A 56,717-nucleotide genomic window follows, 5' to 3' on the forward strand; every position below is an offset into this window, starting at 1 on the left:
CACCTCGACAGGTACTTCTCCGCGCGCGACGCGACGCATGGCGTTGAGCGTGGCGCCGACGGCCGCTATGTACTGGGTCGTCATCTCGGCGGCGTACGCCGACTCCTCGGGAGAACCGCTAGCGGCGCCGCCGAGCACCAGCGCGAAGCTGAACCGGAGGAACAGACCCTCCGCGTCCTCCTCGATGTCATTGGTGATCGTGCCGAGAACCGGACCCGAGAGGCGCGTGAACACCACCCGCCGCTCGGTCTCCAGAGCGATCCGCTCGGAATAGCGGTCGCCGAACAGATCGATCTCGCGATCGAAAGTCTCGTCGTCGAGGCGAGCGGTGACCTCGCAGTGCGTCATGGCCGGCACGAAGGGCAGCGCGTTGTTGGCCTTCATGGCCAGTCCCCGCCACACGGTGGTCCGATCGAGAGTGGGCTCGCCCGGCTCGTTGACCGGGAGGCGGTGGGTCACATAGATCATTTACTGACTCCTTGTGCGAGAGCGTCTTCGTGGGAAATCTGGTCGTGCACGCTGGCGATATCGAGCGCACCCCAGCCATCGACCAAGGCCTGGTCGAACACCGCTTTGGCCGCCTCGAACACCGGCCGACGCTCGCCGAGATCGTGCAGGTGCGCCTCGACCTGGTCGAGGATCTCCTGCAACGTCGCGATGGGCCCGGGGGCGGGCAGCCATGACCGGTGCGCCATGAGGGGACCTCGCTGCTGGAGCAGCGCCGAGCCCGCGATGGACGTCTCCAGGGTGCGCTGGACCATATCCAGGTCCAAGTTGTTGCGGCGGGCCAGCACGATCGCTTCCGCAGCCGCGACCGTATGGGTCGCCACGAGCATGGAGGAGATGTACTTCAGGTGGGTGCCGGTGCCGAAGTCACCGGTGATGACCCAGGGCCCCGAGATGGCGTCCAGGACATCGGCCACTCGATCGATCACCTCCGCTGCTCCAGAGGCGAAGACGGTGGCCAGACGCGGGCCGACCATTCCGGGACTACCACTGATCGGACAGTCGAGCATGGTGGCCCCGACGTGCTCGAGCTGACGCATCAGTTCGAGTTTCCTCGTGACCGGGATCGTGCTCATCTCGAGGTGGACCGTCCCGGGGCGCATCGTCGACAGCGTGCCCTCGGGCCCGCAGATGACGTGTTCGACGTCGTCCGCGGTCGGCAGGATCGACACGATGACCTCGCACGAGGCGGCCAGGTCCGCCGGCGATGACGCGACGGCGCCACCCGCGGCCCCGAGCTCGGGACACTCGATGCTCCGCCGGTACCCGACCACATCGAAGCCCCGATCCAGCAAGTTCTCAGCGATCGGAAGACCCATCTTGCCCAGGCCGATCACCCCGATAGTTCTCACATTCGTCACATCCTCACGGGTTTTCGTGCGGGGAGGGGACGGCTTCGCAGACGTCACGACTCCCAAATACTGTATACACTTTACCTCGCCGACTCACGAAAGAGAAGGAATATGTATACACACCGCTTAAGCTATGGCTATGAGTCGGAAAGTGCTCGTCCCGCACATCACCAAAGTGGAGCTGCCCGAGGCACGCCAGGCGATCCCGCACGTGCACGCCTACCTGCGCGAGCGGATTCTCGACGGCACCCTGCGACCTGGGACGAAGCTCTCCCAGGTATCGCTGGCCGAGCAGCTCGGCGTCAGCCGGACGCCGTTGCGCGAGGTGCTGCGGATGCTGCAGGAGGAGGGCCTGGTCCAGATCGAACCGAACCAGCGCACCCGCGTCTCCGTACTCGACCCTCGCGAGCTCGACGAAATCTATGCGAGCCGAGTCGTGCTCGAGTCGCTGGCCGTGGCCATGACCGTGGACAACTTCGACGCCGAAGCCCGACAGCAGGCGGCTGAGCAGCTGGCGGCCATGCGAGCGGCCGCGGAGGCAGGCGAGACCGAGCGCTGGTTCGTCATCCACTCGGAGTTCCATCGCACGATCACCTGCGGCGCCGGCGACACCATGCAGAAGCAGTTGCGTCAACTGGCCGACCGGTGCGTCCGGTATATCCGGATCTACCAGGGTGGCGAGCCGAACAGCTGGCACAAGGCCGGTGATCGCGAGCACGCGCAGATTCTGTCCGCGCTGGAAGCGGGAACCAAAGCCGTGGCCCAAGCCCGCATGGCCAGCCACCTGGCCCACACCGCCGTCAAAGTGTTGAGCGATACCTCGCCCGACTACCAGCCGACCGCCGTGCCCTTGGCGCTGGAGATGGTCGGCGTTCCGGACTGACGGTGCGCGGGCCGCCATGAGCGGCAACGATCTTCGCGATGAGGTCGAAGTCAGGCCGGCGCCGCGGCAGCAACAGCTCGGGGCGGACCGCGCCGACCACACCACTCACGTGCTGCGCGTCCTGGCGCTGTGCGATCTGCCGGCCGCGCGGCGGATGCGGACCAACCCCGCGTCACCACTGACGGTGGTGAAGTGGTGACGCGGGGGTCACCGAGAGGAAGTGCTCAGCCGAGCATGGTGACTTCCAGGTCGCCGTCGGCGTACTGGCTGCGCAGCCGCTTCTTGTCGAACTTGCCCACGCTGGTCTTGGGAACCTCGGCGATGAACGTCCAGCGTTCGGGCAGCTGCCATTTCGCGAACTTGTCGGCCAGGAATTCGCGCAGCTCTTCGGGTTTCGCCTCGGCGGCCTCGGCGAGCACGATGGCCACCAGCGGGCGCTCGTCCCACTTCTCGTCCGGCACGCCGATCACGGCGGCCTCGGCGACCGCGGGGTGTTCCACCACGGCGTTCTCCAGATCCACCGACGAAATCCACTCCCCACCGGACTTGATCACGTCCTTGGAACGATCCACCAGGGTGAGATAACCGTCCTCGCTGATCTTCCCGACATCGCCGGTGCGCAGCCAGCCGCCGTCGAACTTCTCCGGATCCACCGGCGTGCCCTCCGGCGAGTAGTAGGAGCCGGTGATCCACGGGCCGCGCACTTCCAGCTCACCCAGCGACACACCGTCGTTGGCCACCACACTGCCGTCGTCCGCGACCAGACGGGCCTGCACGCCGGCGGGGAAACGCCCCTGCGTCACCCGGTAGGCCCACTTGTCCTCCTCAGTGACCGCGGTCGCGGGCGGATGCGCGACGCTACCCAGCGGCGAGGTCTCGGTCATGCCCCACGCGTGCAGCACCTGCACGCCGTGCTCGTCCTCGAAGGTGCGCATCATCGACGGCGGAACGGCCGAACCGCCCACCACTACCGCGCGCAGATGTGTGATGTCCTGCGGATTCGCCGCCAGCCCCGCCAGCACGCCACCCCAGATCGTCGGCACCGCGGCGGCGAAGGACGGCTGCTGCGCGGCCATGCACTCGAGCAGCGGACCCGGCTGCAGGAACCGGTCCGGCATCAGCAGATTCGACCCGGACATCAATGCCGCGTACGGCAGGCCCCAGGCGTTCGCGTGGAACAGCGGGACGATGGCCAGGATGGTGTCGGTGCCGTGCAGGCCCATGCCGTTGTTCGCGCCGACCTGCATGGCGTGCAGCCAGTTGGAGCGATGCGAGTACACCACGCCCTTGGGGTCGCCGGTGGTGCCGGAGGTGTAACACATTGCGGCAGCTGACCGTTCGTCGATCACCGGGAAGTCGCAGCTGTCCGGCTGGGCGGCCAGCAGTTCGGTGTAGGAGTGCACCTGCACGCCCTCGGGGGCCTGCAACGCGGACGCGTCGCCGTTGGCGACGATGACGTGGCGCACCGTCTTCAGGTTCGGCAGGTACTGGGCGAACATCGGCACCAGGGTGCCGTCCACGATGACCACCTGGTCCTCGGCGTGATTGGCCACGTAGACCAGCTGCTCGGGGAACAACCGGATGTTCAGCGCATGCAGCACCGCCCCCATCGCCGGCACCGCGATATAGGCGACCATATGCTCGTTGTTGTTCCACATGAAGGTGCCGACGCGATCGCCGACACCAATTCCCAAGCCGCGCAACGCATTTGCCAGACGCGCCGATTCGGCGCCCAGCTCGCGGTATGTCATGGTGCGTACGCCGGTCCCAGTCCAGGTCGATACGGTGGAATCGCCCATGAACGTCGATGCGTAGCGCAGCAACGTGGCCAGCGACAACGGCTCGTCCTGCATGGTGCTCAACATCGGAACTCCTCTTTTCTCCAATGACTTCCCGCTCGGAAAGCCAAGTCGGTATCGGCCACCTTCGGGGTCTGCGACGTGATCCCGTAGAGCAACCCGATCCATCGGATCACTTCGGGATACAGAATCGGCTTGCCGCTGGTGAGCACGGCACACGACAGCGGACGCTCAGGGTCGGCCCAGGCCACGTTGTCGGTGAAGCCGAGATCACCGAAAGCACGCGTGGTGTCGGAATTCTCGAAGGCCCCCGCGAGCACGGGGGCTCAGCCAGGTCAGGCCTCGGACAGGAACGGTTCGACGACGCCGAGGAACTCGGCGGTCTTCTCGATCATGGTCCAGTGGCCGCAGTTGCCCAGCACGTGCAGCCGGACGTCTGGAAGGAGTTCCAGCAACGCCCCCGAGGATTCCTTCCACGGCACGACCCGGTCGTCCCGCCCGTGGATCATGAGGGTCGGCTGCGCCACCCGGGTCAGCTCGGCACCGGACAGGGCGAGGTCGTCGACCCAGCGTTGGCGCGGTTCGGGGAACATCGCTTCCCAGGATTTCGCGATGGTGGGCTCGGCACTTGCCCCGTATCGCATCTCGACCAGCTGATCGGTGATCAGCCCCCGGTCGAAGGCGAACAGCCCGATGATCTCGCGCATGTTCTCCATTCCCGGCCGATAGCTCCAGACCGTGTCGAGCCCTTGCGGTAGCGCCATCGCGACACCCATCGAGCCCATGAGGACGAGGCGGCGAACGGCCTGGGGACGCTCGGCCGCGAGCGAAAGGGCGATTGCCCCGCCCATCGAGTTGCCGATGATGTCGAAGGTCTCGATGCCGAGTTCGTCCATCAGCGCGAGTGCGTGCCGGGTCCACGCCTGCCGACCCCACGTGCGCGGCTCACCGGTGGCTGTGCCACCGAAGCCCAGCTGGTCGGGGGCGATGACACGCCGGGTCTGCGACAGGGACGGCAGTACGGGACGCCAGTTGGCCGCGGCGCTGACACCGGGACCGGATCCGTGCAGGAGCAGCAGCGGCGGCTGCGCGCTCTCGCCGCTGGGCTCCCCGGTGTCGATGACGGCGGTACGCACCCCCTCGACCTCGCGGATCGTTGCGGTCGGCTGATCGCTGGTGACGGTCACTTGCTAGCTCCTTGTCGGTGTGGAATGGGTTCGGTCATCGGGGCCGGACGCTGCGTCGACACTCGCTTGACCGGGCCAAGCCACATATCGATCGAACCGGGTTCGTCCGGATCGAACGTGCGCGGTCGCCAGGCCGCATCGTCCTCGATGCGACGCACACCGAACGAGTACTCGTAGGTGAAGCCCTCGGGGCCGAGAAAGTAGAGGAACACCGCTGTCGACTGCGGGTGGCGACCAGGACCCATTTCGATCTGGACGTCGTGCTCTTGCAGGAAGTGCCAGGAACGGAACACGTCGTCGATGGACTCGACCTGAAAGTTCATGTGGCACAGACCAGCGCTCTCACCCTGGAATACGGCCAGCTTGTGGTGCACGGGATCGATCCGCATCAGGCACGCGGCGTTGCCGATCCAATCCGAGACGCGGGCGTTGAAGTGCCCATTCCAGAACCGGTAGGCCTCGTGCACATCCGGGGCGTCGAGGCAGAGGTGCCCGAACTCCGTGATGCCGGCAGGCCGAGTGAAAGCGACCGGGCGGGTGATCGTTTCCTGCTGGCTGACCAGCTCGATGCGATTGCCGAAGGGGTCGTCGAAGCCGATGAACTCGGCCACGCGCCGCGAACGAGCCTCTTGTTTCGACCCACGCCGCACCGCGAAACCAGCCCGCTCGAGATCGCTCTCGGCCGCCTCCAGCGCATCCGTGTCGGCGACAGTGAACCCGGAGGCCAGGACCCCCGACACCCCTTCGACCAGAGCGAGACAGTGGTGGCGGGAGTCGGCGCGAAGGTGCGCGACGCCCGGTTCGGTCTCGCCGGCGAGCTCGAGACCGACGATGCGAGTCGCGAAGTCGACGGCCGTCCTGAGATCTGCGACTCCTGACCGCACGTAGGCGATGTCGGTCAGCGTGATCATGGGTTTCCTCTCCAGTGGAACCTTGCCGAACGCGCGCTGTCAGGAGTCGATCGCGTCCGGGATGAGGTTCTTCACCAGCCCCGGCTGCAGATAGCCGGTCTCCCCGTACCGAGCGACCAGCGCCGCGTTGTCGGCCAGCAGCTTCTCGATCGGTTCGGTGAGGTCGATCGCCGCCAGGAATGGCTGGCGGGCGGGCAGCCCGGTCTGCCAGTACACCTCGCACCGGTTGCCCTCGGGATCGAAGAAGTAGATTCCGAACGCGTTGCCGTGCGTCACGATCATGTCGAAGTCGACGTCGTGCTCGATGAATCTGCGGTGGAACTCGAGCAGTTCGGTCAGATGATTGACCCGGAACGAGACCTGCTGAATGAGCTTGGTGTTCTCGTCGGCGCGCGCCACGGTCCGGCCTTCGACGAGCTGGAACTCGTGGTGCTCGAAGTTCGGTCGGGCACTGAAGAATCGCATGCCCAGATTCAGATCCTCGTCGGTGACAATCAGTCCGAGGACATCGCGGTAGAACGCTGTGCTGGTCTCCAGGTCAGTGCAGAAAACTCCGAAATGACCGAGTTCGGCGATCGGCATGGTGAACCTTCCTTCCCATGGTTGGCGGCCGAGTCATGTGGTGGTCGATGAACAGCGCCTCGAACGGCTCGGCCGAGAAGTCCGCGTGCGGCGTCACTCCTGTTCGTTCTTGTCGACCGTAATGTGTATGCACTTTTAATGTCAAGGTTCTTCTGGAGTTTTCGGGCTCAAATTGCATACAGTTCTGGGATGAATTCCATGCCCCCCGCCACCGATCACGACGCTCCGGATCTCTCACGGCTCCTGGGACGGGATTACTGGATGGTCACCTCGACACCGGTAGACGGGACGACCGCCGAGGACATTGCCGCCCTCGTCCCGGAACACATCGCCTGGCTGCTGGACCTCGAGGAACGCCACCTCGTCTTCCTGTCCGGTCCCCTCGTCAGCGGCCCCGACGTCGGCCCGGGATCGGGCGTCACGGTCTTACGCGCCTCCGACGAGGCCGAGGCGATCTCCATTGCGTCAGCGGATCCCTTCGTCACGGCGGGTCTGCGAACCTTCGTTGTTCATCAGTGGCGCCTCAACGAGGGCAGCGTCTCGATGCGCCTGTCGCTCGGTCGCGGTACCTACGAATGGCAGTGAGCGAGTTGAGCCTTCCCTATGAGGTCGGGGCGGCCGTCAGGTCCAGGGCGATGTCGATGATCATGTCTTCCTGTCCACCGACGAGCCCGCGCCTGCCGACCTCGAGCAGGATGTCACGCACGTCGATGCCGTAGCGCTCGGAGGCGGCTTCCGCGTGGCGCAGGAAACTCGAATAGACGCCCGCATAACCGAGTGTGAGGGTCTCGCGGTCCACGCGGACCGGCCGGTCCTGCAACGGACGAACGAGGTCGTCGGCAGCGTCCTGAAGGGCGAAGAGGTCACATCCGTGCTTCCAGCCGTACAGGTCGGCCACGGCGACGAACGGCTCGATGGGACAGTTGCCTGCGCCCGCGCCGTGGCCTGCCAGCGAAGCATCGACCCGGGTCACTCCTTCCTCGACCGCCACCACGGAGTTGGCCACCGACAGCGACAGGTTCTCGTGCGCGTGAATGCCGATCTCCGTTGTCGGGGTGAGCACCTCGCGATAGGCGCGAACGCGCTCCCGGACCCCGTCCATCGTCAGCCGTCCCCCGGAGTCGGTGACATACACGCAGTGTGCGCCATAGGACTCCATCAGCGCCGCCTGCTTCGCCAGCTCGTCGGCCGGGGCCATGTGGCTCATCATCAGGAAGCCGGCCACGTCCATGCCGAGCTCGCGGGCCGTGGCGATGTGCTGCGCGGAGACGTCTGCCTCGGTGCAGTGCGTGGCCACGCGGACGGACCGGACGCCGAGGGAGTACGCCTGCTTCAGGTCATCGATGGTGCCGATTCCCGGCAATAACAACGTGGTCAAGCGAGCGTGCTCGATAGCGGCCGCGGCGGCTTCGATCCACTCCCAGTCGGTGTTGGAGCCTGGTCCGTAGTTGAGGGAGCCGCCGGCCAGGCCGTCACCGTGCGCGACCTCGATGCCATCGACACCGGCGGCATCGAGCGCGGCCACGATCGCGGCGACATTCTCCGGTGTGATGCGGTGCCGGACGGCATGCATCCCGTCACGCAGCGTCACATCCTGGATGAACAGGTTGGCGGTCATCGGGTTTCGTCCTTCCGCTGGGCGATGCGCTCGGCCATCCGCACGGCGGCAGAGGTCATGATGTCGAGGTTTCCGGCGTAGGCCGGCAGGTAGTGGGCGGCGCCCTCGACCCCGAGGAACACCGACACCTGATGGGTGGGCGCGGTGTCGGTGTCCTCGCGCAGCAATGTGTGCACCGGTTGGCCGTCCGGGATCGGGCTGATCTGGACCGCCTGCTCGAGCCGGTACCCGGGCACATAGGCGGCCACTTCGCCGACCATCTTCTGCACCGATGCGGTGATCTCGGCATGGACCGCCGCGCCGGGTGCTCGAACGAGGCACAAGACGGTGTCGCGCATGATCAACGGCGGCTCGGCGGGGTTGAGGATGATGACGGCCTTACCGCGCTCCGCTCCCCCGACGCTGGTGATGGCATGCGAAGTGGTTTCGGTGAACTCATCGATGTTGGCGCGCGTGCCCGGGCCTGCCGACTTCGAGGCGATGGACGCCACGATCTCCGCGTACGCGACCGGCACAACCCGCGCGACGGCCGCCACGATCGGGATCGTCGCCTGACCACCGCAGGTGACCATGTTGACGTTCGCGGCGTCGATGTGTTCCTCGATGTTGACCGCGGGAACCACGAACGGTCCGATCGCCGCCGGGGTGAGGTCGATGAGTCGCTTGCCGTACGGCGCCAGTTTGTCCGCGTTGGCCTCGTGCGCCTTGGCCGATGTCGCGTCGAAGACGATCTCGATCTCGTCGAATCCGGCCATGCCGATCAGGCCCTCGACGCCGTCGGCCGTGACGGGTACGCCGCAGCGGGCCGCGCGCGCCAGGCCGTCGGAGTCCGGGTCGATGCCCACCATGGCGCCCATCTCCAGGTGTTTCGAGAGCCGCAACACCTTGATCATCAGGTCGGTGCCGATATTCCCGGACCCGATGACGGCGACCTTGGACTTGCCTGCGCGGGTCATGCTGCCTCTCCTGCGTAGATCCTGGTGGCCCTGCTGGGGGTTGCGCCACCTGCGAAGCGGGCCTGGACCACGCCCAAGCCGCTGATCTCGGCGATAACGTGATCACCGCCGACCACCGGCGCCATCGGGCCCAGCGCGCCCGAGAGGATGATCTGGCCGGCCCGTAGCGGATCGCCGAATTCCCGGGCGGTCCGGGCGAGCCACCGCAGGGCTTCGAGCGGGTCGCCGAGGCAGGCGGAACCGGCGCCGGTGGACACTTCACGACCGCCGATCCGCATGCTCATGGTGACGTCGACCGGTCGGAACTCGTTCAGGTCGCGGCGGGCACCGCCGATCACGAACAGGCCGCTCGACGCGTTGTCGGCGACAGTGTCCCCGTACGTGATGTCCCACCCGGCGATGCGGCTGTCGACGATCTCCAGGGCGGGCGCGGCGTACGCGACCGCACGACGTACGGACTCGATATCGAGCGGTCCGTCGTCCAGGTCCCTGTCCAGGACGAAGGCGACCTCCGCCTCGACCTTCGGCTGGAGCAGCCGGTCCATCGCCACGACCTGCTCCTCCGAGCACTGCATGTCGGCGAAGAGGACACCGAAGTCCGGCCGGTCGACGCCGAGCTGGGCCTGGACTGCCGGTGAGGTCAGACCGATCTTCCGACCGACCATGATGGCGCCGCCGTCGAGCCGGGCGGAGGTGAGGCGCTCCTGGACGGCGTAGGCGGCGCCGACATCGGTGCTGCCGATCAGGTCACGGACCGGCGCACAGGGCTGCCGGTTCGCTGCTGCTCGGATGAGGCGGGCCGCGGCAGCCTCGACAACGTCGGGCCCGGATCCCGGGCTGTTGTTCACGAAGGACATGGGACACACCGTGACCCATCGATGTGCAACGTGGCGACGGTTGAGTTCCGGTGAGCCGAACTCGATCACAGATTGCCCAACGCGCGGTCGACGAAGTCGTTCCTGATTTCCGCAACGAGATTTCGCGTTCAAAGCTCAGAGGCCGAGCCCGACGTTGTGAAAGCGTCCTTTTCGGCACACTCGGAATGTAGCTGTAGCACTTCGCGATCCGGTTCATTACAGCAATGCGCCGCATCGCACGAATGCCATTGCCCCGGAGAGAGTTCGCTACGCCCATCCAGGGGCACGGTCGGCAATCAGCATGTGGGGTGTTCGAGTCGAGTTCGGCTGGATCTCGAACTGGTGGGCACAGGGAGGGATTCAGCTCCGACCGTGCCCATCAGATGCTGCAGCAGGCGGCATCGGTCATGTTTGTTCATCGCCAGAGCCGCTGACAAGGCATGGGCCGCAATGCTTCGCGCATATCGTGATCGATTTGAATTGTTGCCAGTCTCAGCTCATACATTGCCTTCGCAAAAGTGTGTGCTGCTACGGAGTCGGCTCGGTAGTGCATCGGCGGCCAACCCGGGAATCGGACTGTGAGATGGCACTGCATTACTCCACCTCACGTGCCTTCCGCAGCGGTTCATGGGCACCGCGACGGTCCTCGTCGACTTCGGCGTACCTCGAGGTGGCGCCGTCGAGTTGGACGGCGGGCCGGTCGGGGTGACGCGCCGCGAAGTCCACCATGATCGCCGCGCTACCGCGTTCCGGGCCGATCGCCGCTTCCGAGGGCCAGGAGCGGAACGAGTACGACGGCGACTGCCAGGTGCATCAGGGCGAGTGTGGCTTTGGTGCTGCCCGAAGCCTGGACGTACGCCATGGGCGCGAGCGACACCAGCAACACGGTGACGGCCACTCGGGTCCAGACGGCCGGGGCCCGGTCGGTCAACCGGTCCAGCCACTTGCGCGCCGCCGAGGCGAGCAGGGAGACTACGAGCGTGCTGCCCACGACGAGGGGCAGGCCGACGACCTGGGCCGGCCGTCCGTTGCGGGTATCGACGCGAAGTTCGACGCCGAGGCCGCGGGCTGCGGCCCACAGCAGGGCTGTGGCCAGGACGGCGCCGCCGACCGCGCACGCGTAGCGGAGGAGGCTCGGGCTGGGCCTGCGGGTGGATGTAGTGGTCATCAGTTCACTCCAAAAGAGGTTGGGACTGTCTTGCCTGGGCGGGGGCGCCGCGGCGAGGGGTATCGAGGCCACGCCGGTCCCGGCCGGGGGCACACAGGGAAGGTGATCGAAGACGAGCGGACCGCAGGATCGCCGCGGCCGGAGGGCATCCCGTTCATTCGTCGTCCAGGATCGGAAGGAACAAGCGTGAGTTGGAGTGCACCGTGTTGACGCAGGCCATGCCGACGGGGGCGTGACTGAACAGCAGCATGGGCTGGAAGTCCTCGCGATTGTCGTCGCTGGTGAGGATCAGCCGGATGCGGTGCCCGCGCTGGAACCGGCGGGCGTTGGCGACCAGCGGGATCCGGTAGTCGACCGGCTCGCCGGGAGGGACGGGAATCCGCGCCTGCATCGGGAGAACGGGCCTGCCCGTCTCACTCGCGTCCTCGTCGACGTGGCGCATGCTGGCGCGCAGCCAGCCCTGGGTGATGTCGATGGACGTGCCGTCCGGGCCGATGTCTTGCAGGAGCAGGATCCATCCCGTGTCGGCCTGACTGCTGGTGGCGGTGAGCCGTAGCTCGGGGTGACCGACCATGTCGAGGTCGCCGGGAAGGGGGTCGCTGATCCAACTCAGCTGGGCGGGCATGGCATTCGCGCCGTCCGTGGCGTAGCTGCGCTCGCCCGGCCGCTCGTCGGCCGTGAGCGAACCGTCGGCGTTGAGGCACAGGGCGATGTGGATGGCCGGTGGGGGCCAGGAGTCGGCAGTGTGCCACCGTTCGGCCCCGGGCAACCAGTAGCGGATGGCAGGGCCTTCGAGAATGCCGGTGTCCCGGCCCTTGAGCCAGTGGTCGAACCAGGCGAGGGCCTCGATGTGCATGCTTTCCCATGGCCAGGGCAGGCTGTGCTCTCCGAGCATGGTCATGCGCACGTGCGGATTGCGGGCGAGGGCCTCCCAGGCTTTGAAGAGACCGGGCAGATGGAGAGGGACGTTGGACCACTCGCCGCCGAGGTAGACGGGAATGTCGACACGGGAAAGCAATTCGGTCAGGTCACGCTCGTCCCACCACTCGTCCCGAACGGGGTGCTCGGCCACTGCGTTCAGCAGAGCGCCCCATGGGTGGGCATCGTGGCTCAAGCGGCTGACCAGCTGCAGGCCGTGGTGCACCTGGACGGCGTCGGCGTGGCGGAACCGGTGGTGGACGGCGGGAATGGCGAGAACTTTGCGCAGGAGACGGGACAGACCCTTGCGGTAGAGACGGTCGCCGTGGGCGGACAGGACGCCCAACGCGCGGAACCAGGGGGTAATGAAAGCCTCGCTCAACAGGCCGTTGTGGTAGCTGGCTTCCCACGCTTGGACGGTGACGTTGAAGGGAAACAGGGCCTTGAGGTGAGGCGGTCGCTGGGTGGCCGCCTCCATCTGGGTCATGGCGTAGTAGCTGATGCCGATCATGCCTACGTTCCCGTCGCACCACGGCTGCCCGGCGACCCACTCGACCAGGTCGAACAGGTCCTTGCGCTCCTGCTCGTCGAAGAAGGTGTAGGTGCCGCCCGAGCCCACCGTGCCGCGAAGGTTGGCGATGACATGGGCGTAACCGCGCGGCACCCAGAAGTCACTGGCGCCTGCCTCGATGATGGCCGCGGGGGCGCCCAGGTCCTGGAGCTGGCGCGGGTAGGGGGCCGCCGCGATGAGGGCGGGGAACCTGCCTTCCGCGTCGGGCCGGTGAATGTCGGCCAGGAGCCGGGTGCCATCGCGGACCGGGACGGGCACATTGTCCTCACGGGTCGTCCTGTGCTGGGCCGAGGACAGATTGCGGTACTGACGACCGGTGGTCTGCGGTCCGTTGAGCTGACGCTGGCCAGGCTCCACTCCAGCAGCCTTGAATCGGACCATGGCACTCCATTTCCACGTGTACTGAAATTAACTGGGCTCACCGTACGCGCGCCTGCTCGCTACGGGCAAGGGTAATTTCAATAGGTCATGAAAATACGGTGTCCGACGGGCGCCGCCCGGGTGGCCGCTTGCCTACGAGGTGTTCGCCGGGAGCTCGCCGCCACCGGGGCACACGTTCAGCGCGGCGGGGCTGAGGGCGGGAAGGCGCTTGACGATCAGTTCGCGAGCCCGGCTGGCCGACTGAGGCTGTACGGCGCAATGCCCGCCGCCTTGGCCGACCGAGGCTGTACGGCGCAATGCCCGCCGCCTTGGCCGGCTGCGGCTAGTACGGCACTATGCCCGCCCGCTTGGCCGCCGCTCCCCGCTCGCGAGTGCCGTCGAAACGGCGCCGGAGCCTCCAGGGACGGGACCGTCGCGAGCCCGGTGACCTGTCGTTGTCGTACACGTCGGAACCGTGAACGCCCCAGGGAAGCCGAGGTCACGGACCGGAACGATGCATCGTCCTCGCAGGCCATCCCATGGAGGGGGTGGAAGATTTCGGGACACCGGCTACCGGCGGTCTGCACTGGAAACTCGCGGACCGGCGGGCGATGTCCCACGTCGAGCAGTCGCTTGCGGTCAGACGTTCCCTGGGATGTCCCCGCCCAGGGCGCCCGTGAGGTAGTGCTGCACAGTCGGCGCGATCAGCCGGATGACCTGCTCCGAGGGGATGTCGGCAATACGGTCGAGCGCCCAGACGTAACGTGTCATCGCCAGGCCGACGATCTGCGTGGAGACCAGATCTGCGCGCAACTCGGCCTCATCGTGAGAAAGGCTCGCCGACACGACCTGCAGGACGAGCGCGGAGAAGACGGAGCGGAGTCGCTCCATGGCGAAGGGCTCGTGACTTGCCGCGAGGATGATCGAACGCAGAACCTCCGCGGTGGCCGGGTCGTCCCACATGCGCAGCGCCGCCTCCACGAAGGCCCGCCCGCGCTCGTCCAGCGGCACCTTGGCGGCTTCGGCAATGGCCTCACCGAAGGCATCCGGCGGCTCCAGCGCCGCCTTCAGCAGTCCCGTCTTGTTGGAAAAGTAATAGTTCACCAGGGTGGGGTCCACATCGGCGGCCTGAGCCACCGACCGCAACGAGGTCCCGCTGTATCCCCGCTCGGCGAAGGACTTGCGGGCGGCTGTCAGGATGCGGTCCGCCTGCGTGCCGCGTTCCCCGCGCGGACCCCTTCCTGCTCGTGCCGCCATGCCCCGCTGTCCCCTTTTTGCCCGTTCTACGAGCACGCGTGAATACCTGCCGATGCCGCTTCAGCACCCGCTGAAACGTATTTCAGCATACCGTGAAATTGCAACCAGGGACGGAACCCCAGCACGACCCGGGCCACTGCCGGGCAGATCGGCTCGGCATCGTCAGCCTCTTCGGCCGCGGCCCGGCCGCCGCGAGTGCGTCGCCGCCACATGGTCACGGACGCACACCGAACGAGTCCGCCGGACCACGGTCATCCGTCCGGCAGTTCTTCCGGCGTCCCCTCCGCGTCGGTGATGATCTTGGTCACCGCGGCAACAAGCGGGCCTTCGGGATCACTGAGACGCGGCAACGAGCTCCTATCCACCAACAGAGATCCAAGAGTGAGATCTACCAGTTCAGCACCGACCTGCTCGGCGGAGCTACGCCCTTCCGGATCGAACCACGTCCACGCCCATTGCGCCGCACCGAAGATGAGCAGGGTCCGGACACTTCCATCGACAGGCCGGAACTCGCCGGAAGCAACGCCCGATTCGAGCACGCCGCGCATGATTCCGATGTAATACCGGCGCAACTTACGCCCCTCGGCAGTCTCGTCCTGCTCAGCGAACCGCGCGACCTCACGCTGGAACGCGACAGTCCGATTTCTATCGCGCACCTGATAGAGCATGGAGGCGTGCAACAGTCCGGCCATCCGTTCGGTAGGCGTGGAAAACTGCGAAATGATGCGCTCCGCCTCATCGATACGCTGCCGCATATAGGAAATATGCAAGGCTTCCAGCAACCGCGCCTTCGTGCCGTAATGATGCACGATCAAGCCCTGCGAGATACCCAACTCCCTTGCTACACCACTGAAGCTGGTCCCGTCGTAGCCCTTCTCGGCAACATGGCGCGTGAAAGTATCCAGAATCGCACCCGACTTGCCCGGCTCAGCCGCACGCCTACTCACCCGGTACCACCCCTCCTCGTCCGAATTCCGGCACACTCTAGTGTCCACTGACCGCTCAGCCCCAGTCGTTGACTGAGTGCGCAGTCAGTACTAGCATTATGCGCCGAGTCACAGCCGTGATCTCGTTGTATCAATCATTCATCTACTTTCGAGCAGTCAACTATGCAACGGCACGCCTATTCAGCTGAGGTCGCGATCGAGCAACAAGCCTCAGATCTGCACATACGAGCCCACCTCCGCGGCCTGTGGAATCGGCGCACTACAGCATGACCGACCGTCCCGGCCATGGCATTGACATCTCGACGCGCATCGCCCGAGGCGGCGACCACCACGTCGTCACCGGCCGCAGCGTCCGGCCACCGCGCGCCATGAGCCCTCGCCGCCAGATCGTCACCGTTCACCGCGTGACGGCCCCCGAGGCTGCGCAGGCAACCCCGGCGAAGTCCACCACATGGCCGTCGCCGGCAACGAAGAACCATCTGGCCTGCTCGAAGCGTCGGCCCGCGACGGAGGACATGTGATCGCCATGGACGCGGATATGACGGAAGCACCGGAGGATCCGGAAACGGATGCGGGATCCCTGCTGTCACCGGATCAACTATTGGCCGCAATCGGTGGTCGTCTCGCTGGGCCGTTGCCGCTGATCGCGTGGGCGCGAGAACTGGGCGATCTACACGCCGCCCTGATTGCGGCGGTTTTGAATCCTCATCGGCATCCACCCGCCCGCACCGAGGCGGCTCTCCATACGGATATCGCGAAGGTCATCGACAAGATCAACTCTTGGGCGGTGTTCTACGTCCGCCACAGCCGGTGCGCCCGCCGCCACACTCACTCCTTCGGTGAGGTGATCAGTCATGTCGCAAAGAGCTATGCCGAGGCGTGGTGGACGGTGCTGCATGCCGACTGCGATGAGCTTCGGCACTCGGCGTGGGTCCATCTCGGCGAGGTCCGTGAGGGTTACGCGCAACTCCTCGGCGATATCCGGGCCGGCCGTGTCCAACTCCCACTGGGATGGCGCGGCATCGGACACGGCCGACAAAATGACAGCTCGTTCACCGATCAGGAAAGCGACGGGGACGAGGAGCGCCAAGCCGCGCAGTAGCAGGCAGCAGCCCTCGCCCAGACCCTGTGTGCTCATAGTCGACCGGCAGCATGCGGCTCACGCTGTCCGGCGACCGGGTCCACCACGCGTCTCAACGCCTTCAGATCAGCCTCGATCGCACGGAACAGCACATAGACGACGATGAAGGCGATGATCGCGCCGATGCACAACACCCGCACGGCCAGGAGCACCAGCGGAATGTCGTTCGGCGGTAGCAAGGTCACCCCGGCGATCGCCAGCAGTGGCACCGATGCCGCCACGGTGAGGTACACGGTGCAGCGGCGATCGAGTCGGCGCAGATGCAGAGCATCGGCCGCGGTGATGTCGCCGAGCGGGAGGAACATCGGATAGATGCAGCGCACCATGTAGAACGTCACCAGGAAGAACGGGTAGGCCACCGCCATCGCACCGCAGACCAGCACTCCGCCGAAGTGGTGCAGCAGCACCTCCTCGCTGAGCTCTTTGGTCGTGAGGTGGATCACGAGCGGGAAGATTATCGTCGCCAGGCTCCACAGTGAAAACGACACCAGCACAGCACGATCGCCGAGCCGCAGGGCATCCGATCGTGCCCGGGCAAGTGTCAGCGGGTCGTATTCCCGGCCCCGGCGCAGGCCGCGCGAGACGATGAGCAGATACCGCGACATGTACAGCACCAGCGCGATGCCCAACGGGAAGAACACCGCGTTCGTCAGGGCTGCGGTGATCCGTCCCGCGTGTTGCGCCGGGAGGCTCAGCCGTTCGACGATCAGCGTCCCAATGTGCTCGACGTTGTACGCCGATGCGAGCGCGTTCGGGATGCACGCGGCGAGTACCACCACCGGCACCAGCCACGGCCGTAGTCGTAATCGCCAACTGGACGGCGGCGGGTCGACCAGGTCGCGGGCGCGCTCGTCCAGACAGACTTCCAGCTGCTGGGCCAATTCCGCGCCATCGGCCCACCGCCGGTCACGCTCGGGCGCCAGGCAGGTCAGCAGCACCCGCCGCAGTGCCGCCGGACAGTCGGGCGGAATCCGCTCGAGCGCGCCCGCATCCACCCCGGCGCGACGGCGCTGCACCATGGCCGCCAGCGTGGCGGCATCGTCGTGTTCACCCGCGGTGATGTCGTCGAACGGCTTGGCGCCGGTGAGCAGCTCCCACAGCACCACACCGAGCGAATAGATGTCCGCGCGGGTGTCGAGATCGTCGGCGGACCGGTCGTAGCCGGGGTGGCAAACCTCCAGCTGTTCCGGTGCCATGTACGACAGAGAGCCGCCGAAATAGGCGACCGGGTTGGCCTCGGCGAGATCGCGGCTGAAACTGACGTTGAAATCGGCGAGTTTGGGCACCGCCTCGGCGGTGAGCAGCACATTGGCCGGTTTGACGTCACGGTGCAGCACTCCGTGCGCGTCCGCGTATGTCAGCGCCTCGGCGAGTCTGCGCCCGAGCCAGGCGACGGTTTCCGGCCACGACAGCGTCGTGATCTCCGCGCGCACGCTGGAATCGGTCGGCCGGATCTCTCCCTTCTCCGCCATTGCCGCGTCCACCGCGTCCAGCAGCAGCTGTCCGCTGCGCTGGTCCGATGGGGTGGCCCGCACCCGGTGCAACACGCCCAGCAGGGTGCCGCCGGGCAGGAACTGCATATACAGCAGTCGCAGCCGACGCCCACCGGGATCCCTGTCCAGGTCGGGCTCGTCCAGCAGCCGCTGATCGAAGACCCGCACGATGTAGTCGTGGTCGAGCTGTGCCAGCGTCTGCGGTTCGGTGCCGTGGTCGGTGGAGATCTTCACCGCCACCAGCCGCTGTAGCGACCGCTGCCGGGCCAGGAACACCCGCGCGAACGCACCGCTGCCCAGCACCGTGAGCAGGTCGAAATCATCGATTCGATCACCGACGGCGATACGGTCCAGCCCGGTGACCTGGGTTCCGGCAGTGCCCTGTCCGGTGCGGAGTTCGATAGCAGTGCGAGTCGGATACCCCGACGAGGTGATCGAGTCGCCAGAGGTCGCGGCGGTGAGTTCCAGGCTGCCGCGCCGGGCGCTCTGCTCTTCCTCGGCGTTGAGCAGCTCGCGCAGTTGCGCCGCCTGCTCGGGGTATTCCCGCAGGTATTCGCCCGGATCCACGTGTTCGCCGCTGTGGCGGCGAATCACGAACTCTTCGTACACCAGGTCGGCCGGAAGACGCTCCGGCGTCAGTTCGGGGAATTCGGACCGGTATTCGCACAGCCGCCTGCGCCCGGCTGTGGCCGCGACGGGTTCATCGGGGCGGGTCCCGGCCAGTCGGCGCAGCCATCGATGCCGCAGGTCGATCCGGATCAGTTCGATCAGCGCATCCAGGCGTGCGCCCGGCAGGTAGTCGGCGAGGACCGGTGGCAGACCGTCGGCTTCCCACGCGGCAGCGAAAGCGGCCACGGCGCCGAATTCGATTCCCGCCGTTGGTCGCCCGAACCCGCTCCCGGAATCGGAACTTTCGCTCATGTCTGCACCTATCGAGCCGGATCACCCACTCGTCGGTCGGTGGCTCGGGCGGACACAACCGCCAGACCGGGCACCATCATCCCCGAGAGACGCTGGAAACCCTCGGTACCCACGTCAGATCGGAGTTTCCACCGTCCGGGCCGGGTTGAGATCACCGCCACGAACTCGGCGACGCGCGTAGGTTTCTCGTGACCAATGCCCCGACGGGCATCTGGATGTCAGTGGCCTGCGACAGAGCTTCGAGGCCTTGATGGTGGGCTCTGGATGCCGACAGGGACTCGTCGGCGCCAGGTTCATCGGTTCGGTTGCGCTTCCCTCCGCTGTTTCAGAGCACCGGTTGCGGAGCTACGGCGCGGCGACTAGTTCCGGGCCGGGTACCCGTGCGGCCCCTGACTTCCCGGCGCGGGCGGCGTTCGCGCCGCAGCAGCGGCGACCACCGTCGCGAGGGTGGCGGCGAATGCGGCGAGCGCACACGGGATGGACAACCAAAAGGTGTCTTCGAAGAGGAATTCGAACTGCGCGGCACTGAGCACCGCTTCCACCATGCCGGACAGGAGCATGCCCGCAGCCACCGCCGCGAGCGCGCGCAGCGCGGGATACTTCGCGCCCATCCCCGCGAGCGCGCAGATACCGGTGAGGATCGCGAGCAGGATCATCAGCACGAGCATGATGTCCGACCAGAGGAAACGCGAACTCGCGGAGAACGCGTTGGCCACCCGAAAGACGATGGCGAGCAACGCGGCGACCAACAGCAGACCGCCCGCGACCCGCTCCATCGCGCCGCCGCTCGCCGGTCGGTTCGGTGGACCGTAACTGGGCACGGGTGGCACCGGACTCGGCGCGCCGGGCGGCGGTGCACCGTAGGGATGCGGCTGACCGAGATAGGGATGCGGCTGACTCTGCTGCGGGTTCAATTGACCCCCATACGGATTCGACTGGCCCGGCGACCCGTACCCACCCGGCTGACCCGGTGGTATCGGATTCCCCATCGGCGGCACTCCTCCCCGGCCGTCCCGGCCGCACTCTCGACTACTACAACGAAAGACCCTAGTGACTCCGGACCCGCAGCGCCGGATGGCGTCGACAGATCGCAGCTACCGCCCACGACCGACCCCAGATTGCAGCAACAAGACCTCTCCTCGACACATCGACCATCTCGGCGTCCGCCTGCCGTCGGCCACCCGCGTGCTCGCCACCGCACACGACCTACTCAGGGCAGCACGACACGGCACTCTTCCCGGAGACCGCAGCTCGGCACGCAGCCACGTGAATACCCGATTCGCCAGTTCCCAATCCCGCAGCAGCTCAATCGACTTCCGAGGAGGACCTCCGGGTCGAAGAGGGGTGCTTCTGTTGCGGGGGCGCGGCGGCGGGCAAGGCGCAGGTCCGAGGCAGCCGCCGCGCATGCGGTTGTTCAGGTGGCGTTGGGCTCGGTGAGGGTTTGTTCGCGCAATTTGGCCAGGGTGCTGGAAAGGATTCGGGAGATGTGCATCTGGGATACGCCGAGGCGTTCGGCGATCTGGGTTTGGGTCATCGATCCGAAATAGCGCCAGATCAGGATCTGTCGTTCCCGCGCGGGCAGTGCCGCGATCAACGGCCGCACCGCCATAGCGTCCTCGAGCAGCCCATAGCATTTCTCGTCGCGGCACACGGCGGTCCCGGGCGTGCAGGGGCCGTCGAGGTCCTCGTCGCGAATGGTCACGTCGAGTGAGTTGGTGTTGTAGCAGTTGGCTGCGGTCATCGCCTTGACGACCTCGACCAGGTCGACGTCGATCTCGGCGGCGATCTCCCGCGCGGTCGGCAACCGACCCAGCCGTTGGGCCAGGACCTCGGTCGCCGGGCCGATCTTCGCGTGCGTCTCTTTCACTCCGCGTTCGACGCGCATCGCCCAGGTGCGGTCCCGGAAGTGGCGGCGCACTTCGCCCATGACCGTCGGCACTGCGAACGCCAAGAACGAACTTCCCCGGACAGGGTCGTAGCGATCCACCGCCTGCACCAGTCCCACCCGCGCGGTCTGGAGCAAATCCTCGAACGCCTCGCCACGACCGGCGAACCGGCGCGCGATGTGTTCGGCCAGCGGCAACCCGCACGCCACGATCTGCTCCCGCATCCGTGCCCGCCGCGGATCTTCCGGGGCGAACGCGGCGAGCTTCTCCAGCCACGGCTCGAGATGCGCATACCCATCCCGGGCTGATGGACCCTCCACGCGGGCCGAAGATCGAGACGCGGATGTCTCGAACAGGCAACATCTTCACGCCTGGCACCCGCCGTGGCGCAGAACGTGCCCGGCTATTGAGAAACCGGGGAGCCTTCCGTTGCCACCCAGGCCTCGCTGCGCACCCGGGAATGGATCGGACGCCGCGAAAACCGGTGCGTCCGTGACCTTTCCGGCACCGGCAAGAGTCACTTCACCGAAGCCCTCAGTCAATCACAGCGGTCAGCGCGTCGATGGCCGACGCGGTGTCAGCAGAGGTGTCAGGGGTATGTCAGGTCGGTGCCAGTCGGCCCGGCGAGGGTGTGTACATCGAACACAACGACCGGCGCCGACACCGTTTCAGTCGGTGCCACAACCGATTTCGAGGAGTACACGACATGTCCACCACCATCACCTTGACCGACCAGGACAACAGCACCCTGCGCACCGCCGCCTACGGCGCCGTGTCGCTGATGGCCGCCTCCGGTGCGCCGCACAAGGGCATCGCGCACGGCTCCATCGCCCTGACCTCGGCGACCGGGCTGGTCGGGCATGTGCTCGCCGCCAAGTCCAAAGACATCCACCTGCACGGCAAGTCCGTCGCCGAACTCGCCGACCAGGTGCTGCCTGCCCTGACCGCAGCGATGAGCCTGCTCGGCAAGCAACATCCGGCCGAGGCCGACAACTTCCGCGGCACCGTCCTGATCGCCATCGAAGCCGCCGCCGGGTCCCGCAAGAGCGAGCCCAGCCCCGCCGTTGCTGCGATGGCTCACAAGATCACCGCGGCCCTCGACGCCGCCTGACGGATGCGGGATCGGCGCAACACAGCTGGTAGCTGGTCGCGGGGTTCTCTTCGGACCCCGCGACGCGGCCACCGACCGTCAGACCTCAGGGTGCGGCCGCGTGGCCGTTGGGAAACGCGCGATAGGCGGGATCATGGTGTCTCCGAAGCAAGTCCGAAGGAGAGCCCACCGGAAGTAGCGCACTCCGTAGAAGTTCCCGGCCGGCCATCTCGGTCGAGCTAGGACGGCTGACGGATCTCGGTGACGATGGTGTAGAGCTCGATGATGACGCCGTCTTTGGTACGAGCGATGTCCATGCCGCTGACCACCGGAGGTTGGTCGACAGGGCCGTAGTGGAAGCCGAGGTGGCCGATGTCGTCGAGCTCCGACGCGGGGCCTGCGGGCCGGAAGACCCAGTCCGGATTTTCGGCACGCAACTCTTCGGCGCGGCATTCGAAATCCTCGCGCCTGCGCACCGGGCGGTCCGATTCATGCCACACCACATCGTCGGTATAGGTCTCGGCGATGGCTGCGGCCCGGCGAGCCGGGTCGGGTTCATCGAAGACGTCGAGAAGGAAGGTACTGCTCGTGCGGACGTGATGATCGTGCTGAGCTGTGTCGGTGACGACGGCGCCGGAGGCGACACGCCGAACACCAGTCAGGTTCGTGCTCGGCGGTGAGATCAGTCGGTGATAAGGCGCGGCGCCCGTTCCGGCAGGATCCCGGCCTGGACGAGTTCCTCGTAGATCCGCTGCTGCTCATCGTCGAGATTGGAGTACAGCATGTCGTACGCCAGCTCTTCCTCGGCGAGCACCGCCACCGGATCCCAGTCGTCACCGAGCGCCGCGACGACGGCGCTGCGCCGTCGGGCCTCGTCCAGCGTGAGGTCGTAAGCAAAATTGTGGTCGGCCATTCGGCATCTCCAACCAGGTTCTTTCCGATAACGAATTGATGACGATGCCCAACCCCACCTCCTCGGTCAATGACCTGCATCACATTCGACGGTCGGACTTCGTCACATTTGATGCCCGCGCACGGGCTGGACCAGGGAGTAAATGCGTCCACATAATCGCCACGACACGTTCCCCCTGAAGTCGGGCACAGCGACGCTTTGACCGTCTTGTCCGAAAATTCCGATCAATCGCGGAACGGTGTCGGTTGTGCGACGGATCGGTGGAGATACCGCTCGTTGCCATCTCCGCCCGCGCGTAGCTGTCACATGCTTGCGGACAGAGGTCGGCCCTGCTGCACCCAGCGAAGGGAGATACGCGGTGGCATTGGGACGTCGTCGGCTGTTGATCGGCTTCGCCGGTGCGGGTGGCCTCACCCTGGCCGGATGCGGGCGGCTCGACCCCGCGCCCCCCAAACCCGCCACGATCCGATTCGATCCTCCACCTGGTACCCACGACGTCGATGCGCGCAGCCCCGGCACGGTCACGGTCACCGACGGGACACTGCGGTCGGTCGAATGGATCGACGAAACGGGCAGATCACTGCCCGGCGCCCCGGCACCCGATCATCGAACCTGGACCAGCGCCGAACCACTCGGCTACGGACACACCTACACCGCCAGAGCCGTGGCGCAAGGCGAAGCCGGCGACGTCACCGCGACGACGACCTGCACCACGGTGCGACCGCAACAACTCCTCGACGTCTCCCTGCGCTCCGCCAATCTCGTCGAGCTGGCCGAAAACGACACCTACGGAGTGGGTTTCGTGCTCGTCGCCCATTTCGACGAACCCGTCGACCGGGCCGCCGCGGAACGCCATCTGAAGGTCACCACCCAGCCCGCCGTCACCGGTGCCTGGTACTGGCTCGACGATCACAACGCACACTGGAGGCCCGAGCGCTATCACGCGCCGGGAACCAGAATCACGATCGAGGCCGAACTCTTCGGACGCGCGCTCGGTGACGGCCGCTACGGTCTGCGCGACCAACGGGTGTCGGTGATCATCGGCCCCGCGCACGTCGCGATCGCCGACGACGACACCAAACAGATCGAGGTCTTCGACAACGGAAACCTGGTGCGCACCATGCCCACATCGATGGGCAAGGGCGGCTCCACCGTCGTCGGTGGCAGATACCTGTCGTTCTGGACCCGCCCCGGCATCTACACCGTGCTCGACCGGAACAACCCGGTGATCATGGACTCGTCCAGCTACGGCCTGCCGACCAACTCCGGCGGCTACCGCACGAGCATCAACAACGCGGTCCGCATCAGCCACGACGGAATCTTCGTGCACGAACTGGCCGCAACCATGTGGGCCCAAGGCAACACCAACGTCTCACACGGCTGCCTGAACCTCTCCCCCAACGACGCCGCATGGTTCTACGACTTCGTCGTCCCCGGCGACGTCGTCGAGGTCCGCAACACCGGCGGCGACCCCCTCGACATCTGGCAGAACGGCGATTGGGGCATCCCCTGGGCCGACTGGCTTCGCGGCGGCACCCCCGCGTAACACGAAAAGGCTTCGGAATGGACCGAAACCGCTGCTAGAAGGTCCCTGTTCATATGCCATCGCCGCCGCGACAATCGGTATCGGCGAGACGCCCACGCAGCCATGAACCATCTGTGCAATGTCGCCGACCCGATCTACCAGAGCTACGGTACCGACCTCTTCGGCGGCCGGATCACCACGCCTTTCTACTGACACCGACTGATCCTCCGGTTGTGCCGCGGCCGGTCGGTCGACGCCGCAGCAGGCCCCTGCTTCGATGACGCAAGTCCCTCGACCCGCACGTCGATGTACTCGAGCAGTCGCCAATTGGCAGGTGTACTCGATCTCGGACTCAGGCGGATGTCGCCGCGCCGTTGCCCCGGCATCCGCACCGACTTCGTTGTCGCTCAGGCCCGATAGACCGAAAGTCACGTTTGTCTTGCACTCCTAAGAATGACGATCTCCGCAGGGGTTGACACGGGTAGTCGACTACGCCAATTTCACGACAGACACCGGCGAGAACGACGGTTTCGGAGGAGCGCAGCCGCAACACTGGCACCGACGAGCCGGCCCACCGATCGGTATGCCGTTCAACCCGTCTAGGCGGCGATGGAATTGGAGTAGTGCGCTACTACAGCTCGGCTGGTGATGCGGTGGATCGAGCGATGACGAGCAGTGTCAGCGGACCGTGGGTCGGTTGCCACTTTCGTCGAATGCCATCTGTTCCGGGCTTCCCAGGAGACCCGCCCTCGACGCAGGTCCAATCGACCCTGCCGACAGAGAAACATCACCAGCCACATAGGCAACTTTCGTCACTACGGTAGCGCGCCAACTTGCGCTGGATCAGCGCAGCCGTCGGGACGCGAACCGCCAGCGTTGATCCGCCGCAGGTCGAAAAGGAACGCCTTGGTCATGTTCTTCGCGACCTGGCCTGTGACGACGCTGACGAAGTAGCCCATCTCGATCCGCAGCGGTGTCGATGTCCACCTGCGCGCCCTCGATCGCGGCGGCCAGGATTGCCCGCGGGGCGGGCATCGGCGCGCCTTTGACCTGTTTGCGGAGGTTGGCCGCGAAGGCCTGCAGGTTTGCCATGGACGCCGGGTCCGACGGCGAGTCACCGAGCATCCGGTAGCCCTTGGCGTCCCACGGTTACACGGCCCCGGGTTGGCCTTGATCCACTCCTTGGCCGTGGGCAGCAGTTCGTCCACCGAGGACACCAGCTCGTCGCTGAGGCCGACTTCCTTGGCCTGCGCCGGCTCTCCCGGCAACTCAGCCGTGTCGGCAGGTCACCGGCCTGACGTGACAAGTATCGGCGTCCGGCCACCAGTCGGACGCCGATACCGCTGTGGCTGATCCAGGACCTCGATCGGTCCAGCGGTTGGTTCCTGCGGTGCGGGGCCGCATTCGAGGAGAAGATCCTGGATGTTTGCCCGCGTGCGGTGACGGTCAGCGGATGAACGCCTTCCGGAGTGCTGTCGCTGCTTCGGTTCGCGCTTTCTCGCTGTCGTCGAAGGTGTGCCGGACGAATTCGTGGATCATTCCGGGATAGCGGCTGACGGTGACCGGGACGCCGGCTGCCTCCAACCGCTGGCCGTACTGTTCACCCTCGTCTCGCAGCGCGTCGTACTGAGCGGTGATGACGAGTGTCGGTGGGAGCCCAGCCAAGTCGGGGGCGAGCAGGGGCGAGACTCTGGGATCGAGCTTCTCCTCTTCAGCGGTCAGGTAGTTGTCCATGAACCAGTGCTGGGTGGCCCTGCCGATATTGCCGTACTTGCCCGCGTACTCGCGGATGGAGTAATTCGTTCTCCGGAAATCGAGGTCGGGATAGATCAGCAGCTGGAAGACCAGATCAGGCCCGCCGTGATCCCGCGCCGTCTGCGCGACAACGGCCGCCAGGTTGCCTCCGGCACTGTCGCCGCCGACAGCAATCCGAGCGGGGTCCCCGCCTATGCCGGCCGCGTTGTCGGCAACCCACTGCGTCGCGGCGTAGCAGGCATCGGGTGCTGCCGGAAATCTGTGCTCCGGCGCCCTCGGGTAGTCGACGGAGACCACGATCGACTCGGCCCCATTCGCGAGACTTCGGCACAGACCATCGTGGGTGTCCAGATCGCCGAGCATGAACCCGCCACCGTGGAAGAACACCAACAGCGGGAAGGGGCCCTCACCCGCCGGAGTGTAGATCCGAACCCGAAGATCCCCATCCGTTACGGGGATCATGCGGTCCTCGACGTCGGCAACAGCTTCGGGCTCGCCCAGCAGAACAATCCCCCTACGCACCCCTTCGCGCGCCTGCTCGACGGGGAACGTATGCAGCTCACCGAAATTGAATCGGGCGAGTCGCTCCAAATACGCCTCGACCTGCGGGTGCAACGAGATCCGGTCTTCTCTTTCTTCGGTCATGCGCCTATCGTGCAACTTGAAGCGCGATTCAAGTCAAGGAGTAATCAGGCATGACGTCGTTGGATATCGCCGAAGTCGCCGAGCGGGCCGGGCTGACCCCGTCCGCGTTGCGGTTCTACGAGAAGCGGGGCCTCATCGAGCCCGACGGCCGCAACGGTTTACGCCGTACCTACCACCCGGATGTGCTCGCACGGCTGGCCCTGGTGACCTGCGCCCGCTCGGCCGGGTTCACCATCGCGCAGATCGCCAGGTTCCTGACAGCCACCCCCCAGGACGCCGAACTCCGAACCCACTTGGCCGACAGAGCCAAGCAACTGGACGAGGACATCGCCCGCCTGACCAGGATGCGAGACGGCCTGCGCCACACCGCGACCTGCACCCATCAACCGCTGGCCGACTGCCCTGAATTCAAAAGCATTCTCGCCCCTCCGGAAGCTGAGGCAGTGCACACCGCCGCGTAACTTCGCGAACGACCCGGCGGTGGTGACTCACCTGCCTTCGACCGAAGGATCACCGGGTGAAGAAGGCCGTGCGCTGAGGCGGCTACTCGCTCGCCTGGAGCGACTCGTGTTCGGCCAGCTCCAGTTCGATGAACGCGCCGACCATCGCGCGCCAAATCGTCTCCGCGACATCGGCCGACAAGCCCGCCGCGTCCGCCCGCTCCCGCACCGATGCGATCAGCTGCGCGAAGCGGTCGGGGGCGCGGACGGCGTGCTCGTCACGTTTGAACGTCGCCGCCGCGCGCACGAGTTCCTGCCTGGTCGCGAGGAGTTCGATCATCGTGCTGTCGATCGCATCGATCTCGGCGCGGACCTCGGCAAGAGAGGACGGAGTATTCACGGAGGGCGACACTAGCAGTCGAATCATGTTGCCGTGGAATGTGTTTGTTCACCGATCGGATGAAGGCCACTCGGCGCGCCCGCCGGCTCGGGTACGGGCTGTCGGTCCTCGGTGGCAGGATGCGGGTGTGGGTGACTATTTCGAACGAATCGTCGACCTCGATGTAGCCTCGGCCGACGCGAGCACGCTGGCCCAGCACATGGTGGACTGGATGGTGTCGCGGCGATGGCTGCTTCGGGAGACTTCGCGCGACGCGATGTACAGCCTCCAGGTCGACGAAGGCTTTGTGCCAGGCCCCGACTGGCCGCAGATCACCCAGGAATGGGGCGCCGACTGGATCCCCGGCCCCGTCGCCGTCATCGTCGGCCGCCACGACCACTATTCCGGCCGCGGCTGCATCGAACCGGCCTCCGCGGTATGCCCACGCTGCCAGGCCACCACCGTGATCATCGACTACCCGCAACAATGGGAAGCCGATCCCGCCGTATGGCAGCCGTTCTCGGACGCGATCGACGCCTGGAAGCGAACAGGTACCGGCGCGGCAACCTGCCCCTCCTGCACCACACCGAGCCCCATCACCACCTGGCAATGGGCGGACGACTTCGCCCTGGGCGCCCTCGCCTTCGACTTCTGGGGTTGGCCGCCCCTCACCGAGGACTTCATCACCGAATTCGCCGCCCGACTCGGGCACCGAATCGAACACCACATCGGCAAGTTCTGAACCGAGGCTTCCAACAATCAGCTCAGCGCCGCGCGGCGACTGTCGAGCTCGGCGCGGAGCTCTCCTTCGCGGTACAGGCCGCCGCAGCCCTCGGCATCCGCGTATCGCCACGGCGTCCAGCCAGTTCGCCGAGCACCAACTTCGCCCCGCCCCTCAGCAGACCTGCCGCGGACCGGTGAGTCGATGCGCCAGAAGGAAGTCCATCATCCGGCGCTGCAACGTGAGTCCCGACGGTGACTGCATGAGCAGCCCGCCGCCGATGTGGTCCGGTCCGATGGGTGTGACGAATTGTGCCAGCTCACAGCCGCTTCCGGTGTAGTGCTCGATGGTCGCGGGGACCGGATCCGCAGTGGTGGTGACCGCCGTCGGCGCGTCGGCGAGGGTGAGGTCGCCCGCCCGCCGATCGGCGCCGAGCCACTGCAGGATGTTGGCACGGCCGATCGGGTAGAGGCTGGTCTGATCGGCGAGGTCCTGGAGGAAGAAGGCCGGGACAGGGCGGGCCCGCGGGCCCATCGACGCGACAATGGTGGCGCCGGTGAGATCCGCTTCGAGCGGCTGCAGGCTCATGCCGTACGGTCCACCCGCCATCGGGGCTATGGCGGCGTACAGATCCGGATACGTGGCCGCCATGACAGTGCTCATGCCGCCGCCCGCGGAGTAGCCGCCGACATAGACGCGGGCGCGGTCGATCCCGAACTCCTCGATCAGGGTTTCGGTGATGCCCGCGACGATCGAGGGCTCACCGGTGTCGCGCTCCTGGTTGGCGGGGTCGAACCAGTTCCAGCACCAGCGCTCGTTGGCGTCGCTGGTCTGGATCGGGTACGCGAGGACGAAACCCCGCTCGTCGGCGATCCTCGTCAGCGAGAAGCCGTTGTCGGCCAGTTGCGCTTCGGGGTCGGTGCAGCCGTGCAGGTAGATCATCAGGGGTTTGCCCGCCGTGTCACCCGGCGGCACGTGCAGGTAGTAGTTGCGGGTGCCCGCCGCATTGGCGTAGCTGCGCCCGGTGATATCGGCCGCGTACGCGCGCGGACTACCGAGCGCGGCCAGACCCGAGGCCAGCAGCAGCACGGCGGCCATGACCGCCAGCCGATTCCGAGAGATGACGCGGTCGATCAACTGCACTCCCCACACGAAAGCACCAACGAATACTCGCGACTCGCACCTCGGGGCGATCCTTCGATGCGGGATCGGGCTCTGCCGAGCACCGGCTCCCTCTGAAGGGTAATTGGACACAACTCAACCCTGCCGCCGATCCCCACGCCTCGACGAATGTCCCCGCCGGCGTCGGCGGTGACCATGGTCCCGTCGGCCCGGGCACGAATCCTCTCACCGAGCTGGACTCATGCTAGGAGGCTCTTGGACATGGACAAGGACAAACAGCGCATCGCGCTCGTGTACGCGACCGATCAGTACGGGGATCTGCGTAACTGGGCAGAGATCCGCTCGTGGGCCGAAACGATCGCCCTAAGTCTGCGGCTGCCACCAGCGCGCTCCACCACGATTCATCCGTGAAAGGCCGCACTCCATGAGCTATCACCGCGATCCTCTCGCGCCCGCGATCCACACAGCCCACGAGTGGCTGCGCGCCATCGCCGACGGCCTCGCCACCGATGACCGGGCGTTCGCCCACCGCGTTCTGCGCGCCTGGCTGCACACCGTGCGTGACCGCATCAGTATCAATGCGAGCGCACATCTGAGCGCGCAGTTGCCCGAAATGCTGCGCGGAATCTTCTTCGAGGACTGGGTACCCGCTCATGTCCCCGTTTCCCACGACGTCCCCTCCTTCCTCGACCAATTCGCCCACGAAGCAGGCGTCACGCACGACGAGGCGGTCGCACTGGCTGGTTCGGTGACCGAAACGCTCACCGGCTTGTTCTCCCCCGGCCAGCTCGACCACGTCTTCGTGCTGCTGCCCGAGGACCTGCGGCGAATCCTGGTCGGCGCCGAACTCGCCGGTCCGTTGGCCGCGAGTTTCGCCGGGCGAAGGGAGCCGTCCCGTTTCGACGAGCTCGACACCCGGCTGCGTGCCCTGTCGGAGGCCGTGGCCGTCCTCGTTCGCGGACTGGAGAATCCGCTCGAAGGTGTATCCGATGGCACCGCACGAGTGTCGGCCGCACAGGAGGCCCATCGAATTCTGCTCGTCGAAGGACTGATCGAACCCGTGGCCCCGACTACCGACCGGTCACACACTCGATGATCGCGTCCCGGGTCGTACTTCGTCCCAATCCGGACGCGGTCGCCGTCGTCGGCGCCGACGGCGGGCTCACCGGTCTGATCACCTCGACCGACCTGGTCCTCGCCTGTGATCGCTCCGCACGGGGCCTGCCGCCGCGCGGCAGGCCCCGGACCGGGCTCCCGTCCGCCATCGCCTGCCTCTCATCGGGATTCGTCCGGCAGGTCGAGTACCTGACCCGCGGTGGCGCCGCCGTCGAGCACGAACTCCGAGCCGGTCGAGTAGGTGGCCTCGGTGACCAGGAAGCGCACCATCGCCGCGACCTCCTCCGGTTGGCCGAAGCGTGCCAGCGGCTGGCTCGCGACGACGGATTCGTCCATCGCCGCGGTCATCGGCGTGCGGACCGGGCCGGGATGTACCGAACACACGCGAATGTTCGCGCGTCCCAGCTCCAGGGCGGCGGCTTTGGTCAGGCCTCGCAAACCCCATTTGCTCGCGACGTAGGCGCCGACGCCCGCGTAGCCGATCAGCCCGGCGGCGGACGAGATGTTGACGATGACCCCACCGCCCGCGGCACGCAACCGCGGCGCAGCCAGGTGCATGCCCAGCCAGGCACCGTAGAGGTTGACATCGATGACGTGACGAAACATCGAGGAAGGCTCGGACTCGATATCGCTGAAGTCGACGATTCCGGCATTGTTGATCAGTACCGCCAACGGACCGAACTCCGCCTCGGCGTCGTCCAGGACCGCACACCAGCCCGCCTCGTCGGTCACATCCAGGCGGCGGAAGATCACATTCGGGCCCAGTGATTCGGCCAGCGCGCCGCCCTGGGAGTCGAGCAGATCGCCGGCGACGACCGAGAGGCGCTCCTTCGCCAGGGCGGCTACGACGGCGGCGCCGATTCCGCGCGCGCCGCCGGTGACGACGGCGCTTCTGCCCGTGAGTTCGGCCATGACGATCCATACCTTTCGGCTGGCTGCGCACGATTCCCTCGTGATTCAGCATCGTGCGAACCAACGGCAGATGTGACGGCCGAAGGTCACCGATTGCCGGGTCCTCTGACCACGATCGACCCGCGGCGACGGATGGCGGCTCTGTGGGCGGCCGGACTCCGCCACCTCGATCGGCAGGTCGCCGATGGCGGCCGCAGGCCCGATCTGGCAGGCGAGCGGCCGGCCGAGGCGCTGGTCGAGTTGCTCGCCCGATTCCATCGCTTGGCGCGCCGTAGCCCCGATGTGGAACGGGCGGGCACCGCGCGAGCATTGCGCGAGCGGTGGCGGACGCTGCCGCAACCTCTTCGAGAAGAACCAGCGTGCCCGGTCGCCCCAAACCTGCCGGAGCAGATCGACCACCTCGCGATGCGGTACCTGGACGGCCGAATCCCACTGTTCGACAACAGGATCGCCGAAGGGCGCATTCTCGAAGGGCACGGGGATCTGCTGGCCGAGGACATCTTCGCCCTCCCCGACGGCTTTCGGGTCCTGGATTGCCTGGACTTCGACGACCGGCTGCGTCACCTCGACTGCCTCGACGACATCGCCTTTCTGGCCACGGATTTCGAGTTTCTCGGGAACCCGGAATTCGGCGTACGCCTACTCGGCGACTACGTGCGGGCGACCGGCGACCCCGCACCGATGTCGTTGCGCTCCCACTACATGCCTATCGCGCCACCGTCCGGGCGAAGGTGGACCTGATCTGTCTGCTGCAAGGTGACGGCGCCGCCGGTGAGCATGTCATCCGCCATCTGCGCATCGCCCTGAATCACCTGGAGCACGCTGCTGCTCGCCTCGCGCTCGTCGGCGGCCTGCCTGGGACCCCATGCCGACCGGAGCTCGTGACGGCAAGCGATTCTGCTGTCTGGTCGAAGACGATCAGGGCAACTGGATCACGCGCTCGAATTCTGCGATCGCCTTCGCCAAACGAGCCCGCGACAGGGTGTGCGGCCCGCATTCGCAGGAGGCGGGTAGTGCGTCGTCGGTGAAGTCGTCGGCCGCCAGCAGGTCGGCGTATCGGGTGCCGTTCCGGTGGGAGCCATGTCCGGTGTCGACATAGTCGCGACCACCGTGGGCGTGCAAGCCGGTCACCGATCGGAACACCGGACCCACGGCGGTGTCGAGCACTGCCGCCACATGATGACCACGTCCGCACTGGACCCGGACGAACATGTCCTCCGTACGCTGCTCTGGCGAATCCAGAGCCTGTTCTGCGATGCGCCGCCGGTCGGGCGCCGAGAGATTCGAAGTCTTGGCCATGACATCACTATTGCTCGGGTCCACCAGCCTCGACAGGGGCCGAAATCACCCAGTCCCGGGACGAACGGCCCCTCCCCGCGCGACAGTCATGGCCGCCCGGTCGGCGGCTCCGGCTCACGCCCGCAGGCCGCCATCGACGACGCATCTCGGCCCCTCGGATACAGGGACTTCGGGCGCACTCCTCGACGACGACGTGGACAGCGGGCGCCCCCACGGTCGTCTTTGGACCCGGTCATCGGTGACCAAAGACCGGCGCGGCGTCCCCATATCGCGGCCTAACGTTCGGCTATCCCGTTGCGGAAACTCTTCGGACGAAAGGCACGCATATGTCCGCCAAGACGAACCCACCGGTCGTGGTCGGAGTCGACGGCTCCGAACAGTCGCGCACCGCCGTTCGCTGGGCGGCGGTCTACGCGGCGCGTCACCGTGCGCCGCTGGACCTGGTTCACGCGATCGGAGTACCGGTGGACTACGGCCCCGGTCTCGCCGGGCCGGTGGTCGACTACGAATCGCTTCGTCAGGCAGGCGCAGAGATAGTCGCCGCCGCGGCCCAGGTCGCGAGCGCGGCGGCCGCCTCGTTCGGAGCCATCGAGGTGTCCACAGCCGTGGTGAACGCCGCGCCGATACCGGCCTTGCGAGACCGCTCCGAGAGCGCGCGGCTGATCGTGGTCGGCAGCAGAGGGCTCGGCGCCTTCCGCCGCACTCTGCTCGGTTCGGTCAGCACGGCGCTGGTCAGGCATGCCGACAGCCCGGTCGCAGTGATTCCCGAAGAAGCAGAGCCGATCTCGCCAGGACCGATCGTGGTGGGCGTCGACGACTCACCATGCAGCGTCGCGGCGATCGACATGGCGTTCGAGGAAGCCTCGCTACGCGGCGTCGGTGTGGTAGCAGTGCACGCCTGGTCCGAATTCGAGCGGTACCAGTCGCGCGCCGAGATGCAAGTCGAAGCCGAAGCGCTACTGTCGGAGAACCTCGCGGGCTACATCGAGAAATACCCCGCCGTTCACGTCGAGCGCGTCGCGGGGGAAGACCGACCTGCTCGCCTCCTGCTGCACACCGCGCAAACCGCCCAGCTGCTGATCGTCGGCAGCCACGGCCGCGGCGGTTTCGCCGGTATGACGCTGGGTTCGGTCAGCCAAGCGGTGCTGCACGGGGCGGAATGCCCGCTTATCGTCGTGCGGCCCGACACCGGCCGTTGACCGTGCCACCGTGACTGTGCTGGTCAGCCCGACCGGCTCCGCGCCGATCCGACACTGATGGTCAGTATTCGGTGTCGCGGCGGCGGAACCCCGCCGCCAACCCGGCTGGGGCCATCGCGGTGAGGAACGAGGATGGTGCGGCGGGTGGCGGTTTGCAGCGAATGCCTCCAGCCTTCGACGGTCCGCTGCTCCAGGGCAGGGCAAGTCCGGCGGTGACCGCGTCCTGATCGCGGCGCGGGCCGCCAGGCGGCCTCGACAGGTGCGACAATGCAAAAATGTCGAGTGCCGCCGACTTCGCCGAGCAGCAAGTCGCTCGAGTGCGAGACGATCCGTCGGGGCGGCTGGATTTACTGCGTGAGCTCTACGAGGGCGACGCGGGCGGCGCGCAGGTGCACCTCCCGTTCCGCCGCGCTGCCAGCGCGTTCATGCGGTGGCAGTTGCGGCGAGGCCTGCTCCGGCCGGTGACAGGACCCTCCCCGGGCAGCCCGTGGTGGCGGGCCGTGAACGAGCGACTCCTGCGCGATGGCTGGGAAGCACGCGTATTGCTGGGCGGTGGTGGCGGACCGGCTTCGTCGATCAGCGTCGAATTGGCGGTGCGATTCATCGCCGAGCCCACGGCTCGGAATTGGTACCGAGCGCACAACACCAGCGTCGTATCCGCCTACTTGGACAATCTCGATCTGGCTAGAACCGAGACCCGCACCGAGCGGTTCTTCATGAATCTCGTCCTGATGCGGGTTCTCTACGCCCACGCGCTGGTATCCGCTCCACGCCTCGCATTGGGTCGACTCGCGCCGGTCGCGCCGCTACTCGGTGATCCTCGGCTCGGCATGACCGGGGTGTTCCTCTCGTTGTCCCGCATCCTTCCCGATCGCTACCCGCTCGGCGACGATGTCGAGACCTACGTCGCCGTCGAGCACAGCTTCGGCCGCATGCTCGATGTCGGCGTCATCTCTCCCCGCCTGAAGGATCTCTACGAGTGGTCGGCCCACGAGCTGGGCCAACCGAGGTTGGCCGAGCTCCTGCTCGACCGAACACCCTGCTACGCATGGCCACCACACGACTCGAGCCCGTGGCGACCGCCGCTTTCCCTGTCCGCTCGCATTGCTCTGCGCGCTGCGCCGCCGCTTCGTGACGACCCACCATCCATGAGCTGACGATCGAGATCATCCACCGCACCCACAGGCGGTTCGGCAATTGGTGTGCCTGTGGAATCGACTGTCGACGAATGTGTGAGGCCGACCGAGGCGGAACTCGTCCGGCCTGTCACGAAGAGCTCGTAGGTGACTCAGGGCTTGCCGATGGTGAGCAACACCTTGCCGACGCTGGCGGAGGAGTCCAGCAATGCGTGCGCCTCGGCGACTTCGGCGATGGGCACCTCGGCGGAAACAACCGGCACAACAGGCGTGCTCCGACGATCGTGGGCAGCCGCGAGAGTCGAGCCGATCGCCATGCCGACCGCGAGCACGGTGACCGACGGAAGTCCGAGGTGCCCGGTGCCGTAGCTGGTCAGGTAGGTCACGCCGATGTAGTAGAACGCGAAGCACATGCTCACCGCGCCCGCGCCGAGCAGGATCTCGCGCGGCTGCCGGGTGGTCAGGAAAGTCGCGCTGGCCAAAACGAATCCGAGCGAGGGACCCAATTGAGGGAACAGCGCGTAGGTACCGCGCTTGTCCTCGGGTGCGTTCTCCGCGGTGAGCAGGGTAGCGCCCGCCCACTCACCGCCCACCGCCAGGCCCTGGCAGACACGCAGGACCACCAGCAGGATCGGCGCCGCCCAGGCGCTCCTGTTCAGCGTCGAACGGACTGGGTCACGAATGTTCAGCCTGATGTGGCACCGACCGATCGATCGGGAAGGATCGTGACCCGGAACACACTGACATCCACCAAACATGAAGGTCAATCCTGAACATGAGACGTGGGTATCTGAAACTTGTTCAGAGGTTCAGCTATTCTGAACCTATGTCAGAGATTTCCACGACGCCTTCGGCGCACGAGGTCGGTTCCGCCATCAGGAAGGCGCGATCTGCGCGGGGGGTCTCGTTGCGCGAACTCGCCTCCCGCATCGACGTCAGCCCGGCCACGGTCAGCGCGATCGAGAACGGCAAGACCCGCGTCGAGGTCGGCCGGTTGCACGCGATCGCCGCCGCTTTGGACACCGGAGTATGGGAGCTGCTCGATCGCCTCGGCGATTCGGACTCGGATTCGGACCACAGCGCGAATGCGCCCGCAGCCGCACCGCTCGTCGAGGACAAGCGGACCGGCCGCAGCTGGCGCGCGTTCGAATCATTGAGCATCGACCCCGTGCTGAGGGCCGCGATCGACGACTTCGTCGAGAAGGGCTACCACGGCTCGACCATGCGATCGATCGCCACGCGGGCACGGATGAGCGTTCCGGGTGTCTACCACCACTATCGGAGCAAGCAGCATCTTTTGGTCGCGTGCCTGGACATCACGATGGCCGAGCTGTTCGCGCGGGTGCCTGCTGCGCGTGACGAAGGCACGACTCCTGTCGAACGGCTGAGCCTGATGGTCGAGGCGCTGGCCTTGTTCCACATGCACCGGCGCAAGCTGGCGCTCATCGGAGCCAGCGAGATGCGCAGCTTCGAGCCGGCGAACCGGCGCCGAATCAGCGCGTTGCGCAACGATTTACAGCACCTGCTGGACGCCGAGATCGCCGAAGGAGTCGATCAGGGCCTTTTCGCGACGGACAGCCCTCGCCACGCCGGGCGTGCGATCTCGACCATGTGCACGTCGTTGCCGCAATGGTTCCGGGACAACGGCCAGTCGAGCCCCGAGCGTATCGCTGCCGACTATGCCAGGTTCGCTTTGGGCATGCTCGGTGTGCATGTTCAGAATAACTGAACATAGCGCCGGAGCATGACGGGTCGTATTGACAGGTATGCCACGACCATGTCACCGTACCCCGGGATATCTGCCGAGCGTACGCTCGGCCAATTGCGAGGAGTGTCAGTGGCGATCGACTTGTCCTATCCGGCTGAGGTGCGTGCTCTGACCGAACGCACGCGCGACTTCATCCACGACTCGGTGCTGCCGATCGAGGACGCTCACAACGGCGACATCACCGCGGCGGGAGGGGATGACGTGCGAGTGAAACTGCAACAGGCCGCGCGTGATGCAGCAGTGTTCGCGCCGCACGCGCCGGTGGAATACGGTGGACACGGTCTCGGAATGTCGGATCGTGCACCGATCTTCGAGGCCGCCGGGTACTCGCTGTTCGGCCCGACGGCCCTGAACATCGCGGCGCCGGACGAGGGCAACATGCACCTTCTCGCCGAGATCGCGAACCCGGCCCAGAAGCAGCAGTACCTGGAACCACTGGCCCGGGGTGAAATACGCTCGGCCTTCGCCATGACCGAGCCGGCGCCGGGCGCGGGCTCGGACCCGTCCGCGCTGTCCACACGGGCGGTGCGATCCGACGGTGGCTGGCGGATCGACGGGCACAAGTGGTTCATCACCGGGGCCGACGGCGCGGGCCTTTTCATCATCATGGCCCGCACTTCCGGCGAGCCGGGACAGCGCGGTGGCGCGACCATGTTCCTCGCCCCGGGCGACACCCCGGGCATCCGGCTGCAGCGTCACATCGACACCCTCGACCGGTCGATGATCGGCGGGCATTGCGAGCTGTTGTTCGACGATGTGTTCGTCCCGGATTCGGCGGTGCTGGGTGCTGTCGACCGCGGTTTCGAACACGCACAGGTGCGACTGGGTCCGGCCCGTATGACACATGTGATGCGATGGCTCGGCGCCGCTCGCCGCGGTCACGACGTGGCAGTGGCACACGTGGCCGGACGGCAGGGATTCGGGTCACGCCTGGGTGATCTGGGCATGGTCCAGAAGATGATTGCCGACAACGAGATCGATATCGCCGCCACCCGGGCGTTGCTGCTCCGCGCCTGCTGGGAACTCGACAACGGCGACCTTGCGGCGAACTCAACCTCGATCGCGAAAACTTTTGCCGCCGAAGCGATCTGCCGGATCGTCGATCGGAGCGTACAGATGTGCGGAGGGCTGGGCGTCTCCGAAGATTTGCCCTTGGCCCGGCTCTTGCGCGAGGTACGGCCGTTCCGGATCTACGACGGTCCCTCGGAGGTCCACCGATGGGCCATCGCCAAACGCGCGATCGGCGCAGCCAAGCGAGCTCAGCCGAGTGGAGAATGACCTTGCCGGGCATGAACATCGCCGCGCTACAGCGTTTTCTGGAGCACCGCGGTGTTGTCGTGTGTGGTGATCTGCGGGTCGAGTTGCTCGATGGCGGTCGCTCCAATCTGACTTTCGTCGCTTCGGACGATGTATCGAAGTGGGTCATCCGGCGGCCACCCGTTGCAGGGCTCACGCCGTCCGCACACGATATGGCGCGCGAGTTCACCGTCATGCAGGCGCTGCAGGATTCATCAGTGCCGGTAGCGAAGACCATCGCCTTCGATGAACACGGTAGTGCGCTGGGTGCTCAGATGAGCGTCGTCGAATTCGTCGACGGCGCTGTGATTCGGGAGCAGGACGATCTCACGACGTTCACCGACGAACAGGTCACGGACGCCGTGGGCGCGTTGGTGCGGATCCTGGCCGAATTGCATGCTGTGGATACCGAAGCGGTGGGCCTGGCCGATTTCGGCCGCCCGAACGGGTTCGTGTCCCGTCAAGTGAATCTGTGGGCAGCGCAGTGGGATAGGGTGAAAACGCGTGAGCTCACCGATGTCGTGACCCTTGGGGCGGCGTTGGCCGAGACATTACCGCCGGAATCCGCAGCCTCGATCGTGCACGGTGATTTCCGCATCGACAACACTATCGTCGATCCGGGGGATCCGGCTCGGATTCGAGCCGTGGTGGACTGGGAACTGTCGACACTCGGCGACCCGCTCACCGACGTCGCACTGATGTGTGTCTATCGGTCTCCGGCATTCGACCTGGTACTGGGCACCCGGGCCGCGTGGACGAGTGACCGGCTACCGAGTCCCGATGCTCTGGCGGACTCGTACGCCGTCGCATCCGGTCGCGATCTGCGCAGCTGGGGATTCTATCTCGCGTTGGCCAACTTCAAGCTCGGTGTGATCGCCGAAGGAATTACTCATCGGGCCCTGCGCGGTGCGGACTCCGGTTCGCCCGCGGTGCGGGCCGCCGATGCGACACCGGAATTCATGGCAGCTGGACTGCGCGCACTGAAGAGAGACTGGAATTGACCGATATCACAAGAACCGCGTTGATCACGGGTGCATCCCGCGGAATCGGTGTGGCGATCGCGAAAAGCCTTGCTCGACAGGGCTACGCGATGACGATAACCGCTCGTGATGCCGATCGCCTGAGCGTCGTCGCCGCGCAGCTGCGCGAGGCCGGCGCTCGCGATGTCACCAGCGTGGCCACGGACATGGCCGATACCGACGGCGTCGAAGCGGTACTCGCCGGGCACTCGCAACGGTTCGGATCGCTGTCGGCGTTGGTCCTCAATGCCGGAGTCGGTACTGCCGAGCCTCTCGCGGATGCGTCGATGCGCAGGTTCGACAAGACCCTGGCCGTCAACCTGCGCGCCCCGATGCAACTCATCCAGGGCGCCCTGCCGATGCTGCGCGCCGCGGCCGCCCTCGCGCCCGAACGTGGCGCGAAAGTGATTGCGCTGTCGTCGATCACCGGGGTGTACGCCGAGGCCGGGCTGGCGGCGTACGGTGCCGCGAAAGCGGCGCTCATCTCCTTGTTCGCAACCCTCAACGCCGAAGAGTCCGGCAAAGGCATCGCCGCCACGACTATCGCCCCCGCTTACGTCGACACCGATATGAGTGCCTGGATCCATGACAGAGTCCCACCGGAAGAGATGCTCGCAGTGAGCGATGTCGTCGAGATCGTCGACTCCCTGCTGAGACTGTCTGCCCGCGCCGTGGTCTCCAATATCGTCATGTCTCGCGCCGGCACCGATGGGTACCGCGCATAGCGCAGGGTAGGTGGCCACCGACGGTGCTCGCTGAACCCGCAGAAGTCCTGGACGCGGTAGCGATCGAACGCCGCGTCCAGGACATCTGTCGTCAGGCCGGTTGTCGGGTCTGCGTCGACCGGCAGCCGGTCAGAACGAGGATTCGTCGAGATCCATGGCGTCGCCATCGATGTCGGTGATGACGGCGCGATCGGAGCTCAGTCGGGGCAGCACTTCACGGGCGAAGAATGCGGCCACGACAACCTTGCCTTCGTAGAAGGCGCGTTCGGCAGCGGACTGTTCGGCGTCGAACGCGTCGAGGGCGGTCTGCGCGTTCGCCAGCAGGCGCCAGCCGATGAGCAGGTCACCGACGGCGAGCAGGAAGCGCACCGAACCCAGGCCGACCTTGTACAGCTCGGACGGCTGCTCCTGAGCGCCCATCAGGTGGCCGGTCAGGGTGGCCGCCATGGTCTGGACGTCCTCGAGCGCGGTGGCCAGCAGCTTGCGCTCGCCCTTCAGGCGGCCGTTGCCCGCCTCCGAGTCGATGAACTTCTGCACCTGGCCCGCCACGTGCGCCAGCGCCACACCGCGGTCACGGGCGATCTTGCGGAAGAAGAAGTCCTGCGCCTGGATCGCGGTGGTGCCCTCGTACAGCGAGTCGATCTTCGCGTCGCGGATGTACTGCTCGACCGGGTAGTCCTGCAGGAAGCCCGAACCACCGAAGGTCTGCAGCGACTCGGTCAGGTACTGGTAGGCCCGCTCGGAACCGACACCCTTGACGATCGGCAGCAGCAGATCGTTGACCCGCGCGGCGAGTTCGGCATCTACGCCCGAGACATGGTGGGCGACAACGGGATCCTGGTGGGCAGCGGTGTACAGGTAGATCGAGCGCAGGCCCTCGGCGTAGGCCTTCTGCATGAGCAGCGAGCGGCGCACATCGGGGTGGCGGATGATCGTGACCCGAGGTGCCGCCTTGTCCGTGAAGCGGCTGAGGTCTGCCCCCTGGACGCGGGTCTTGGCGTACTCCAGCGCGTTCAGGTAGCCGGTCGACAGGGTGGCGATGGCCTTGGTGCCGACCATCATTCGCGCGTTCTCGATCACCTTGAACATCTGGGCGATGCCGTTGTGCACGTCACCGACCAGCCAGCCCTTCGCCGGGATGCCGTGACCGCCGAAAGTGAGTTCACAGGTCGCCGAAGCCTTCAGTCCCATCTTGTGCTCGACGTTGGTGACGAACACGCCGTTGCGGTCACCGAGTTCGCCAGTGGCGTGGTCGAAATGGAACTTCGGGACGACGAACAGCGACAGGCCCTTGGTGCCCGGGTCGGCGCCCTCGGGCCTGGCCAGCACCAGGTGCACGATGTTGGCGAACAGGTCGTCGGAGTCGGCCGAGGTGATGAAACGCTTGACACCCTCGATGTGCCAGGAGCCGTCCTCCTGCTCGATCGCCTTGGTGCGGCCCGCGCCGACGTCGGAACCGGCATCCGGCTCGGTCAGCACCATCGTCGAGCCCCAGTCCTGTTCCACCATGAAACGGGCCCAGCCGCGCTGCTGTGGTGTTCCGATCTCGTTGATGATGTCGGCCATGACCGGACCCATGCTGTACATGTGGGCGGCCGGTTGCGCGCCGAGAACGAACTCGGTGACTGCCCACTCGAGCATCGCAGGTGCCCGAACTCCGCCGATGTCCTCGGATTTGCCGAGCCGCCACCATTCCGCGTCGTACCAGGCGCGCACCGCCCGCTTGAACGGCTCCGGCAGCGCCACCGTATGGGTCCGCGGATCGAATGCCGGCGGGTTCCGGTCGGTGTCGGCGTAGGGCGCTGCGACGGGACCCTCGGCGAGTTTGGCGGCCTCGGCGAGTACCGAGCGTGTCGTGTCGGCGTCGAGATCTCCGAAAGCGCCTGTCGCCAAGATTGTTTCGAGTCCGTACACCTCGAAGAGGTTGAACTCGAGGTCTCGCACGTTGCTCTTGTAATGACTCACGGAACGTAGCCTTCTGGGTCGCCGGACGTTCGAGGCGTCCGAGGGTGAATGACGGGCTGTTCGACGCGCCCGCGGCACACTGTGCGTGATGCCGGCCCGGCTGGGCAAAGAAAAGTCAATGGCGACTAAGTGGGTCGGACAGCACGCCCACCGGATCTGCGCTCGGTGTCGCGGTCGAGGCGCGTCACGCGAACAGCGGTCAAGTGCGGTGAATCACTCGCGGTGGGCGTTTGCGACCGGCGGGTGCCGACTGGATGCTGTGCCCGACGGCGACCAGAAGTTCGACGAGGTCGGTCCGTCTGTTGAGTCGTGGATTGCGCACCGCCTCGATGACGACGGTGGTGAATGCACGGATCAGCATGCGTGTCACCGGCGGTGCGAGTTCCGGGCGTGCTGCGCCCAACATGCGGGCCCAGCTTGCGATGCCGTCCTGGCGGACCCTGCGGTAGCGGTGCTCGGCTGCTGCCGGGAGGTGCCGGGTTTCGCTGACGGTGATGGCGAGCAGATCGGGCTCGTCTGCACCGAATCGGACGAAGTTGTGGGTGAGGGTGGCTATTGCGTCGTGCGAGCTGCGGCTTCGGGTCATCGCGTGGGCGACCAGCAGTTCGATCCACTCGTCGTGGCGGCGCACGATCATGTCCAGCAGTTCGGCCTTGTTGTCGAAGTAGTGGTAGACCCCGGGGCCGGTGATACCCGCGGTGACGCCGATGTCGTGAATGCTCACGTTCGGGAAGCCATGCTGGGTGAACAGGCGGGCTGCCCCGGCGATAATGCGCTCCCGCCGCAGCGCGCGGTCCAGATCCGTGCCGTCGGCGAAGCGGCTGTGTCCGTGCGCGCGAAGTGGATGGGTCGGTTGTGTGGGGAGATCGGTCGCGATGACGGCGTGCATGGCCGCTCCGAGGACCTGGGCCGCCACTGGAATGGGTAGCTCGAGGCGATGGTAGGCCGGGCTGACTGCCACCGATAATGCACACCAGCTCAAGCACTCCACGTCCGCTGCCGACAACTCGGGCCGCCGTGACCGGACGGTCCCGCGAAGGTGCCGGGTAAGCCTGGCTGCCCGGATGAGAACTGCCGACCTGTCGCGTTCATGGAGGTGGCGGAATTCGAGCTGCCACAGTCGCGGGAGCCCGCGCCGCTCGAGCGCGACTTGCACGAGTGCAGCGAGTATCGCGTCTCGGGAGTTGCGGGACCGGCTGGCGGCGTCGAGGCGGGCGAGAGCATCGTCGAGTCCGGTGAGCACACATTGCCCCAACAGATGCTGTTTGTTGCTGAAATGCCGATACAGCGCGGCAGGGGTGATCCCGACGGCTTCGGCGATGTCGGCCATCGACGTGTCGTGGTAGCCGTTGTGCGCGAACGCCTCGAACGCTGCGGCGAGAATTACTGCGCGCCGATTACGTGGACGCGCGCGACGGTCGGGGTGGTCGATGCTCATGCCCTTCGGTGTGACCTGCATCATCGGTCCGGATAGGGAGTTCCGGTGCTCGGCCGCCCGGATCCGATGACGGTGGTGCTGCTTGGAGGAGGGGTGTGGGTGTCGTGCCGGAACACGCGCGTTCGGCCTGAACGGCGAGAGCCGTTCAGGCCGAACGCGATGACCGCGCCGAGCGGCATGGTCAGGCGGGTTGTACGGTCTCGACCTGGGTGCGAGAGGTGCGCGTCAACCCCTTCTGATCGTAGAAGGTGGTCACCAGTACGCCGGAGAGGACGCCGATGGCCAGTCCGATCGCGGTCATCCAGAATCCTCCTTCCAGGCCCGCTGCCGCACCGCCGTCGAAGTACATCAGCGAGCGCAATCCATCAGTACCTTCGTCGATGACATCGCCGAAGCCGTGGGCGAGGCGATGGACTCCGAGCGCCGCGCGCTCACGCGCGGTACCCACGCCGAGCGGCTGGCCGCGGTGACGCTGGTCCTGGAAGGTGCCGCAATCACGCCCGCCCGGGCGGGTGGGCTGGTGTCCGCCGACCCCGAAACCCTGCTGGTCCTGCGGGTCTACATCCAGGAGCTGTGCAACACCTCGCGCACCGCGCAGCGGTTGTTCATTCACCGCAACACGATCATTCGGCGCCTGGTCCGCACCGACGAACTGCTACCGAAACCCCTGGCGGACAATATCGTTGCGGTGGCGGCCGCGCTGGAGGTCCTGCACTGGACAGGCGAGCACGCGCCGCGACGAACGGTTCCCGGACATCGCGGCAACGGGCTGTGATCGTCGCCTCGAATGTTGACGGTGCTAATTTTCAGGGTAATGTTAGCGACGTATACATCCTGCCGACCGAAAGGGGACGACATGTTTGCGGTGACGCTCGACGGCTACGGAGGCTCGGAGGTCATGAAATGGGGCGAGGTCGACGACCTGCCCGCGCCCTGCCCCGGGGAGGTGACGGTGGATGTGGTCGCCGCGGGGGTCAATCGCGCCGACATCATGCAGCGATACGGCTTCTATCCGCCGCCGCCGGGTGCCAGTGAGATCCTGGGTCTCGAGGTTTCCGGAATCATCGCCGAGGTCGGCGCCGGTGTACAGGACTGGAAGCCCGGCGACGCGGTGTGCGCGCTGTTGCCCGGCGGTGGCTACGCCGAACGGGTGAACGTGCCTGCCACCCAGGTGCTTCCGGTTCCCGGCGGGGTGAGCCTGACCGATGCGGCGGCGCTGCCCGAAGCCGCCGCCACGGTCTGGTCGAACATCGTGATGACCGCAGGGCTGCGCGAAGGGCAGACGCTACTGATCCACGGCGGTGGCAGCGGCATCGGGACCCATGCGATTCAGGTGGGTCGCGCGCTGGGTGCTCGTGTCGCGGTGACCGCGGGATCGCAGTTCAAGCTCGATCGCTGCCGGGAATTCGGAGCGAACACGCTGATCAACTACCGAGAACAAGACTTCGCGACCGTCGTGACCGAGGAATACGGCGGCGCCGATGTGATCCTGGACATCATGGGCGCTGGCTATCTGCAGCGCAACGTGCACACTCTGGCCGAAGACGGTCACCTGACGATCATCGGGTTGCAGGACGGGGCGGTGGCGGAGCTGAATCTCGGCGTGCTACTGGCCAAGCGAGGCTCGGTCCACGCGACGAATCTGCGCCGCCGCCCGGAGCGCGGGTCCGGCTCCAAGGCCGAGATCGTCGCCGAGTTGCGCCGCAACCTGTGGCCGCTGATTGCCGAGGGCGCGGTCGCGCCGGTCGTGTCCGCGAAGATCCCGATCACCGATGTCGCCGAAGCGCACCCGTTGCTGGATTCCGCCGAGACCGTCGGCAAGGTGCTTCTCACCGTTCGCGAGCCCTGACCTGGCGCGCACCGGCGTGAGCTACACGTTCTGCTCGGTGCTGGGTGCGCGGTCCGACAGCTCGAGAATCGAGTGGACAATCGCGCGGACCCGCTCGGCGAGGGCGTCCGGCGAGGCGGCGTCGAACTTTCCGTGCAGGTACAGGAAGGCCAGGCCATGCACCATCGACCACAACGCTGTTGCCAGGGCCTCCTCGTCTGCTGCGGGAAACGCTTGCCGCACAATCGATCTGACGTACTCGTGAATCGCAGTGGTAGCTGCCACCCGTTCGGGGCTGGTGGGGTCGCACGGCTCGGCGAACATCGCGCGGAACAACCCGGGCCGCGTCAGGGCGAACTGGACGTAAGCGATGGCGATCGCGGCGAAGTCCTCGGCGGTGGTCGGTGCGGCACTCGCCGCGGCCAGGTTGGCCGCCAACTCCCGGTACCCGACCGCGGCAACGGCTGACAACAGGGCGTCGCGGTCGGCGAAATGCCGGTACGGCGCGGCGGTGGACACACCGGCGCGCCGCGCGGCGGCGCGTAGTGACAGCTCGGCGGCGCCGTTTTCCTCGAGGAGCTCCACGGCCGCACGCACCAAGGCGGCGGGTAGGTCGCCGTGATGATACGGCGTGTTCGACGTTGCCATGTCATCAACATAACAAGTGTTGACATCGCTTAGATCTCGCTTACGGTTCCGTCAGGCAGCATGGCCGAGGTGTGGGGCGACAGGGCTGCGCACGGATTCCTGTTCCAGTACAGCGAATTCGCCACGATGTCACGGAATTCCTCGACGGCACCGCTCCCGGATCGTCCTGAGCGGTCGCCGACGGGGAGTGCAGGGAGCCGACCACGGCCCATGATGCCGCGATGAGATCACTGCGGCACCATGGGTCCGCTCGTCGAACCGGTTGCAGGCCCCAGTCAGTCCGAGCTGCGGTCCGTCCGGGTTGTTCGTGCGTCTCAGTGCAGGAAGGCGGTCAGCAGGGCGTTCGTTTGTGCCGGGCAGTCCTCGTGGACTGTGTGCCCGCAGCCGGGAAGAACGGTTGTTGTGGCATTCGGAATCCTCCGAGCCAGCTGATGAGCTTGGGAGGCCGGGAGCCAGGTGTCCTGGGCGCCCCACAGCACGAGGGTGGGTGCGGTGATCCGAGTAAGCCCGACGTCGGTGAGCCGATAGTCCAGGTTCCGCCACAGTGACAGGAAGCCGTCACGGTTCGCCGGCTGGGAGAACGGTGCGTAGAGCTCGTCGATCACTTCCTCGGTCACCAGGTGCTGGTTGTGGAAGGTGCCACGGATGCTATCGGCGTAGAACGAGCGGGTGGTCAGGTTGGTCGCCAGCTCGCCGAGTAGCGGCGTGGTGAACAGTGGTGTGACAGGCGCCTTTTCGGCGTCGAGGCCCGGTGAGTCGAGAAGGACGAGCTGCTCGACTCGTTCAGGGTGCTGTTCGGCGAAGTACAGGCTCCAGGCCCCACCCCACGAGTGACCGGCGATCGCCGCCCGGTCCAGCCCGACGGCATCGAGGAAGGCGGCGATGGCCTCCGACATCGCGGGCAAGTCGTAGGCGAAGTCTTCGCGATGTAGTTCGGTGAATCCTTGGCTGGGCAGATCGACGGCATAGACCGTGTGCTCGGCGGCCAGCGCCGGGGCGACGTCTCGCCAGGAGTATCCCCACAGTCCTCCTCCGGCGATCAAGACGACGGGTGAGCCGGTCCCGATCCGGGTGTAGTGAAACCTGGCCAGATCGGTCTCGACATATCGGGATTCGACACGGGTCAGGTACTGCGACTGATAGGACGAACCCAAGCCCTCCCAGGCGTACGCGATGGGCACCGTGACGGCCGTGAGGACGGCGAGTAGCGCGGTCGCGATCAACGCGACTCGCTTGGACAGCATTCGGGATTTCATGACAGCGCTTTCCGATCGTCGGGGTATCCGTTCATAGGACCGGCGACCGTCCGCTCGTGTGACAGGGAGTGACGCGGTTCATACGCCTGGCGTGTCAGCGGCGGTCGAGGCCGGACAGTCGCCAGGCGAGCGGTATCGCACCGCCGATGTCATGCCTGCTAGACGCAAGGCGCCGTTGCCGATTTGCCGCCACCGCACCGGCTCCTGACGAGTCCGAGCGCGTCGCGGGCCACGTCCCGAACATGTACCAGGTTCTCTGATATTCGTGGGCTATGACTTCCCCTCACGATTTCGAATTCGAAGAAATCTACCGAGGTACAGGGGGCCCGTTCGGGCCGGGCGTCAAACCACCGTGGAGTATCGGGGAACCCCAGCCGGAACTCGCCGCGCTGATCGAGCAGGGCAGATTCCATGGCGATGTGCTCGATGTCGGATGCGGGGAGGCGGCGATCTCGCTGTATCTGGCCGAGCGGGGTTTCACCACCGTCGGCCTGGACCTGTCGCCGACCGCGGTCGAACTGGCCCGCGCCGAAGCCGCCAAGCGCGGCTTGGTCAACGCCTCCTTCGAGGTCGCCGACATCGCCTCCTTCACCGGCTACGACGGCCGCTTCGGCACCATCGTCGACAGCACGTTGTTCCATTCGATCCCGGTCGAGTCGCGGGAGGGCTATCAGCAGTCGATTGCGCGCGCCGCCGCGCCGGGCGCGTCGTATTTCGTGCTGGTTTTCGACCGGGCCGCCCTGCCCGAAGCACCTGAACCGGGCCCATCGCCGGTCACCGCCGACGAGCTTCGCGAGGTGGTGTCGCAGTACTGGGTGATCGATGAGATCAGGCAGGCGCGAATCCATGGCAATCTGCCTGCGGAGTTGCCGGCGGACGCGGGTTTCCAATTCGAGGGCATGCGCGACGAGCCCCATGGCCGCAAGTCGGTTCCAGCCTGGCTGCTGTCGGCCCACCTGGACTGATCCCGCCACACCGGATCGCGGGCCGCGTTGCCCAGGCCGGATGCGTCAGGCATCGAAGTGCCCGGGCTCCCCCGGCCCGTCGCTCATCTGACGGCCGGGGTTACCGCTGGGGCCGCCCCGCGACACGCGGCTGCCAGCCGCATCGCCGGACTACGACGTCGGCGTCAATGATTCGGCCTCGTGACGCGATCGGCCAGGCGATCAGCGGCCCACGTGGCACGCAGCAGCGGTTCCTTGAACAAGCCCGGCCCGAACCACCGCCGCTCACTCCACACGGCGTCGAGATTGTCATGGAACTCGTTGCCCGCGATCAGGTCAGCGATCAGCGTGCCCAGATAGGGAGCCTGCGCGAGGCCGTGGCCGTTGCACGCGATGGAGTAGTAGACGTTCTCCTGCTTGGTTTGCCCGGCGACCGGCAGCCACGATGGGGTCATCGCGATCCAGCCACCCCACGTCCGCTCGATCGGAACATCCTGTAGCGAGGGGAACACCGCGCGGAACCCGTCGATGAGATCGGCGACGACCGCCGGATCGGACGTGCGGGCGGGAAGGCTGCCGCGCCCCATACGCAGCTGGCGTACCCCGAAAGCGATGGAGTTGCGAGGGGTGATGCGGTAGCTGGTGAGCAGATTGTGCTCGGTCACGATGCCAGAACGGCTCGTCCACCCGGTTGCCGTGATCCGAGCCGGATCGATCGGAGCCGTCTCGACCATACTGACCCAGATGGGCGTTTCCGTCCGCTTCGGCGCGATTCCGAGCTCATTGGTGTAGGCGTTCGTCGCCACGACAACGTTCTTCGCGCGCACTCGTCCGCTCGGAGTGCTGATCACCGCCCCGGAGCCGTTGTTGTCCATCGACTGCAACGGCGTGCGCTCGTACACCCGCGCACCGGACTCGATCACCGCCTTGCGCAGGCCGAGACAGAACTTTCCAGGATTGAGCTGTCCGCCGACAGGCTCGAGAACGCCGCCGTAGAAGGTATCCGGCAGACCGAGTTCGACGTTGTCACCGAACTTGGCGTGCGCCCCGGCCTTGGTGAGGATCTTCGCGATCCGGCGAGCCTTACGCAGCTGGCCTTTGGAGAACGCGGCCCCGACATTGCCTGTCTGTTCGTAATCACAGGCGATATCGAACCGTTGCAGCAAGTCCTTCTCGACAAAGTCGACGGCGTCTTCGGCGAACCGTACGACCTTGGGAAAGCGACGTGGGTAAAGCGGGCTCAGAATCTGCGGATCGCCGGCCGGGGCGCCGGTCAGCTGGCCCGCGTTGCGCGAACTGGCACCGTAGCCGCAGAATTCGGCCTCGAGGAGAATGACGTCGATGCCGCGGTCGGCCAGCCGCAAGGCCGTCGCCATACCGCCGACACCGCCGCCGATAACCGCGACCTCGCACGCGGTGTCGCCGTCCAGCGGCGGCCGCAAATCCGTCGGCGGTTCGATCCAGCCCGTGAAGGTCGAGTAAGTGATGTCATCGTTGGTCATGTATTGGCCTTTTCCATTGAACGATTTTCCCGGCCTGATCTAGCGCGAACACGGCGCGCGCGGTGCCGGTGATACCACCCATGTTGTCGAAGGGACCGTCGAGGAGTGGCCTCGTGCGACCGTGCACGCGGATGAGGAGGCCGCCTCCGAAAGCCGCTAAGCCGAGGCGACTTTCGCTCGATCGGCGTCGACATGCTCACTGTGGTTGTGCAGCGCGCTGTAGGCGTAGTAGAACACGGTCATCTCGAGCGCCCAGACGGTGATCGCGATGATGTAGAAGATCGTGTGGTTCTCGTCGTCTCCTGGGATATGAATGAAGTCGTAGGTCCCGGCGACCACGGCCGCGCCGGCCGTGGCGATGACGACCCAGACCGCGTGTCGGCGCTCACCGACAGCCCAGAGGCGATACGCGACATAGAGCATGAACAGGGAAGCCAGGGCGTTCATCACGATGTAGAAGATTGCCCAGGGTGCAGTGATCGGTTGGGCGAACACCGACAGGTACACGCCGGCCAGAATGGCGAGCGCGAACGCGCCGATGTCGACAGCCAGTGAAGGCTTGAACCGGTGTGTGACTTTCAGCATCCCCAGCACCAGAATCAAGGTGATGCCGAACGATCTGGAGAACGCGTCGAAGAAGAGCATCAGTTGATACGACGGGCTGCTGTGGTCGCCGCCGGTAATTCCGAGCAGCACGACATTACTGCCGGAGGTCGCGACGACGATCCACTCGATGCCGAGGAGGTAGTTCGAGTATTTTCGGATGAACCTTGCGCCGTAGACGAAGCCTGCGTAGACCATCCAGAGATCGGCGATCAAGAGCAGAACCATTGTGAAATCCATTGTTACCTTCTGTGACTACGCGGGGAGGCATCGCGGAACGCGCGAAGGATGCGCTTCTAGGACAGCGCGGCGCTCGACTTGCGGGAAGTCAACACCGTGCTTGGGCGAACCACCGCCTCGATGACGTCGGTGAGCGGTGAACCGCCGGTGTTTGCCAGCGCCTCGTAGAAGTCCTCGGGGTTGGCCCAGTCCTCGGGCGCGAGGACACCGGCCTTGCCGCTCAGCTCCGACACGGCCAGCACCATGAACGCCGCGGTCGCTGATCCGGTCCCCGCCGCCATGTCCGACCACGCGGTGCCCGGCCCGCTGACCGGAAGCCGACGGATCGACACGACCTCGACTCCGTCGCGTTCGCCGGTCACCCGCACATAGTTGATGCCGCGAAAGTCTGGGTGCTTGCGTCTGGCTGCGGACCAGAAGTACTTCAGCACCTCTGTCGCCTTGATCTCGCGGCGGCGAACCGTGCCCCATACGCCTGACAACGCATGCGGCCAGACTTTGAGCGAGCCGGTCTTGTCGCAGACGACGTCGTTGATGAAGTCGATGGCGTCGTCCATCGGCAGCTTGCCGCTCTCCACAGCCACGGCGATGCCCCGCATGATGCCATTGATCGGCGCCGGATCGAGCGCGCCGAGAACGCGAATTCGGTCGGCGCCCGGCCAGCGCCGCGGCATCGTCACCGACTCAGGATGGGCGCACTCGTAGAGCCGGTAGGAGTCGCCGAAGGAGTTGCCCAGGTCGACGACGTCCGATTCCAGGAATGTCTGATGGACAACCGAGCGTCCGTTCTCCCAGGTGTGGCATGGTCCGGCGAAACCTCGGATCGCGTGATCGAGCACCGCGCGCCCGAACGGAACAGGACCCTCGTCACCGGTTGCCCAGCACACGTCGATGCGTTCGACGGTGTCCATATCGCGGGCGGCGTCGGCCGCCATCACATTGGTGAGTCCGGGCGACGCGCCGCAACAGACGAAGATCGGCACGCCGGCCGCCTTCGCTTGGGCGTCGAGTTTCAGTGCCGCGCGAGTACTCGCTTCGTCATCGTCGAGATCCAGGTAGGGAACCTTCTTCTCGATGCACGCCTCCATCACCGGCTCCGCGGTGCGGATGTATGGCCCCGCGCCCAGCACGACAAGGGCGGCACCGTCGATCGCGGCGCGCAGCGCGGCTCCGTCGAAGAGGTCGAACGATCCAGCGGTCGCCGACCCCGCAGGCAGCTTCTTCACCAGGTCGTCGAGCGCATCGGGCCGGATGTCGTACAACTCCAGCTTCCAGTTTCCGTTCGGGACCGCTCTGGCGAAGCGCTCGATCGCGACACGACACATCTCACCGGCGGCGCCGATGAAGACAATCCTTTTTCTTGTGGTCATGGTCGCAAGCTACAACGTCCAATGACATCGCGTCAATGACTTTGTGTAAGTTTTCCGGGACGCGACACAGTGATCAATGACAACATGTCACTGACGGCATGTAACTGCAGCCTTTTCTCCCGTATCATTGGGCCGTGGCCCGACGACCGAAGCACGATCCCCGAGAGTCCGAACGCGAGATTCTCGACGCCGCCGAGCAGTTGCTGCGCGAGCGGCCGTTTCGTGAGATCAGCGTCGACTCGGTGATGAGCCGCACCGGGCTCAAGCGCCCCGCGTTCTACGTGCACTTCCGCGACCGGCACGATCTGGCCTTGCGCGTCGTCGAATACACCGGACGCAAGCTGTTCGAGATGACCGACCGCTGGCTGCAGGGCGACGATCCGGCCGCCGACGCCCGGCGCGCCTTCGAGGGCCTGGTCGACGTCTACGTCGAGCACGGCACCGTCCTGCGCGCGCTGTCCGACGCCGCCGCGAGCGACGAGAAAGTCGAGGGCGCCTATCGAGCACTCGTCCAGCGCTTCATCGACGCGACCGCCTGCCACATCCGAGATGAGCAGGCCCGCGGCCGGATCGGCGAACTGGCCGACGTCGACCAGACGGCCCGCGCCCTGATATGGATGGACGAGCGATATCTCTCCGAAGCGTTCGGCCGCGAACCATACGCCGATCCTCAGGTGGTCGTCGACGTCCTCTACACCATTTGGATGTCGGCGCTCTACAACGCTGTCCCGGCGGCGGCCACGCATCGAAGCACCGCGTCCTTGCACGCCGCCGGGCAGTAGCCGGGGCGTTAGAGGGCTCGATAGATCCGTTGCAGGGTCTCGGTAGACGCCGACGGCGGGATATCGGCTGACCCAGGCGCCAGCTCGATCCAGCACTTGGTCTGGGCGGCGGCGGATTTCAAGGCGGCGCCGAGTTCGGCCACGGTCAGCATTGGCCTGGTGCTGACACCGTCGGGTCGACTGGCCGCGAAGCTACTGCTGGAAGCAGCCGTCGGGGCGTCAGAATCACCGAGTCCGTTCTGTGTGTGCTGACGTCCCGCTGCATGCGCATTTCGCCCTCGATTGCTCGCTGCCGACCGGCAGCGAGCAATCGAGAGGTCAGGTGGGATCACCCAGGCAGGCCTGCCTCGATGGCGGCGATGATGCGTGGGCGCATGTCGGAGGCGCTGATGATGGCGTCGACCGAACCGACCTCGACAGCGCGCTGGATATTGTGCACGCGATCGAATTCCGCCGCGACATCGCCGAGCTTCTCGGCCCGCACCGACGATCGGATCTCGTCGAGCTCTGCGATCAGGGCCATGCGGTCGGCGCCGGTCGCGTTCGCCGCGCGCGCCTCCAGGTCCCGCACTCGCGGATCCGCCGCGGTTCGAGTGTCGACCTCACCGGAGAACACCACCGCCGCGGCCGGCGCGCCGCCGAGCACCGAGGCGAACGAACCTTCCAGGGCGAGCACGGTCATGTTCGGGTTCAGCGCCTTCGAGAACACCACGAACGCGCCGCCGTGGTAGCGCGAGATCACGCAGAACACGATGGGCCCCTGGAAGTTCACGATCGCGCGACCGATTTCGGCGCCGTACTCGAGCTGCAGCTTCCGCATCGATTCCGGTGAGCCGTCGAAGCCCGACAGGTTCGCCAAGACCACCAGTGGGCGGTTTCCACTGGCCGTGTTGATGGCTCGCGCGGCCTTCTTCGACGACCGCGGGAACAGCGTGCCCGCCGTGTAGGTGTCCGGGCCGTCGGTCGACGGGAATCCGCGCCGCGGCACGCCTCGCGATTCGATGCCGAGCAGGCACACCGGGATGCCGCCGAGCCGTGCGTCCTGCACCACCGCGGTCTCGGCGTCGGCCATGCCCGCCCAGCGTTCCAGCACCGGGTGGTCCTGGTCGGACAGCGCCCGCATCACGGTCCGGATGTCGAAGGGCTTCTTGCGGTCCGGGTTGGCGGTGGCGGAGAAGATCTCGCCGACGGTCGTGAAGTCGCTGTCCGCCATGGCATGCGGGAAGTCGGAGACGTCGCGATCGAGGGGGTCGTCGGTCCGCGACCGCCGCGGCGCCTGCTCACCGGGCGCCACATAGGTGTGGTCGTAGTGCGACATCAGCACGTCTCGTGCGGCGAGCAGGTTCGGCGCCCAGTACTGGGCCTGCCCGTTGGGGCCCATCACCCGGTCGTAACCGCCGATGCCGAAGTTGTCCTCGGCCGACACACCGCCGGAGAAGTCCAGCGACTGCTTGCCGGTGAGCACCATCGCGGAGTCAGGTGTCATCACCAGAATGCCCTTGGTGTGCATGAGCATCGTCGCCTCGGCGTTCCAGTACGGCTGGGCGCCGACATTGATGCCCGCGACCACGATGTTGATCTCTCCGCCGTCCTGGGTGAACTCGACGATCCGCTTGAGCGCCGCCGCCACCCAGTCCATGTTCTCGGTGCCCGACTCCATCGAGATCCGGGCGCCCGAGGACAGCGCGTACCACTCCAGCGGCACCTGCATCCGTTCGGCGAGGTCCAGTGCGGCGATCACTCGGCGGCATTCCGGTTCAGACAGTGCGCCAAGCGATTTCGTGGGATCACCGAGCAACACCACCCTGGTGACGCCGTCCGCGTACCGCTCGGTCGGCGTGGTGACCACGCCGGCGACGATCGCGGCTGTGTTGCGTCCCTTGGGCCGGTCGACCGGCACGAGCGTGTGGTCGTCGTCGAGATCGTACTCGGCGAACTCACCGAGCAGCCCGGTCAGTTCGTAGGGGTACACGGTGTTGCGGCTGCTGGCTCGCAGCACCTTTTGCCGGTAAGCGTCGAGCGGCTCGATCACCTCGTCGATCCGGTCCCCGATGGTCACCGTGGTGCCGCCGGTGACGTCGAAGGCGACCCGCACGATGATCTTGACCAACTCGCCGGTCTCCGGATCGGGCTGGCGGGCGATGAGGAGGAGTTCCTCCAGGCCGGCGCCCACGGTCGTGGCTTCCACGCGCTCGATGATCGAATCCAACTCGGCCCGGGTGAGGTCGAGCGGCGGCCAGACGTACATCACGATCCGATTGGTGTGCAGGCGTTTACCCGACGGCCGCCGGGACTGTGCTCGCCGAATCGCGTCGACGCAGGCGGTGAGGGTGCTCTCGGCCGTCGGGAGCGCGAGCAGCCTGCCATCCTGCTCCCGCAGTGCGGCCAGGTCACGGACCTGCGTGAAAGCGACGAGTCGCTCGTCCGACGGATTCTCTTTCGCGAGGCACCGGAACAGGTAGACCTCTTCGTCCGAGGACGGCAGGCGGGTGAGGTCGAACTTGCGCAGCCGCTTCAGCTGCATCCGCTCCGCGATGTATGGGTGCAGGCCACGGATCAACCGCTCCTCGGCCAATCCGGTGGCCGACGGACGGAAGGTGAAGTGGTGGTGCATCACCGCACCGCCGCTACCCGCGACCGTCGCAGTGATTCGGGACACCTGATTCGGCAGCGGTTGTGCGCTGAGCGCCTGCTGCAAAGCCTCGGCCATCGCATCGAAGTCTTCCGGCTGCTTCTCCCAGCCGAGGTAGATGTCGGCCTCGATGGACGCGGCGCCGCTCGCCAGTTCGGCGAGCCCGCGCAGGACGGTGGCGAGGGCGTCGAAGCTCACGGCGGCGGAGACCAGGGACAGACCTCGACGCTCGGCGATCACGAACGCGCAGCCGCCGACCTCACGGGTCCGAACGTCGGCAAGGCCCTTGTTGCCGTAGTACCGCCGGGTCAGCACCTCCAGCATGACCGTGTTGTCGGCGCTTCCGCGCGCCAGCCGCTGGCCGAGCAGCCGCACCAGCGGCTCGGTGCTCCGCACCATCTCGGCGAGGCGCTCGCCGCGATCAAGGGTCTCCGGGTGCGCGTCCAAGTGGCTCAGGTGTTTGCGGACATCGGCGTACACGCGGGCGCGATTACGCCGCAGCAACGGCTGGCCGAACCAGGCGTACACCACCCCGCGAGTGAGGTCCGCGATGACGGGGAAGCGCACCTGTGTCGCGGCCACCAGCCGCTCCAGCGTCAGACCGACGGGCTCGCGCAGCGCCCTGTCCGGCACCGGCTCCCGCAGCCACTCGCGCAGCAATGTCGTGATGATCGTGACGGTGTCGGCCGGACGTTGCTGGGCGAGGAAGATACGGAAGACCGCGGCTTCGAGGTCGGGGGTGCGCTCCAGCTCGGTAACGCCGTAGTGCTCGAGCGCCTTGCCGAGTTTGGCCTGGTATGACGCGGGCAGCCCGGCCCGCTCGACATCGAGGCTCTGCAGATAGGTGTGGAAGTACTCGCGGGCACTGTGGACGTGGCTTTGGTCGCCGTCCTCGTCCCAGGACCGGTTGTGGCTCAGTTCGGCGAGGTCGGCGAACACCTGCACGAGCTCGAGTTCCTCGGCGAGGGGCCTGCGGTTGTCGGCGATGGCGGCCCGGCGCGCGACGAGATAGTCGTCGACCACTCGGCGATCGTCGTGCGGGTCGACGTCGAAGCCAAGGAGCAGGCTGCGCAGATCCTGCTGGCCGCGGGTCAGACGCACATGCGGTTGAACCGGTGCGGACTCGCGGGGCAGATCCAGCTCGACCGAGCCGACCGCCGTGGTGTCCGAGTCCTCGTCGTCTTCGGCGAGCGGTTCCAGCCGCAGCAGCGGCGCGCCGGTCTCGACCTGAGTGCCGACGGATACACCGCACTCCTTCAGCCGGGCCCGGAACGGCGCACGCAACACGGTTTCCATCTTCATGCTTTCCAGCACCAGGACCGGCGCACCTGCCTCGACCTCGTCGCCGATCTGCAGCGGCGTGGCGACGACCAGCGCGGGGGCCGGGGAGCGGACGACGCCGCCCTCGTCGCGGCTGATCCGATGTGCCACACCGTCGACGTCGACCATGTGGATCGGGCCGTGCGTGCCGGTGATCACGCGGTACCGGGCACCGTTGACGACGATCTGCCCGGAGTGCCGATCGAAGCGTTCGAGATCCACGTCGGCGGTCCGAATATCGCCACCCGCCTCGACACCGACACGGAACCGATGAGCACCGATGCGTGCGACGCGCACGCGGTAGCCGACTCCGCGC

The 56,717-nt window shown here is 66.3% G+C and carries 54 protein-coding genes and 2 pseudogenes (1 of these 56 running past the window's edge); 22 read left to right on the forward strand and 34 right to left on the reverse strand.

The genetic code is table 11. The features are described from left to right. Together ACRWNM_RS29805 and ACRWNM_RS29810 are read right to left on the reverse strand one after the other, a co-directional pair. A partial coding sequence (locus tag ACRWNM_RS29805) for an SRPBCC family protein (protein WP_431971457.1) occupies positions 1–468 on the reverse strand: 468 nt, incomplete at its 3' end. Next, positions 465–1,358 (reverse strand): NAD(P)-dependent oxidoreductase, encoded by an 894-nt coding sequence (locus ACRWNM_RS29810; RefSeq protein WP_431971458.1) that lies wholly within the window; start codon positions 1,356–1,358, stop codon positions 465–467. The genes ACRWNM_RS29810 and ACRWNM_RS29805, both read right to left, overlap by 4 nt. 139 nt (positions 1,359–1,497) lie before the next feature. Between ACRWNM_RS29810 and ACRWNM_RS29815 the strand changes: the two genes are divergently transcribed. Together ACRWNM_RS29815 and ACRWNM_RS29820 are read left to right on the forward strand one after the other, a co-directional pair. After that, complete coding sequence (locus ACRWNM_RS29815) at positions 1,498–2,241, forward strand: GntR family transcriptional regulator (protein WP_431971459.1); 744 nt, start codon at positions 1,498–1,500, stop codon at positions 2,239–2,241. A 16-nt stretch (positions 2,242–2,257) separates the two neighbouring features. Further along, the gene (locus ACRWNM_RS29820; RefSeq protein ID WP_431971460.1) at positions 2,258–2,440 is read left to right on the forward strand and encodes a hypothetical protein; all 183 of its coding nucleotides are present in this window, start codon (positions 2,258–2,260) and stop codon (positions 2,438–2,440) included. Positions 2,441–2,465: 25 nt separating this feature from the next. On the opposite strand, the gene ACRWNM_RS29825 is transcribed toward ACRWNM_RS29820, so the two are convergent. From ACRWNM_RS29825 to ACRWNM_RS29845, 5 genes are read right to left on the reverse strand one after another with little or no spacing between them, the layout of a single operon-like run. After that, positions 2,466–4,106, reverse strand: coding sequence for a long-chain fatty acid--CoA ligase (locus ACRWNM_RS29825; RefSeq protein WP_431971461.1), 1,641 nt, complete (start codon positions 4,104–4,106; stop codon positions 2,466–2,468). After that, a complete protein-coding gene (locus ACRWNM_RS29830) occupies positions 4,100–4,360 on the reverse strand; it encodes a hypothetical protein (protein ID WP_431971462.1) in 261 nt (86 codons plus the stop codon). The genes ACRWNM_RS29825 and ACRWNM_RS29830 overlap by 7 nt, the downstream gene beginning before the upstream one ends. A gap of 15 nt (positions 4,361–4,375) precedes the next feature. Continuing rightward, positions 4,376–5,227 carry an alpha/beta fold hydrolase gene (locus ACRWNM_RS29835; RefSeq protein WP_431971463.1) on the reverse strand — a complete coding sequence of 284 codons (852 nt, stop codon included), beginning with the start codon at positions 5,225–5,227 and terminating at the stop codon, positions 4,376–4,378. Beyond that, positions 5,224–6,138 (reverse strand): VOC family protein, encoded by a 915-nt coding sequence (locus tag ACRWNM_RS29840; protein WP_431971464.1) that lies wholly within the window; start codon positions 6,136–6,138, stop codon positions 5,224–5,226. The genes ACRWNM_RS29835 and ACRWNM_RS29840 overlap by 4 nt, the downstream gene beginning before the upstream one ends. A gap of 39 nt (positions 6,139–6,177) precedes the next feature. Further along, positions 6,178–6,720, reverse strand: a complete 543-nt coding sequence (locus ACRWNM_RS29845; protein ID WP_431971465.1) for a VOC family protein — start codon at positions 6,718–6,720, stop codon at positions 6,178–6,180. Between the two features lie 189 nt (positions 6,721–6,909). Between ACRWNM_RS29845 and ACRWNM_RS29850 the strand changes: the two genes are divergently transcribed. Beyond that, complete coding sequence (locus ACRWNM_RS29850; protein WP_431971466.1) at positions 6,910–7,305, forward strand: YciI family protein; 396 nt, start codon at positions 6,910–6,912, stop codon at positions 7,303–7,305. 16 nt (positions 7,306–7,321) lie between these two features. On the opposite strand, the gene dmpG is transcribed toward ACRWNM_RS29850, so the two are convergent. The 7 genes from dmpG to ACRWNM_RS29885 form a co-directional block, all read right to left on the reverse strand. Then, positions 7,322–8,338: a 4-hydroxy-2-oxovalerate aldolase gene (dmpG, locus tag ACRWNM_RS29855; RefSeq protein WP_431971467.1), complete on the reverse strand. Its 1,017-nt coding sequence runs from the start codon at positions 8,336–8,338 to the stop codon at positions 7,322–7,324. After that, on the reverse strand, positions 8,335–9,294 hold the full coding sequence (locus ACRWNM_RS29860; protein WP_431971468.1) for an acetaldehyde dehydrogenase (acetylating): 960 nt from the start codon (positions 9,292–9,294) through the stop codon (positions 8,335–8,337). The genes dmpG and ACRWNM_RS29860 overlap by 4 nt, the downstream gene beginning before the upstream one ends. Next, complete coding sequence (locus ACRWNM_RS29865) at positions 9,291–10,151, reverse strand: 2-keto-4-pentenoate hydratase (protein WP_431971469.1); 861 nt, start codon at positions 10,149–10,151, stop codon at positions 9,291–9,293. Before ACRWNM_RS29865 ends, ACRWNM_RS29860 begins: the two co-directional genes overlap by 4 nt. A 739-nt stretch (positions 10,152–10,890) precedes the next feature. Then, on the reverse strand, positions 10,891–11,319 hold the full coding sequence (locus tag ACRWNM_RS29870) for a DUF6069 family protein (protein WP_431971470.1): 429 nt from the start codon (positions 11,317–11,319) through the stop codon (positions 10,891–10,893). A gap of 154 nt (positions 11,320–11,473) precedes the next feature. After that, the gene (locus ACRWNM_RS29875) at positions 11,474–13,189 is read right to left on the reverse strand and encodes a CocE/NonD family hydrolase (RefSeq protein ID WP_431971471.1); all 1,716 of its coding nucleotides are present in this window, start codon (positions 13,187–13,189) and stop codon (positions 11,474–11,476) included. 618 nt (positions 13,190–13,807) lie between these two features. Then, a complete protein-coding gene (locus tag ACRWNM_RS29880) occupies positions 13,808–14,425 on the reverse strand; it encodes a TetR family transcriptional regulator (RefSeq protein WP_431971472.1) in 618 nt (205 codons plus the stop codon). A 251-nt stretch (positions 14,426–14,676) separates the two neighbouring features. Further along, positions 14,677–15,372 (reverse strand): TetR/AcrR family transcriptional regulator, encoded by a 696-nt coding sequence (locus ACRWNM_RS29885; protein WP_431971473.1) that lies wholly within the window; start codon positions 15,370–15,372, stop codon positions 14,677–14,679. A gap of 266 nt (positions 15,373–15,638) precedes the next feature. Between ACRWNM_RS29885 and ACRWNM_RS29890 the strand changes: the two genes are divergently transcribed. Together ACRWNM_RS29890 and ACRWNM_RS29895 are read left to right on the forward strand one after the other, a co-directional pair. After that, complete coding sequence (locus tag ACRWNM_RS29890; protein WP_431971474.1) at positions 15,639–15,893, forward strand: hypothetical protein; 255 nt, start codon at positions 15,639–15,641, stop codon at positions 15,891–15,893. Further along, positions 15,890–16,474, forward strand: coding sequence for a hypothetical protein (locus tag ACRWNM_RS29895; protein WP_431971475.1), 585 nt, complete (start codon positions 15,890–15,892; stop codon positions 16,472–16,474). The genes ACRWNM_RS29890 and ACRWNM_RS29895 overlap by 4 nt, the downstream gene beginning before the upstream one ends. A gap of 32 nt (positions 16,475–16,506) precedes the next feature. Here ACRWNM_RS29895 and ACRWNM_RS29900 read toward each other — a convergent pair whose 3' ends face one another. From ACRWNM_RS29900 to ACRWNM_RS29910, 3 genes are all read right to left on the reverse strand, one after another. After that, positions 16,507–18,927 (reverse strand): protein kinase domain-containing protein, encoded by a 2,421-nt coding sequence (locus ACRWNM_RS29900; RefSeq protein ID WP_431971476.1) that lies wholly within the window; start codon positions 18,925–18,927, stop codon positions 16,507–16,509. Positions 18,928–19,286: 359 nt separating this feature from the next. Continuing rightward, entirely contained in the window at positions 19,287–19,916 is a 630-nt protein-coding gene (locus tag ACRWNM_RS29905; RefSeq protein ID WP_431971477.1) for a hypothetical protein, read from the reverse strand. Positions 19,917–20,341: 425 nt separating this feature from the next. Beyond that, entirely contained in the window at positions 20,342–21,133 is a 792-nt protein-coding gene (locus ACRWNM_RS29910; RefSeq protein WP_431971478.1) for an RNA polymerase sigma factor SigF, read from the reverse strand. Between the two features lie 386 nt (positions 21,134–21,519). Between ACRWNM_RS29910 and ACRWNM_RS29915 the strand changes: the two genes are divergently transcribed. Next, positions 21,520–21,924: a hypothetical protein gene (locus ACRWNM_RS29915; RefSeq protein ID WP_431971479.1), complete on the forward strand. Its 405-nt coding sequence runs from the start codon at positions 21,520–21,522 to the stop codon at positions 21,922–21,924. Between the two features lie 218 nt (positions 21,925–22,142). Here the strand turns inward: ACRWNM_RS29915 and ACRWNM_RS29920 are convergent, their stop codons facing one another. Further along, a complete protein-coding gene (locus tag ACRWNM_RS29920) occupies positions 22,143–22,589 on the reverse strand; it encodes a nuclear transport factor 2 family protein (RefSeq protein WP_431971591.1) in 447 nt (148 codons plus the stop codon). Next, on the reverse strand, positions 22,586–22,816 hold the full coding sequence (locus tag ACRWNM_RS29925) for a DUF6400 family protein (protein WP_431971480.1): 231 nt from the start codon (positions 22,814–22,816) through the stop codon (positions 22,586–22,588). Before ACRWNM_RS29925 ends, ACRWNM_RS29920 begins: the two co-directional genes overlap by 4 nt. A gap of 358 nt (positions 22,817–23,174) precedes the next feature. Here ACRWNM_RS29925 and ACRWNM_RS29930 point away from each other — a divergent pair, with 358 nt between their 5' ends. Continuing rightward, the gene (locus ACRWNM_RS29930) at positions 23,175–24,362 is read left to right on the forward strand and encodes an Ig-like domain-containing protein (protein WP_431971481.1); all 1,188 of its coding nucleotides are present in this window, start codon (positions 23,175–23,177) and stop codon (positions 24,360–24,362) included. Between the two features lie 800 nt (positions 24,363–25,162). On the opposite strand, the pseudogene ACRWNM_RS29935 reads toward ACRWNM_RS29930, so the two are convergent. Together ACRWNM_RS29935 and ACRWNM_RS29940 are read right to left on the reverse strand one after the other, a co-directional pair. Continuing rightward, positions 25,163–25,597: pseudogene (locus ACRWNM_RS29935) on the reverse strand (3-hydroxyacyl-CoA dehydrogenase); the annotation flags it as partial. 190 nt (positions 25,598–25,787) lie between these two features. Further along, the gene (locus tag ACRWNM_RS29940) at positions 25,788–26,741 is read right to left on the reverse strand and encodes an alpha/beta hydrolase (RefSeq protein ID WP_431971482.1); all 954 of its coding nucleotides are present in this window, start codon (positions 26,739–26,741) and stop codon (positions 25,788–25,790) included. A 50-nt stretch (positions 26,742–26,791) separates the two neighbouring features. Between ACRWNM_RS29940 and ACRWNM_RS29945 the strand changes: the two genes are divergently transcribed. After that, positions 26,792–27,202, forward strand: coding sequence for a MerR family transcriptional regulator (locus tag ACRWNM_RS29945; protein ID WP_431971483.1), 411 nt, complete (start codon positions 26,792–26,794; stop codon positions 27,200–27,202). An 82-nt stretch (positions 27,203–27,284) separates the two neighbouring features. Here the strand turns inward: ACRWNM_RS29945 and ACRWNM_RS29950 are convergent, their stop codons facing one another. Further along, positions 27,285–27,581, reverse strand: a complete 297-nt coding sequence (locus ACRWNM_RS29950; RefSeq protein WP_431971484.1) for a chorismate mutase — start codon at positions 27,579–27,581, stop codon at positions 27,285–27,287. A gap of 127 nt (positions 27,582–27,708) precedes the next feature. Here ACRWNM_RS29950 and ACRWNM_RS29955 point away from each other — a divergent pair, with 127 nt between their 5' ends. After that, entirely contained in the window at positions 27,709–28,302 is a 594-nt protein-coding gene (locus ACRWNM_RS29955; protein WP_431971485.1) for a hypothetical protein, read from the forward strand. A gap of 153 nt (positions 28,303–28,455) precedes the next feature. Here ACRWNM_RS29955 and ACRWNM_RS29960 read toward each other — a convergent pair whose 3' ends face one another. Then, positions 28,456–29,424 carry an extracellular catalytic domain type 1 short-chain-length polyhydroxyalkanoate depolymerase gene (locus ACRWNM_RS29960; RefSeq protein WP_431971486.1) on the reverse strand — a complete coding sequence of 323 codons (969 nt, stop codon included), beginning with the start codon at positions 29,422–29,424 and terminating at the stop codon, positions 28,456–28,458. Between the two features lie 240 nt (positions 29,425–29,664). Between ACRWNM_RS29960 and ACRWNM_RS29965 the strand changes: the two genes are divergently transcribed. Further along, positions 29,665–29,814, forward strand: coding sequence for a hypothetical protein (locus ACRWNM_RS29965; protein WP_431971487.1), 150 nt, complete (start codon positions 29,665–29,667; stop codon positions 29,812–29,814). 13 nt (positions 29,815–29,827) lie between these two features. Further along, positions 29,828–30,499 carry a DUF2267 domain-containing protein gene (locus tag ACRWNM_RS29970; protein WP_431971488.1) on the forward strand — a complete coding sequence of 224 codons (672 nt, stop codon included), beginning with the start codon at positions 29,828–29,830 and terminating at the stop codon, positions 30,497–30,499. Between the two features lie 179 nt (positions 30,500–30,678). On the opposite strand, the gene ACRWNM_RS29975 is transcribed toward ACRWNM_RS29970, so the two are convergent. Beyond that, on the reverse strand, positions 30,679–31,431 hold the full coding sequence (locus tag ACRWNM_RS29975) for an SDR family NAD(P)-dependent oxidoreductase (RefSeq protein WP_431971489.1): 753 nt from the start codon (positions 31,429–31,431) through the stop codon (positions 30,679–30,681). A gap of 93 nt (positions 31,432–31,524) precedes the next feature. Between ACRWNM_RS29975 and ACRWNM_RS29980 the strand changes: the two genes are divergently transcribed. After that, a complete protein-coding gene (locus ACRWNM_RS29980; RefSeq protein ID WP_431971490.1) occupies positions 31,525–32,172 on the forward strand; it encodes a hypothetical protein in 648 nt (215 codons plus the stop codon). A 177-nt stretch (positions 32,173–32,349) separates the two neighbouring features. Here ACRWNM_RS29980 and ACRWNM_RS29985 read toward each other — a convergent pair whose 3' ends face one another. After that, positions 32,350–32,730 carry a hypothetical protein gene (locus tag ACRWNM_RS29985; RefSeq protein ID WP_431971491.1) on the reverse strand — a complete coding sequence of 127 codons (381 nt, stop codon included), beginning with the start codon at positions 32,728–32,730 and terminating at the stop codon, positions 32,350–32,352. A 326-nt stretch (positions 32,731–33,056) separates the two neighbouring features. On the opposite strand from ACRWNM_RS29985, the gene ACRWNM_RS29990 reads away from it, so the two are divergent. Together ACRWNM_RS29990 and ACRWNM_RS29995 are read left to right on the forward strand one after the other, a co-directional pair. Continuing rightward, positions 33,057–33,929, forward strand: a complete 873-nt coding sequence (locus ACRWNM_RS29990; protein WP_431971493.1) for a universal stress protein — start codon at positions 33,057–33,059, stop codon at positions 33,927–33,929. A 275-nt stretch (positions 33,930–34,204) separates the two neighbouring features. Then, the gene (locus ACRWNM_RS29995; RefSeq protein WP_431971494.1) at positions 34,205–35,086 is read left to right on the forward strand and encodes a hypothetical protein; all 882 of its coding nucleotides are present in this window, start codon (positions 34,205–34,207) and stop codon (positions 35,084–35,086) included. Positions 35,087–35,376: 290 nt separating this feature from the next. On the opposite strand, the pseudogene ACRWNM_RS30000 reads toward ACRWNM_RS29995, so the two are convergent. Beyond that, positions 35,377–35,706 (reverse strand): annotated as a pseudogene (locus tag ACRWNM_RS30000) (MFS transporter); the annotation flags it as partial. A 185-nt stretch (positions 35,707–35,891) separates the two neighbouring features. Between ACRWNM_RS30000 and ACRWNM_RS30005 the strand changes: the two are divergent. The 4 genes from ACRWNM_RS30005 (at position 35,892) to ACRWNM_RS30020 (ending at position 39,873) form a co-directional block, all read left to right on the forward strand. Further along, on the forward strand, positions 35,892–36,794 hold the full coding sequence (locus tag ACRWNM_RS30005; RefSeq protein ID WP_431971495.1) for a TetR family transcriptional regulator: 903 nt from the start codon (positions 35,892–35,894) through the stop codon (positions 36,792–36,794). A gap of 108 nt (positions 36,795–36,902) precedes the next feature. After that, the gene (locus ACRWNM_RS30010; RefSeq protein WP_431971496.1) at positions 36,903–38,111 is read left to right on the forward strand and encodes an acyl-CoA dehydrogenase family protein; all 1,209 of its coding nucleotides are present in this window, start codon (positions 36,903–36,905) and stop codon (positions 38,109–38,111) included. Next, positions 38,108–39,130 carry a phosphotransferase family protein gene (locus ACRWNM_RS30015; protein ID WP_431971497.1) on the forward strand — a complete coding sequence of 341 codons (1,023 nt, stop codon included), beginning with the start codon at positions 38,108–38,110 and terminating at the stop codon, positions 39,128–39,130. The genes ACRWNM_RS30010 and ACRWNM_RS30015 overlap by 4 nt, the downstream gene beginning before the upstream one ends. 5 nt (positions 39,131–39,135) lie before the next feature. Next, a complete protein-coding gene (locus ACRWNM_RS30020) occupies positions 39,136–39,873 on the forward strand; it encodes an SDR family NAD(P)-dependent oxidoreductase (RefSeq protein ID WP_431971592.1) in 738 nt (245 codons plus the stop codon). A 129-nt stretch (positions 39,874–40,002) separates the two neighbouring features. On the opposite strand, the gene ACRWNM_RS30025 is transcribed toward ACRWNM_RS30020, so the two are convergent. Together ACRWNM_RS30025 and ACRWNM_RS30030 are read right to left on the reverse strand one after the other, a co-directional pair. Continuing rightward, entirely contained in the window at positions 40,003–41,838 is a 1,836-nt protein-coding gene (locus ACRWNM_RS30025) for an acyl-CoA dehydrogenase (RefSeq protein WP_431971498.1), read from the reverse strand. A gap of 199 nt (positions 41,839–42,037) precedes the next feature. After that, positions 42,038–43,276: a TetR/AcrR family transcriptional regulator gene (locus ACRWNM_RS30030; RefSeq protein WP_431971499.1), complete on the reverse strand. Its 1,239-nt coding sequence runs from the start codon at positions 43,274–43,276 to the stop codon at positions 42,038–42,040. Between the two features lie 397 nt (positions 43,277–43,673). On the opposite strand from ACRWNM_RS30030, the gene ACRWNM_RS30035 reads away from it, so the two are divergent. Together ACRWNM_RS30035 and ACRWNM_RS30040 are read left to right on the forward strand one after the other, a co-directional pair. Then, complete coding sequence (locus tag ACRWNM_RS30035; RefSeq protein ID WP_431971500.1) at positions 43,674–44,051, forward strand: helix-turn-helix domain-containing protein; 378 nt, start codon at positions 43,674–43,676, stop codon at positions 44,049–44,051. An 81-nt stretch (positions 44,052–44,132) separates the two neighbouring features. After that, positions 44,133–45,125: an NAD(P)H-quinone oxidoreductase gene (locus ACRWNM_RS30040; protein ID WP_431971501.1), complete on the forward strand. Its 993-nt coding sequence runs from the start codon at positions 44,133–44,135 to the stop codon at positions 45,123–45,125. 21 nt (positions 45,126–45,146) lie between these two features. Here ACRWNM_RS30040 and ACRWNM_RS30045 read toward each other — a convergent pair whose 3' ends face one another. Together ACRWNM_RS30045 and ACRWNM_RS30050 are read right to left on the reverse strand one after the other, a co-directional pair. Then, positions 45,147–45,752, reverse strand: a complete 606-nt coding sequence (locus ACRWNM_RS30045; protein ID WP_431971502.1) for a TetR/AcrR family transcriptional regulator — start codon at positions 45,750–45,752, stop codon at positions 45,147–45,149. A 314-nt stretch (positions 45,753–46,066) separates the two neighbouring features. Beyond that, the gene (locus ACRWNM_RS30050; RefSeq protein ID WP_431971503.1) at positions 46,067–47,008 is read right to left on the reverse strand and encodes an alpha/beta fold hydrolase; all 942 of its coding nucleotides are present in this window, start codon (positions 47,006–47,008) and stop codon (positions 46,067–46,069) included. A gap of 272 nt (positions 47,009–47,280) precedes the next feature. Between ACRWNM_RS30050 and ACRWNM_RS30055 the strand changes: the two genes are divergently transcribed. Beyond that, positions 47,281–47,973 (forward strand): class I SAM-dependent methyltransferase, encoded by a 693-nt coding sequence (locus tag ACRWNM_RS30055; protein ID WP_431971504.1) that lies wholly within the window; start codon positions 47,281–47,283, stop codon positions 47,971–47,973. A gap of 164 nt (positions 47,974–48,137) precedes the next feature. On the opposite strand, the gene ACRWNM_RS30060 is transcribed toward ACRWNM_RS30055, so the two are convergent. From ACRWNM_RS30060 to ACRWNM_RS30070, 3 genes are all read right to left on the reverse strand, one after another. After that, complete coding sequence (locus tag ACRWNM_RS30060) at positions 48,138–49,439, reverse strand: NAD(P)/FAD-dependent oxidoreductase (RefSeq protein ID WP_431971593.1); 1,302 nt, start codon at positions 49,437–49,439, stop codon at positions 48,138–48,140. Between the two features lie 171 nt (positions 49,440–49,610). Then, positions 49,611–50,285, reverse strand: a complete 675-nt coding sequence (locus tag ACRWNM_RS30065) for a transporter (RefSeq protein WP_431971505.1) — start codon at positions 50,283–50,285, stop codon at positions 49,611–49,613. 68 nt (positions 50,286–50,353) lie between these two features. Then, positions 50,354–51,667, reverse strand: a complete 1,314-nt coding sequence (locus ACRWNM_RS30070; protein ID WP_431971506.1) for a saccharopine dehydrogenase family protein — start codon at positions 51,665–51,667, stop codon at positions 50,354–50,356. 134 nt (positions 51,668–51,801) lie between these two features. Here ACRWNM_RS30070 and ACRWNM_RS30075 point away from each other — a divergent pair, with 134 nt between their 5' ends. Then, the gene (locus ACRWNM_RS30075) at positions 51,802–52,449 is read left to right on the forward strand and encodes a TetR/AcrR family transcriptional regulator (RefSeq protein WP_431971507.1); all 648 of its coding nucleotides are present in this window, start codon (positions 51,802–51,804) and stop codon (positions 52,447–52,449) included. Positions 52,450–52,777: 328 nt separating this feature from the next. On the opposite strand, the gene ACRWNM_RS30080 is transcribed toward ACRWNM_RS30075, so the two are convergent. Further along, positions 52,778–56,717: the 3' portion of a carboxyl transferase domain-containing protein gene (locus tag ACRWNM_RS30080; RefSeq protein WP_431971508.1), read on the reverse strand. It continues 1,523 nt past the right edge of the window; only the last 3,940 of its 5,463 coding nucleotides appear in the window; its start codon lies off the right edge, out of view — the gene reads right to left on this strand; its stop codon occupies positions 52,778–52,780.

This window comes from Nocardia sp. bgisy134 (genome assembly GCF_965341865.1).
Taxonomy (GTDB): domain Bacteria; phylum Actinomycetota; class Actinomycetes; order Mycobacteriales; family Mycobacteriaceae; genus Nocardia.

Excerpts from the sequence above, each read along its gene's own strand:
- ACRWNM_RS29815 (WP_431971459.1), top strand. The coding sequence starts at position 1,498 with ATGAGTCGGAAAGTGCTCGTCCCGCACATCACCAAAGTGGAGCTGCCC.
- ACRWNM_RS29975 (WP_431971489.1), bottom strand. The coding sequence starts at position 31,431 with ATGGCCGAACTCACGGGCAGAAGCGCCGTCGTCACCGGCGGCGCGCGC.
- ACRWNM_RS29900 (WP_431971476.1), bottom strand. The coding sequence starts at position 18,927 with ATGAGCGAAAGTTCCGATTCCGGGAGCGGGTTCGGGCGACCAACGGCG.
- ACRWNM_RS29875 (WP_431971471.1), bottom strand. The coding sequence starts at position 13,189 with ATGGTCCGATTCAAGGCTGCTGGAGTGGAGCCTGGCCAGCGTCAGCTC.
- ACRWNM_RS29880 (WP_431971472.1), bottom strand. The coding sequence starts at position 14,425 with ATGGCGGCACGAGCAGGAAGGGGTCCGCGCGGGGAACGCGGCACGCAG.
- ACRWNM_RS29850 (WP_431971466.1), top strand. The coding sequence starts at position 6,910 with ATGAATTCCATGCCCCCCGCCACCGATCACGACGCTCCGGATCTCTCA.
- ACRWNM_RS29945 (WP_431971483.1), top strand. The coding sequence starts at position 26,792 with ATGACGTCGTTGGATATCGCCGAAGTCGCCGAGCGGGCCGGGCTGACC.
- ACRWNM_RS29925 (WP_431971480.1), bottom strand. The coding sequence starts at position 22,816 with ATGGCCGACCACAATTTTGCTTACGACCTCACGCTGGACGAGGCCCGA.
- ACRWNM_RS30040 (WP_431971501.1), top strand. The coding sequence starts at position 44,133 with ATGTTTGCGGTGACGCTCGACGGCTACGGAGGCTCGGAGGTCATGAAA.
- ACRWNM_RS30050 (WP_431971503.1), bottom strand. The coding sequence starts at position 47,008 with ATGAAATCCCGAATGCTGTCCAAGCGAGTCGCGTTGATCGCGACCGCG.
- ACRWNM_RS30005 (WP_431971495.1), top strand. The coding sequence starts at position 35,892 with ATGTCAGAGATTTCCACGACGCCTTCGGCGCACGAGGTCGGTTCCGCC.
- ACRWNM_RS29870 (WP_431971470.1), bottom strand. The coding sequence starts at position 11,319 with ATGACCACTACATCCACCCGCAGGCCCAGCCCGAGCCTCCTCCGCTAC.
- ACRWNM_RS29845 (WP_431971465.1), bottom strand. The coding sequence starts at position 6,720 with ATGCCGATCGCCGAACTCGGTCATTTCGGAGTTTTCTGCACTGACCTG.
- ACRWNM_RS29995 (WP_431971494.1), top strand. The coding sequence starts at position 34,205 with ATGTCGAGTGCCGCCGACTTCGCCGAGCAGCAAGTCGCTCGAGTGCGA.
- ACRWNM_RS30065 (WP_431971505.1), bottom strand. The coding sequence starts at position 50,285 with ATGGTTCTGCTCTTGATCGCCGATCTCTGGATGGTCTACGCAGGCTTC.
- ACRWNM_RS29860 (WP_431971468.1), bottom strand. The coding sequence starts at position 9,294 with ATGACCCGCGCAGGCAAGTCCAAGGTCGCCGTCATCGGGTCCGGGAAT.
- ACRWNM_RS29825 (WP_431971461.1), bottom strand. The coding sequence starts at position 4,106 with ATGTTGAGCACCATGCAGGACGAGCCGTTGTCGCTGGCCACGTTGCTG.
- ACRWNM_RS30045 (WP_431971502.1), bottom strand. The coding sequence starts at position 45,752 with ATGGCAACGTCGAACACGCCGTATCATCACGGCGACCTACCCGCCGCC.
- ACRWNM_RS29890 (WP_431971474.1), top strand. The coding sequence starts at position 15,639 with ATGACCGACCGTCCCGGCCATGGCATTGACATCTCGACGCGCATCGCC.
- ACRWNM_RS29840 (WP_431971464.1), bottom strand. The coding sequence starts at position 6,138 with ATGATCACGCTGACCGACATCGCCTACGTGCGGTCAGGAGTCGCAGAT.
- ACRWNM_RS30070 (WP_431971506.1), bottom strand. The coding sequence starts at position 51,667 with ATGACCACAAGAAAAAGGATTGTCTTCATCGGCGCCGCCGGTGAGATG.
- ACRWNM_RS29820 (WP_431971460.1), top strand. The coding sequence starts at position 2,258 with ATGAGCGGCAACGATCTTCGCGATGAGGTCGAAGTCAGGCCGGCGCCG.
- dmpG (WP_431971467.1), bottom strand. The coding sequence starts at position 8,338 with ATGACCGCCAACCTGTTCATCCAGGATGTGACGCTGCGTGACGGGATG.
- ACRWNM_RS30030 (WP_431971499.1), bottom strand. The coding sequence starts at position 43,276 with ATGAGCATCGACCACCCCGACCGTCGCGCGCGTCCACGTAATCGGCGC.
- ACRWNM_RS29915 (WP_431971479.1), top strand. The coding sequence starts at position 21,520 with ATGTCCACCACCATCACCTTGACCGACCAGGACAACAGCACCCTGCGC.
- ACRWNM_RS30055 (WP_431971504.1), top strand. The coding sequence starts at position 47,281 with ATGACTTCCCCTCACGATTTCGAATTCGAAGAAATCTACCGAGGTACA.
- ACRWNM_RS29905 (WP_431971477.1), bottom strand. The coding sequence starts at position 19,916 with ATGGGGAATCCGATACCACCGGGTCAGCCGGGTGGGTACGGGTCGCCG.
- ACRWNM_RS29865 (WP_431971469.1), bottom strand. The coding sequence starts at position 10,151 with ATGTCCTTCGTGAACAACAGCCCGGGATCCGGGCCCGACGTTGTCGAG.
- ACRWNM_RS30015 (WP_431971497.1), top strand. The coding sequence starts at position 38,108 with ATGACCTTGCCGGGCATGAACATCGCCGCGCTACAGCGTTTTCTGGAG.
- ACRWNM_RS29970 (WP_431971488.1), top strand. The coding sequence starts at position 29,828 with ATGAGCTATCACCGCGATCCTCTCGCGCCCGCGATCCACACAGCCCAC.
- ACRWNM_RS29940 (WP_431971482.1), bottom strand. The coding sequence starts at position 26,741 with ATGACCGAAGAAAGAGAAGACCGGATCTCGTTGCACCCGCAGGTCGAG.
- ACRWNM_RS29990 (WP_431971493.1), top strand. The coding sequence starts at position 33,057 with ATGTCCGCCAAGACGAACCCACCGGTCGTGGTCGGAGTCGACGGCTCC.
- ACRWNM_RS29965 (WP_431971487.1), top strand. The coding sequence starts at position 29,665 with ATGGACAAGGACAAACAGCGCATCGCGCTCGTGTACGCGACCGATCAG.
- ACRWNM_RS29985 (WP_431971491.1), bottom strand. The coding sequence starts at position 32,730 with ATGGCCAAGACTTCGAATCTCTCGGCGCCCGACCGGCGGCGCATCGCA.